Consider the following 55,020-nt stretch of genomic DNA (forward strand, 5'->3'; position numbering starts at 1 on the left):
TCGCCACGGTGCGTCTTGATCTCTTCGACGAGGCCCTGGTCCGGGTCGTAGCCGTCGGCGCGGCCGCGCACCCGCAGCGCGCCGTGCGTGCCGCTCAGGCTGACCTCGGCCTGGTAGCGCCCGCCCCGGCGCGACGCCACCATCGCATGCCCGGCGATGCCTTCCTGCGCCGACGGGCCGGGCGTGAAGCGCAGGTCGAGGTCGCCCTGCTTGGCCGTGAACTCGCACAGCTCGCGCACGGCGATGGTGTAGGTGGGGGTGTCGACGCTCATGTTCTCAGCGCGAGAGTGTCGCAGGCCTCGTTTTGTAGGGCGGGCGGGACCTTGCATCGGTGCGCAGGATCGCGGTCGCCTGCTGCACGTGCGGCAGCGCGCGCACGAAGGTTTCGATGCGGGCGGCGTCGGCCTCGTCGCGCGAGCAACCTTCGACGTAGACGACGCGGCCCTGCACGGTGACCCACAGCGTCGTGTCGGGGAACGGGTTGCGCTCGCGCACGGCAGCCTGGATCGCTGACGCGATGTCGGCGTCGTAGGCATAGGCGTTCGGGCGGTCGCACTCCTTCGCGAGCCAGCAGGTCGTGCCTTTCTCGAGCCGGCGGTGCGCTTGCACGCGGCGGTCGGCCTCGTCGGTGAACGGGCCGGCGGGCAGCGGGCAGTCGGGCAGCGCGGCGGTGATCGGGAAGAACGGGTCGTTGAACCAGTTCTGCAGCGCGTCGGCCGGCTCGGCGGGGCTGCCGGTGGCGAACAGGAGGGCGGCCATGCCGATCAGGATGCGGTCCATCCCGCGATCGTAGGCCTTGTTGCCCGTATGCTGCCGCCTTGCGCATCGCGCGATGGAGGCGTCCCCGGTGGCCCAGCGCCTGTTCCTTCGACTCGACGAGGATCCCGTCCAGGGCCCGGAATCCGGCACGCCCGCGGCCAGCCTGCGCACACTGCCGCTGCCCGCGGCGCTGCGGCCCTTCGTCGCCCAGATGCTGCTGTACCGCGAGACCTTCGCGCCGGGCCACGAGGTCGTCGAACGCGTGATCCCCGACGGCGCGGTGCGCCTCGTCGTGCACTGGGGCGATGCGCCGGCCGCCGGCCCCGATGCGCGGCGCACCCTGCTCGCGATCGGCCCGTCGACGACGCCGGCCGTGCTGCGGCTGTCGGGCCGCATGGCCGGGCTCGCGATCACGCTGCGCCACGGTGCGGCCGCTGCGCTGCTCGGGCTGCCGGTCGGCGAGATCGCCGGGCTCGCGCTGCCGCTGCAGTCCCTGTGGCCGCGCGACAATGCCGAGGCCTTGTCCGCACTCGCCGACCTGGAAGACGACGCCAGCCGCGTGCGCCTCGTGCAGCAGGCGCTGCTGCAGCGGCTGCGCCATGCGTCCGTCGCCGAGCCGCGGCCGGCGGTGCACGCACTGCGCCTGTTGATGCAGGCCGGCGGGCGGCTGCCGGTGCCGGCGCTCGCCGCCGAGGTGGGCCTCGGCGAGCGCCGGCTGCAGCAGCTGTTCGACGCGCAGTTCGGGCTCTCGCCGCGCCGCTGGAGCCGGCTCTCGCGGCTGCACCGCTGCCTGCGCGAGCTGCGCGCACAACCGCAGCGCAGCTGGGCCGAGGTCGCGCTCGACGGCGGCTTCTTCGACCAGTCGCACCTCGCCAACGAGTTCCGCGCGCTGTGCGGCTGCACGCCGGCCGAGTACCGGCGCCTCGCGGTTTCGGAATCTTCCAAGACCGCCGGCTGACGACTGCGCAAGATGGCGCCATCGCACACAGGAGCCACCCGATGACGAACGACAAGACCCCTCGCCCGCTGCAAGGCCGCGTGGCCATCGTGACCGGCGCGAGCCGCGGCGCCGGGCGCGGCTGCGCGGTCGAGTTGGGCGCTGCCGGCGCCACCGTCTACGTGACCGGCCGCAGCACGCGCGCGCACCCCGCACAGAGCTACGGCCAGCTGCTCGGCCTGTCGGACATGACCGCCGTGCCCGGCAGCATCGACGACACCGCCGACGAGGTGACGCGCGCCGGCGGCCACGGCATCGCGGTGCGTTGCGACCACACGCAAGACGGCGAGGTGGCCGAGCTGTTCGCCCGCGTGCAACAGGAGCAAGGCCGCATCGACCTGCTGGTCAACAACGCCTGGGGCGGCCACGAAACCTTCGACGGCGTGTTCAACGCGCCGTTCTGGGAGCACCCGCTGGCCCACTGGGATTCGATGATCGACCGCGGCGTGCGCAACCACCTGCTGTCGAGCCGGCACGCTGCGCCGTTGATGGTGCGGCAGGGTCACGGACTGATCGTCACGACCACCTTCTGGGACCGCGGCCGCTACCTGCGCGGCAACCTGTTCTACGACCTCGCGAAGGCCGGCATGACGCGCCTCGCCTTCGGCATCGCCGAAGAACTGCGGCCGCACGGCGTGGCCTCGGTCGCGCTGTCACCCGGCTGGATGCGCACCGAGTTCGTGCTGGCCGGCCACCACACCGACGAGGCGCACTGGCACGAGCGGCCTGCCCTCGCGCGCACCGAATCGCCGCGCTACCTGGGCCGCGCCGTCGCGGCGCTGGCGGCCGACCCGCAGGTGATGCGCCGCAGCGGCCAGGTGCTGCGGGTGGGCGACCTGGCGCAGGACTACGGCTTCACCGACATCGACGGCCGACGCGTGCCGGCCTTCGAGATGGATGAAGCGTCGCCGTGAATCAGTGAGCCGGCACCGCGTCGCCTGAGCCCGCCGCGGCGCCGTTGTCGACCGCCGTCGGCGCCAGCAGCTTGCCGAACACCAGCTTGACCCCCAGCAGCACCACGCCGGCACCGCCGACCAGCGCCGCATGCAGGCCCCAGAACTGCTGCCCCGGCATCGTCTCGAGGAAGCCCGCCAGCCAGCCGACGAAGGTGTTGGCCAGGAACAGGTGCAGGTAGTAGGTGCCCATCATCAGCCCCTCGAGCTTGTGCGGCGCCGTGCGCGAGTACAGCGCCAGCCCCACCGGCATCACGTTCGCGAAGCCGATGTCGTTGAGCACCGCGTAGCCGATCGCCCAGCCGAAGCCGACCTTCTCGTGCGAATGCTCGACGATGCCGGAGGCGATCATCAGCAGCGCCGGGGCGGACGCGGCGATCAGCGAGCCGAGCGCCATCTTCGTGATCTCGTCGGGCTCGCGGCGACGCGTGGCCCACCAGCGCCAGAACGCGATCGAGCCGATCATCGCCGCGGTGCTGGCAATGGCGTCGATCGCCTGCAGCCAGGTCACCGGCACCGACCAGCCGAACAGCACCAGGTCCATGTGCTGCTGCGACCACAGCGGGAACGCGTTGTTGTACTGCTGGTTGCCGACGACCGTTCCCATCAGCACCGGGATCAGCGCGACCAGCAGCACCAGCCTGCCCTTCTCGGTGCCGGTCATGCCGGCGCGCGGCAGCGCGGCGGCCTTCTCGGCGCGGCGCTCGCGAAGCGGCTCGGGCGGCAGGTGGCGGCGGCCCGCGAGGTACACGAACAGGCCGATCACCATGCCGACGCCGGCGGCACCGAAGCCCCAGTGCCAGGCCACCTTCTCGCCGAGCGTGCCGCAGACGATAGGTGCGAGGATCACCGCGATCTGCACCGCCAGCATGAAGATCTGGAACGCGCTCGCACGCCGCTTGTCGCCGGGCGCGTACAGGTCGCCGACCTGCGCCGCGATGTTGCCCTTGAAGCAGCCGACGCCGATCAACAGGCACAGCAGCGCGATGAAGAAGCTGGCCTCGAAGGCCATCAGGAAGTGGCCGGTGGCCATCAGCACCGCACCGATCACGACGGTCCTGGTGCGGCCGAGCACGCGGTCGGCCAGCAGGCCCCCGAACAGCGGCGTCAGGTAGACGAAGCCCGCATAGAGCCCGAACACGACGGACGCGAGCTGCTGCGGCGAGCGCGGGCCGGTGACGTTCTCGATCGCGCCGCGCACCGCGTCGATGCCGGCGACGTGGCCGATGTTCTCGGGCAGGAACAGGTAGTTGGTGAGGTACAGGACCAGCAGGGCCTGCATGCCGTAGTACGAGAAACGTTCCCAGAGCTCGCAGAAAGCGAGCCAGCCGAGGCCGGCGGGGTGGCCGAAGAAGGCACGGTCGTTGGAGGCGGAGGTGGACACGGGTAGTGGCTTCCGAAAGAAATTGGGTAATCCGCGACTGTCGCTGAAATGGCCGGGCGGCACAACTCGCGGTGACCCGGGATGCTCAGCGCGCGGCTTCGTACAGCTCCAGCGGCAATCCGTCCGGATCGGCGAAGAACACGAAGCGCCGGCCGGTGTACTCGTCGACGCGGATGTCTTCCACCGCGACGCCCTTGCCTTCGAGCGTGGCCTTGCACTGCGCGACGTCGTCGACCTCGAACGCCAGGTGGCGCAGGCCGCGCGCCTCGGGGTACGACGGCCGCGGCGGGGCGCCCTCGAACGAGAACAGCTCGACCTGCGAGCCGTCGGGCAGCGCGAGGTCGAGCTTGTACGAGTTGCGCTGCGCGCGGAAGTGCTCGGCGAGCACCGCGAGCCCGAGCGTCTCGGTGTAGAAGCGCTTCGAGGCCGGGTAGTCGGAGCAGATGATGGCGGCGTGGTGGATGCGGAGCAGCATCGGGCGATTGTCGCGGCTCTCTACAATGCGGCCCCCTTTCGCCTCAGATCGAACCCGCGCCCATGGACCTCGTCGTCAACGAAGAACTCAAAGCCTACATCGACCCGTTGACGCCCGACGAACACGATGCGCTGGAACGCAGCATCCTCGCCGAGGGCTGCCGCGATGCGCTGGTGCTGTGGGGCGACATGCTCGTCGACGGGCACAACCGCTACGGCATCTGCCGCCAACACGGGCTGCCGTTCCAGACGGTGCAGAGCACGCGCTTCCAGTCGATGGAAGACGTGCACCTGTGGATGATCGACCAGCACCTCGGCCGGCGCAGCCTGTCGGACTACCAGCGCGGTGTGCTCGCGCTGCGCAAGCGCGAGATCGTCGCCGGGCAGCGCGCTCGGCGCCTGGCCGAGCCGGCCGAAGGCGCCCCTTCTACGCCGGCCGGCCAGGCACCCACGCTCGACACCCGCGAGGCGCTCGCGAAGGCGGCCCGCATCAGCAGCAACCAGGTCGTGCTGATCGAGAAGATCCGCAAGCAGGCGGCGCCCGAGCTGGTCGAGGCCATCAAGGCCGGCACGATCTCGATCAACGCCGCGGCGGCCGTCTCGAGCCTGCCGGCCGCGGAGCAGGTCGCTGCGGCGGCGGCCGGCAAGGACGAGCTGAAGCAGGCCGCGAAGCGGGCGCGCGATTCACGCCGCAGGGCGCCGGCTGATGAAGGCACGGCAGAAGCGCAGCCACAGGCCCAGTCCCAAGAAGCTTCGACCAACAGCGCCGACACGGTCGATGCGCTGCGCCAGCGCGTCACCGTGCTGACCGCCGAGAACGCCGCGCTGAAGCTGAAGATCGCCGACCTGCACGCCCAGCTTCGCGCCAACGCCGGCGAGGCCGACACCGCGCCGTTCTGATCCACGGTATAGTTTCCGGATGATGGATACACATATGTGTATCCACGAACCGGAGCTGCCGATGAACACCAAAGACGCCGGGATGCGGATCCGCATCGAGCGCGACCTGCGCGATGCCTTCGTGCAGGCCTGCCAATCCCAGGGGCTGGCCGCCTCGGAGGTGCTGCGCGACTTCATGCGCAGCTTCGCCGCCAAGCACTCCGCCGAGCAGGCGCAGTTGTTCGGGCAGTCCCCCAAGCCCGAGCGGCCCTGAAGGAGCGGCCGATGATCGTCCTGAAGGACACCCAGGCGAAGCTGCTGGCCGCGCTGCAGTCGGTCTGCGGCATCGTCGAGCGGCGCCACACGCTGCCGATCCTCGCGAACGTGCTGATCCGCAAGACCGGCACCACAATCGCGTTCACCACCTCGGACCTCGACATCGAGGTCGGCCACCGCGTCGAGCTGGGTGGCGATGCCGGCGACTTCGCCACCACCGTGTCGGCCCGCAAGCTGGTCGACATCCTGAAGGCGATGCCGCCCGACCAGGTCGTCACGCTGACGGCCGAGCCCGGCCGGCTGCGGCTGCAGGGCGGACGCAGCCGCTTCATGCTGCACACGCTGCCGGCAGAGCAGTTCCCGCTGGTCGCGCGCGCCCCGCATGCCACCGCGTTGCAGTTGCCGCAGGGCGTGCTGAAGTCGCTGGTCGACCAGGTGAGCTTCGCGATGGCCACGCACGACATCCGCTACTTTCTGAACGGTGTGCTGTTCAACACCGACGGCCGCCTCGTGCGGCTCGTCGCGACCGACGGCAACCGGCTCGCGCTGGCCGAGGCCACGATCGATGCCGAGCTGCCAGCGCAGCAGGTGATCCTGCCGCGCAAGGCGGTGCACGAGCTGCAGCGCCACCTGCGCGAAGGCAGCGACGACGCTGCCACCGTCGAGATCCGGCTCGCCCCGGCACAGGCCGGCTTCGAGCTCAACGGCATCAGCTTCGTCACCAAGCTGATCGAGGGCCGCTACCCCGACTTCAAGCGCGTGGTCCCGAACGCCAACCCGCATGCCGTGACACTCGGCCGCGCCGCGCTGCTCGAATGCCTGCAGCGCGCCTCGCTGATGACCAGCGACAAGTTCCGCGGCATCCGCCTGAGCCTCGCGGCGGGCGCGATGCGCATCGTGTCGAGCAATGCCGAGCGCGAGGAGGCCGACGAAGATCTGGACGTCGACTACGGCGGCGTGCCCCTTGAGATCGGCTTCAACGTGACCTACCTGACCGAAGTGCTCGGCGAGACCGATGCCGAGATGGTGACGATGGCGCTGCAGGACGCCGGCTCGGCGGTGCTGTTCACCTTTCCGCAGCGCAGCGGCTTCAAGTACGTCGTCAGCCCGATGCGGCTCTGACGCGGACCTTGACGTGAATCGCGGGGTCCCGATCGATAGTTTTTTACCATCGACTTGATTCAGTCAATTAATCCCGCAAATGCTGCAGTGCGGTCAAAATTCGCTTCGCCAGTTCGCTTTTTTCATCCAACCAAGCACACCAAGGAAATCAAACGATGTCGCTGATCAACACCCAAGTCCAGCCGTTCAAGGTCGAAGCCTTCCACAACGGCAAGTTCATCGAGGTCACCGAAGCCAGCCTGAAGGGCAAGTGGTCGACCCTGATCTTCATGCCGGCCGCATTCACCTTCAACTGCCCGACCGAAGTCGAAGACGCGGCCGACAACTACGCCGAGTTCCAGAAGCTGGGCACCGAGGTCTACATCGTCACGACCGACACGCACTTCGCGCACAAGGTGTGGCATGAAACCTCGCCGGCCGTCGGCAAGGCCAAGTTCCCGCTGATCGGCGACCCGACGCACAAGCTGACGCGCGCATTCGGCGTGCACATCGAAGAAGAAGGCCTGGCACTGCGCGGCACCTTCGTCATCAACCCCGATGGCGTCATCAAGACCGCGGAAGTGCACGACAACGCGATCGCGCGTGACGTGAAGGAAACGTTGCGCAAGCTGAAGGCCGCGCAGTACGTCGCCAAGAACCCTGGCCAGGTCTGCCCGGCCAAGTGGAACGAAGGCGCCGCCACGCTGACGCCGTCGCTCGACCTCGTCGGCAAGATCTAAGACCTCTCTCTCGCTTTTCCCCTGTTATGCCGCTCTGCGGCCCCGCCTTCGGGCGGGGCGCTGGGCGGAGCTCTACCCGAACACAACAAACACAAGGACCGATCACATGTTGGACGCCACCCTCCAGGCCCAGCTCAAGGGCTACCTGCAACGCCTGACGCAGCCGGTTGAACTGGTGGCGTCGCTCGATGATCGCCCTGCCTCGGCCGAGATGCGCGAGCTGCTGCAAGAGATCGCCGGCCTGAGCGAGCTGGTGAGCCTGCGCGTGGACGGCACCGACGAGCGCCGTCCGTCGTTCAACATCAGCCGTGCCGGTGCCGGCATGGGCGTGCGCTTCGCCGCGATCCCGATGGGCCACGAGTTCACATCGCTGGTGCTGGCCCTGCTGCAGGCCGGCGGCCACCCGCCGAAGGTCGAGGCCGAGGTGATCGAGCAGATCAAGTCGCTGACCCGCGACGACGGCGGCGATTTCGTGTTCGAGACCTACATGTCGCTGACCTGCCACAACTGCCCCGACGTCGTGCAGGCGCTGAACCTGATGGCGGTGCTGAACCCGCGCATCAAGCACGTCGCGATCGACGGCGGGCTGTTCCAGGGTGAGGTCGAAGGCCGCCAGATCATGGCCGTGCCGACCGTCTACCTGAACGGCGAGGTGTTCGGCTCGGGCCGCATGGAGGTCTCGGAGATCCTGACCAAGGTCGACACCGGTGCTTCGGCGCGCGTCGCGGCCAAGCTGGGCCAGAAGGACGCGTTCGACGTGCTGATCGTCGGCGGCGGCCCGGCCGGCGCGGCGGCGGCCGTGTATGCGGCGCGCAAGGGCATCCGCACCGGCATCGTCGCCGAGCGCTTCGGCGGCCAGACGCTGGACACGCTGGGCATCGAGAACTACGTGTCGATCCTCGAGACGCAAGGCCCGAAGTTCGCGGCCGCGCTGGAAGCGCATGCACGCGTCTACGAGGTCGACATCATGAACGGCCAGCGCGTCGCGAGCCTGGAGCCGGCGGCGCAGCCGGGCGGCGAGATCACCGTGACGCTGGAGAACGGCGCGGCGCTGAAGAGCCGCAGCGTGATCCTGTCGACCGGCGCGCGCTGGCGCAACGTGAACGTGCCCGGCGAGGCCGAGTACAAGAACAAGGGCGTGGCCTATTGCCCGCACTGCGACGGCCCGCTGTTCAAGGGCAAGCCGGTGGCGGTGATCGGCGGCGGCAACTCGGGTGTCGAGGCCGCGATCGACCTGGCCGGGCTGGTGGCGCACGTCACCGTGGTGGAGTTCGCCGACACGCTGAAGGCCGATGCGGTGCTGGTGAAGAAGCTGCACAGCCTGCCGAACGTGACGGTGCACACCAACGCGCAGACGACCGAGATCACCGGCGACGGGCAGAAGGTGAACGGCCTGGTCTTCAAGGACCGCGCGACGGGTGCCGAGCACCGCGTGGAGCTGGCGGGAGTGTTCGTGCAGATCGGGCTGGTGCCCAACACCGAGTTCCTGAAGGGCACGCTGGAGCTGAGCAAGTACGGCGAGATCATCGTCGACGCGCGTGGCGCGACGAACCAGCCGGGCGTGTTCGCGGCGGGTGACGCGACGACGGTGCCGTTCAAGCAGATCATCATCGCCGCGGGCGATGGGGCGAAGGCGGCGCTGTCGGCGTTCGATCACCTGATCCGCACGCCGGTGGCGGCTTGAGGTAGGCGGACGGGAGTCTGAGCGAACAAAACCCCCCCGTTCGCCCTGAGCATGTCGAAGGGCCTGCTCGCATGGCACCAAGGCTTCGACAAGCTCAGCCCGAACGGGTCACGTCCGTTCGACGGATCCACCACTCCCCCGTTCGCCCTGAGCCTGTCGAAGGGCCTGCTTGCATGGCACCAAGGCTTCGACAAGCTCAGCCCGAACGGGGGTTGGTGTCGGCCCGACTGGGGGTTGATGTCAATCCGAACAGTGGTTGGCGCGCATCGGTTCACCCTGCATGGCTGCCGTGCTTAACGACCTGCCACCCCTGCGTTGACGACAGCCGCAGCGTGACCCGCAACGGGCAGGCGCCGTCGAACTCCATCTGCAATTCCGGCACCTCGACACCGCGCCCCGACACCCAGCGCCGCAGGCGGTTGCCGTTCGTCTGGAACGGCGCGATGCCAACCAGGCGATCGACGCGGCAGCCCTCGCCGCGCGCATTCAACTGATCCACGAAGGCCTGCGCCACCGCGATGGCCTCGTCGGGCCGGTGCTCGGCCTTCAGCCATGCGAAGCCGGCAATGGCCGGACCCACGATGGCGGCTATAGCCAACGCCGCGAGGCGGCTGCGTCGAGACAAGCGTGGAATCATCGGCAAGATGCGCAAGTGATGGTCAATGGGCCTCCAGCCCGGTGGATTCTCGCAGGCAGAATGGCCGCCCGATGATCACCCTCGCCCGACTCACGATCCAGCGCGCACGCGCCGAGCGCCTGCCGCAGATCGCCGGCAGCCTCACCTTCACGACCGTGCTGTCGGTCGTCCCCTTCCTCGCGGTGTGCTTCGCCCTCTTCACCCGATTCCCGATGTTCAAGCGGCTCGAGGACGCGATCGAGGAGCACCTGCTGCGCAGCCTGCTGCCCGAAGAGATCTCGCGCACCGTGCTGCGCTACCTCGCGCAGTTCGCGACCAACGCCGGCGGGCTCACGCTGGTCGGCTCGCTGTTCCTGGTGGTCACCGCGGTCGCGCTGCTGCTGACCGTCGAGAACGCGCTGAACCAGATCTGGAAGGTCAAGAAGAACCGCCCGTTCCTGAAGCGCGTCGGCATGTACTTGCTGATGATCGGCCTCGGCCCGCCGCTGCTGGGCGTGAGCCTGTGGGCCACGTCGTACGCGGTGAGCGCGTCGGCCGGCCTGATCCAGACGCTGCCGCCCTGGGCCAAGTTCGGGCTGACGCTCGGCCCGGCGCTGATCGGCTCGATCGCGATGGCCGCCCTCTTCCACTACATGCCGAACACCCGCGTGCGCAAGCGCGATGCGGCCATCGGCGGGTTGATCGCCGGCATCGCGTTCGAGCTCGGCAAGCGCGGCTTCGCGGCCTATGTGCTGAAGCTGCCGACCTACAAGACGGTGTACGGCACCTTTGCGGCGTTTCCTGTGTTCCTGCTGTGGGTGTACTTCTCGTGGCTGGTGACGCTGGCGGCGGCGTTGATCACGTCGAACCTCGCACGGGCCAGGAAGCCGCAGCCGGCGGGCAAGAAGCCCGCCAAGGCTTGATCCACGCCACTCACACGCCGGCGATGCCCTCGAAGGGCAGTACCGGCTCGAACTCACGCAGCGTGGCGTAGAACGCCGCGGCGTTCGCCGCATCGAAGAAGAGCGGCACGCACAGGCGGAACACGACGGCGCGCAACACCAGCTGCTGTCGAAGCGACGGCGGAAGCTCCAACAACGCCAGCGACGCCGCCGGCTCGCGATGCCACGCGACGCTGTCGGCCACGAGCACCGCGTGTGCGTACGCCACCGGTCGGAAAGCCGGCGAGATGTCGATGACGACCGGCGCGCCACCATCGAACAGGATGTTGCCCGCCAGGTCGGTGTGGACGAACTGGCTCGGCAGGTTGACCGGCTCGCAGCGGGACTGCAGTGAAGACACCACCGCCTTCACACGATCCGGTGCGGCGTCGGGCACATGGCGCTCGCTCCACGCCACCCGGGTGGCTTCGGTCCACGGGCTGGTCCACGCGTCGAACGCCGCGGGTTTGCCGACGCTGCGAACTGCACGATGAAAGTCGGTGGAAGCCGCGAGCTTGTCGGCCATCCGCCCTTCGACGAAGGCGCCGTCGAAGTAGCGCGTGGCGCCCCACCCTTGCTCGCACCACATCCCCTTCAGCGACCGGACGGGCGCAGCCACGTTCAGGCCATGGAAGTCGACGCCCTCCAGCGCATCACCCAGCCACTCGTACTTGGAGACTTCGTCGACCGGCTTCAGCACCAGGTTGCCGGCATGCACCGAACGCCCTTGCCCGCCCGGAAAACGCTCATGCAGCGGGGCATCGGTGAAGAAACGGCGGACCGCTTCGTCCATCGCCAACATCTCTCACGCGCCGGCGGGATCCATGGGCTTGCGCGCCCACAGCACCGACAGGAAATCCTCGCCGAAGACCTCCGCGCCCGGCGGCGGTTTCAGCATGCGCCGCGTGCTGTGCACCTCGAGCCCGGTCGCCCAGATCGTGCGCAGCTGTTCTTCGGTATAGCCCAGGCCGCCGCCCAGCGTGCGGCGCTCGTAGGTCTCATGGTCCGACAGCCCGCTGCCGCCTTCGGGGCGAAAGCACGCCAGCCCGAACCAGCCGCCCGGGCGCAGCGCCTTGCTGACCAGCTGCACATAGGTGTGCCGCCGGTGCGGTGCCAAGTGGTGGAAGCAGCCGGAGTCGTAGACGAGGTCGAAACTGTCGGCCGGCAGATCGAGGTCAAACACCGACCGGCAATGCCAACGCACCGACACGCCAAGTTCGGTCGCCCGCTGCGTGGCCCAGTCGATCGCCGCTTGCGCGTAATCGACGCCGTCGACATCGAAGCCCCGGCTCGCGAGGAAGCGCGAGTTGCGGCCGTTGCCGCAGCCGATGTCCAGCGCGCGCCCGCCCGGTGCCGCATGCTCGCCCACCCACTCCGCGAGGCATTCATCCGGCGCATCGCCGAAGAACGGCACCGGCTTCTTGCGGTCCGCGTAGAAGCCTTCCCACCAGTCGCCCGCACGGCCGGCGAACCAGCCGTCGAGCATCGACAACACGGCCTCTTCGCCGCAGATCGGTTTCAGCTCATCGGCCATCGGCGAAGGCATCGGTGGCGGCGACCAGCTCGGAGGTGATGCCCGGCTCCATCGACGAATGCCCCGCATCGGGCACGACGACCAGCTTGGCCGACGGCCACGCATCGGCCAGCGCATAGGCATAGCGCACCGGGCAGATCACGTCGTAGCGGCCATGCACGATGGTGCAAGGCAGGTGCGCGATGCGCGGCACGCCGTCGAGCAACTGGTTGGGGGTGAGGAAGGCGCCGTTGACGAAGTAATGCGCCTCGAGCCGTGCGAGGTTCAGCTCGAAGACCGCGTCTTCAGGCCGCAGCGGCTCGACCGGCAACGGGATGAGCCGCAGGCAGGCGCCTTCGTAGTGGCTCCAGCCGCGCGCCGCCGGTGCATGCACGGCAGGATCCGGATCGCTCAGGCGGCGCTGGTAGGCCGCGACCAGGTCACCGCGTTCCTCCGCCGGGATGGCATGGGCGAACGCCTCCCACTCCTTCGGGAAGAACTGCCGCATGCCGTGCAGCCACCACTGCTGCTCTTCCAGGCTGGCGAGCCAGATGCCGCGCAGGATCAGCCCCAGGCAGCGATCCGGGTGCGCCTGCGCATAGGCCAGCGACAGCGTGGAGCCCCATGACCCGCCGAACACCAGCCACTGCGCGATGCCCAGCCGCTCGCGCAGGCGCTCCAGGTCGGCGATCAGCAAGGGCGTGGTGTTCTCGCGGCATTCGCCTGAGGGCGTGGACTTGCCGGCGCCGCGCTGGTCGAGCAGCACGATGTGGTAGCGGGCGGGGTCGAAGAAGCAACGGTCCTTGGGCGAGGTGCCGGCCCCGGGGCCGCCGTGAACGAAGATCACCGGGATGCCGGCGGGATTGCCGCTGCGCTCCCAGTAGAGCGAGTGCAGGTTGCCGGCGGGCATGAACCCTGTTTCCAGCGGCTCGAGGGGTGGGTAGTGGGTGCGCAAGGTCATGCGCACTGACTTTAGGCGAAAACCTCAGCGGAACGGGCATCGGCAACACAGCCGCGGTTGGCGGACCGGCGCGCCGCAATCGCGGCCGCAGCGCGGCAGCGACAGCAGGTGATCGGCCCACTCGCCGCGCTCGGTGCGGGCGCGCAGGTGCGGCGGCTGGCCGGGCTCGCGCACGACATCGAGGTAGACCCACTGGCGCAGGGACGTGTCGACGACGTAGTAGCGCTCGAGATCGAGATCCATGCAGCGGATGGCCTGGGCGATGCCCATGCGCCATTTGCGCTGGCTGTGGCCGATGTGGGTGATGAGCGCGTGGTGCGGGAGGTGGCCGGAGAGGGTGATGCAGTTGACTTCCATGGATCTCATGCATGTTTCCCTTGAAGTTCAAAAAACATTTCAAAGACTTCGTTTGGTACCTCTAAGTTAACACTTGGAAACCCAAAGAAGGTGGAGGACTTGTGCAGACGCCGCAATCCTTCGCTGATGAAAAAGAACGCCAGCAAGAAGCTCTCGGCCCGCGATGTGTTCGCGCGCAACCTGCGCCGGGTGCGGCGCGCCAGGGAGATGTCGCAGGAGGCGCTCGGGCTGGAGGCGGGCATCACGCGGCCCTACGTGAGCAGCGTGGAACTCGGGCGGCGCAACATCTCGATCGACAACATGGGCCGCCTGGCCGACGCCTTGCGCATGCCGCTGCGCGACCTGGTCGACCCGGACAAGTTCACCGACCTCGACGAGGCCTGATCGAGGTTGCGCGAGCGGTGTAAGAACCGGCTCGCCGGGTGCGACGCATCTGGATCCTCACTCTCGGGAATCCGCATGTTCACTCGTCGCCAGTTCTCCACCCGCGTCGCCGCGACCGTCGGCCTTGCTGCCACGGCTCGCCTTGCTGCGGCTCAATCGGCATCGGCACCCACGACAGCGATGCCTGCGCCGGGCATGCGCAACGTCGTGCTCGTGCATGGCGCGTATGCCGATGGGTCGTGCTGGTCCGACGTGATCGCGCTGCTGCAGCGCGCCGGGCTGCGCGCCACGGCGGTGCAGAACCCGTTGACATCGCTGGCAGACGACGTGGCCGCCACGCAGCGCATCCTGGCGCTGCAGGACGGCCCGACGCTGTTGGTCGGCCATTCGTGGGCTGGCACGGTGATCAGCGAGGCGGGTGTCGACCCGAAGGTCGTGGGGCTGGTCTACGTGGCGGCGCGAGCGCCCGGTGCGGGGGAAGACTACGGCGCGCTGGCCGCCAAGTTCCCGACGCCGCCGGCGAGCGCCGGGCTCGTCAAGTCGGGTGGGTTTGCGCAGTTGAGCGAAGAGGCGTTTCTGCGTGACTTCGCGGGTGACGTGCCGACCGAGAAGGCCCGCGTGCTGTATGCGCTGCAGGGGCGCATTGCGGAGACGCTGTTTGCGTCACGCACCACGGTGGCCGCGTGGCGCAGCAAGCCGAGCTGGTATGCGGTGTCGACGCAGGATCGGACGACGTCGCCGGAGTTGCAGCGGTTCGTGGCTGCGCGGATGAAGGCGAAGACGATCGAGGTGGCGTCGAGCCATGTGTCGTTGATCAGTCATCCGCGGGAGATTGCGGGGGTGATTCTGGAAGCGGCAATGCACACGACCGGCACTGGCTGAGCGCGGAAGCCACCCGTGAGACGTGTTGCCTCAAAGACCGAGTAGCTGCTTGCAGCAGTTGCGGCCATGAAGCCAAGGTTTCGGCCGCATTTCAGCCATCGGTCGCCCACGCGACGGCGACATCAATTTCTGCTCCGCCTCGCTCCGTCACTTCAAGTCGTGGCGGGCTTAGGATGGTTGCAAGTTCTCAGCGAATCAGCGGAACTGCGTCTAACATCGAGCCCGACCAAACACTCACGCATCGCACCAAACCATGGCTAGTAGCTCGAAGACGGCGAATACAACCACGAGCCCTTTCGATTTCCAGTCCGCTGATGTGGCAATCGAAAAGATTTTATTGGACCCCAACAACTACCGCTTCTGGGATCAGAAGAAATTCAAGAAAAAGGTAGTCACCAGGTTCCACGAAGAGAAGGTTCAAACGGCAACATTGGAGAAGCTGGAACGAGACTATCAGCTTGACGAACTGAAGAACTCAATATTGACAAATGGGTACGTTCCAATGGAGCGCGTTATACTTGCTCCGTACAAGTACGGGTCAGGATATTTTGTCGTAGTCGAAGGAAATCGGCGCATCGCATCCCTGAAGTCGCTGCTTAAAGAATCCAGCGAAGGCGTCTTGGCACTAAGTCAGGAGCAAAAGCGCTTATTCTCCAAAATTCCGTGTGCCATTCTGAAATCATCCGGGAAAGATCTAAGACACGCCGAGCGCGTAATTATGGGGATCAGGCACATTGCAGGGCCGAAGGAGTGGGGAGCGTATCAACAAGCACTACTCGTTGCAGAACTAAAGGACGAGGAGAATCTTGATTTCAAGGCTATCGGAGGGATGCTGGGTATTTCTTCTGTCGAAGCTGCGCGGAGATACAGGGCAGTTGCAGCACTGAAGTTTATGGAACAGGATGAGCTATTTGGAGACAAGGCGGAGCCAGATTTTTACCGCCTACTTCATGAAATGATCTCATCACCGGAGGTTCGCGAGAGGTTCGGCTGGTCTCACGAGGAGACCACTTTCATCGATGGAGAGTTGGCCCGACAGTTCTTCCAACTTGTTACTGGCGACGCGAAGCACGAGCCAAAACTGACGACGTATTCTGACGTTCGCAGACTGAAGCTCATTGTGAGCAATGCGCACGCCTTCGAGTCGCTATTAGATCCTGAACAAAGTCTTCTAGATGCCATTCGGATCGCGGAAGGAACCAAGGCGGCGGCTTCGCCTTTGGCAATCTTGCAATCAGTGGATGCGGAACTCGGTAGAATTGGCGTTGCGCAAGCGACTTCTTTCGGTACTAAGGAGCTTCAACTCCTGAACGAGATACTTAGCACGTTGGAGGGGCTTAAAAGCTTGGCGAAGAAAGAGAAATGAGCGAGCAGCTTCAACGAATCGGAGAGGAGACCCTTGCCTATTTCCTCTGCGAGTATTCGCCCCAATCCCCAAAGCAGAAGCTCGAAGTTGTCATCGAGTCGTATCTGGGAAAGTGGTACTCAGCCGAAGTTATATCCATCTTTCTAGAGAAACGACTAAATCAGTTTCGAGGCGACCTTGTTGGCGAATACAATTCCCGAATAGCAGAGGATTTATCTATCCGATTTGACATTGTCGATCCTCTAGGAGAGGGCCATCTTGTGAAGGGTCGGCGAACCAACCCGGTCGACAAGCGATTAATTTTCCAAGATGCTTTGCAAGGCATTGACCCAGAAAAGTTCGAAGATCTCGCGGCTATCGTGCTTAAACGGCTAAGCTGCGAAGCCGTATTTAGAACACCAAGATCTCACGATCAAGGTGTCGATGCCTTTGGATATCGTGGCGTGGCCCCTTCCCTTTCAAGAGCGGTGTCCCATAAACTCGTCTGGATCGCCCAAGCAAAACACTATATCACTCACGGAGTTAGCACCAATGCCGTAAGAGAGTTGGTAGGAACCAGCGAACTTCTCGTGAGTAAAATATTTTCCACCGTCGACAAGCGCTACAAAGAGCTTGAGCTTTTGCCATATGCTCCAGCTGCTCTTTTGCTTTTGACTACCCACGAAATGCCAAGCACCGTGCGTCGCCTTGCGGAGCGTGCCGGCATCTATGTCTTCGAGGCCTCTGACCTCTACGATCTCCTCGGTTCAAGTATTATAGGTAGGGTCGATGCTCAGGCGCTCTCGAATCTGATCGATTCTGAGATTGCTTCGATCCCGAGTATTTCTTGAGTGCTTCGGCGACCATACAATATGCGCAAGCTCCCTGCTGGCTGAATAACTGCAGATTGCGTACCCTATGCGCATGCAGTTACTCCCGCGACGAGACGTTGACGCGCGGTGAAGCCAAGAACACCACACCCGAGACGATGCGGAACAAGTCATCTTCATCGTCCTGCCCAGCGTACTCCCGCATTTCGAGCGGAGGCACATATGTCGCAACGAATCGAGCCTTGCAGGCCTTTCGAAGCAGGTTCGCGGCATTGCGAACATCTTCCTCTGCACTGTTGGTGAACTTTTGCCTTGCGCTGCGCAATTGCTCTTGCCGCTCGTCACCTCCCAGCATCTCGGAGTCCTTCTTCGACAGCCGCCTGCCCGACCACTTCCCTCGATGGAGCCGGACGACAAGCAACGCGACTGACATGGGATCGGGATAAGTCAGCTTTTGATGCTTTGGATCTTTCATGTAGGCGAGCGCATTTTTGGCCTGTTCGTCGACCTCCTTCCAACGTCCTTTGACCTTGCGGAGTTCACTCTTGGCGTTGATGGCCACGGTCGTCATCTTCAACTCCAAGGCCGTAGCCCGGTGCATGAACAGACCGAAGTAGTCGACTCGTCCTTTGTAACTCGCCCCCCCATGCGTGCGGGCAACTCCATATTCAACATCCGAAACCGGGCAAATCGTCGAGAACGCGTGGCCGACCAATGCTGACAACTGACGCTCGCGATGAAAGAGCGGTGGATCGCACCAGTACCGCGCATCCCTCGGATCGGCGTTGTCCCGTTCGAGCTCTCGCGCACGCACCAGCAGTTCATGGCTGAAGTGCCGGTAGTTGGCGGCCACCGTCTCCACGACCAGGCGCTCCAGCAGGTCCTGCGCGCTTCCAGACTCCGATGTGGCTCGCTGCCCATTGAGGCGTCGAACGATTTCAATCACAGGCTCCTCCGTGTCATCTGATCTGCGCGAGGTTCACCTCGCTTTTGCTCAAGCCGGACATGGTCAGCGAGTCCCGAAAACTGCCGTACCGTAAGTTCGCGCCGAATCGACAACAGAAACGAGCAGCTGCGTGCGTCCCGACGACAGTGGGTACGCCACAGCAATCCCGGTAGCACTCTGCCCCGCAAGCGCACAAGGCGCGGCGCCAAAGGTCAGCGAGACGTTGAACACGTTCTTCCCAGAGGCGCGTGGAGCGATGGTTCCACTGAAGTTGCACCCCAAACCAGACGTGGCGGTGAACGAACCCGCCGGCTGGATGTTCAGAGCGATGCTTTCACCCGCAAGACTCGTCGCCGTCCAGGCGCCGGAAACGGTGCTCAGCGATGCCGCAGCGTTGTAGTCGTAGAGCGATCCCGCTATCGGGCCGCCATTGAACGTGACCGCTCCTGCGGTGCTCGTGAGCGTCCCGGAAATCGTCTTCGCTGCCGCGTTGAAGGTGGCATTGGTCGACGCAGCGATCGCCGGGGCGAACCCAAAGTCCTTCGTGTTCGACGACGTGAAGCTCCCGTTGCTGGAGTTCCCGGAGCCCTGAATGAAGCCGGCGATTCCGAACGCAGTGGATGTCTGCGTTCCGTACATCGACCAGAACTCTCCGTTCTCGAGAATCAGCAACTGAAAGGCACTGCTCGCGCTTCCATTGAGAGTCCCACCATAGACACCCTCAGCCGATTGGTCGGACTGGGAACTGCCCGCGCCTCCACCGCCACCTCCACCGCAAGCAACAAGCCCAGCCGCGGTGGCGATCAACGAGCAAAGCAGCAGCCTTCGAACGCAATGCATTTTGTCTCCAAGAGTTCTTCGCAAAGAGTAAGCGCGCTGGGATCAGCCGCGCTCCGCGAGCTTCACACCCGATACTTCTTCGGAATCGGATGCGTCCTGCAATCAAACGGACCATCGCTCCCGCTGCCCTTGATTCGCGCCTCGAAGAACTGCCGCTTCGATCCCGCTGAGCGCAGCCCCTTTACCGTTCCGGGGTCAATCTCGCAGTAGTGGTAGTAAGTCGAACGCAGGCGAATGACCATGTAGCGCTCGGCCGTGTCGTAGCAGATCCGGGTGACGTCACTGCCCTCATTCACCTCGGCGCAGACGAAGGCATCGAGCGTCACCGGCCCGTGGTACTTCACCAGCACCGTCTCCGCCAGCGCAGGCCCGCACGCCAGAAGAAGCGGCGTGATCATCAAGAAGCCAGTCATCCTGCCCATGCGACCCCCTAACTTTGGGTGCAAGTCTGTCAGCCGCCATTGCGCTCTGAAGCAGGAAATCCCTTCCCCATTTCAGATGAAATCAGGGATTCGCCTCTTCAGAACTCCACGTCCGAAATCGGCGAGCCCACACATCGCGCAACAACGACGATGCCAGCTCCCCACACCCGGACGCCCCCCATGCATCACTTCCAACTGATCGCCCTGCCCCCCTCCGAGTTCGCCCCGCTCTTCACCCTCTCCGACCAAGCCCTGGCCCAAGAGCACGGCGCGCAGCGCCACATCGCCACCGCCAACACCGGCTACCCCTGCCGCATCAGCCTCGAAGACGCCCAGCAAGGCGACGAGCTGCTCCTGCTCCCCTACGAGCACCAACCCGCCGCCAGCCCCTACCGCGCCTCCGGCCCGATCTACGTGCGCCGCGGCGCCGTGCAGCGCGTGCTGCCTGCCGATGAAGTGCCGCCCTACCTGAGCTCGCGCCTGCTCTCCGTGCGCGCCTACGACAACGCCCACGCGATCATCGACGCCAGCGTGTGCGAGGGCACGCAAATCGCCGAAGAGATCGAGCGCGTCTTCAGCAACGCCGCAGTCGCCTACCTCCACCTGCATTTCGCCAAGCGCGGCTGCTTCGCGTGCCGGGTGGAGCGCCAGCACAGCGCTTAGGATGTCCGGAAGACAGCTCCGACTTCAGAGCGCAGCTCCTGTCTCCCTGCAACACGCCCGACCGCATCAATGCCCGACTACGACGATCCAGAAATTGAGGCCCAGTGGTGCACGGAGCGCCGCAAGGAGGTCGCCGACTACCTGCGCAGAGAAGGGCTGGCGCACGGCGAGATTTCGGCCGAGCCCGCTTGGCATGTCGCCCCGTATGTTTCCGTCTGGGCCGTCGAGAGCATGGCCGCTCCCGGCTTCACAGGTTGGTGGGCCGTCTCCGGAGACATGCCGAACGACCATGTATCCGCCAGCAAAGCCAGCAACCCACGCGATGCAGTCCGGGCGATTGCATCCCTCTGGCAAGAGGCCGCTCAGTACATGGCGCGCGGGGAAAAGCACCCGACCCTCCGCATCGGCTCAGGCGAACAAGACGAGGAGCTTGCGCCGATGTTGGCGTCAAGAGCTGAACTGCTGCTGGAGTGGGTCAGCGATCCGCAGGCGTGGGAAGAAGACGAGGCCTGACTCCAGCGATCGAACAGCCCCTTTGCCGGAACATGTCGATTCGAGTGAACCTCGTTCGTCGTCTTCGAGGCGTGCCCGGCAGAACTGGCTCAATCCTGAGGCAGGCCGAGGCAAGGCAGAAAGGCCAGACATGAAGGCAGAGAACGTCATCGGCCCCGCCTCGATCGTCGACAAGCCGGAGAGGCCTTACCTCGGATTGCGGTTCGAGACCCCGTTCGGCGGGATGTTCGCCCAGGTCACGAAGGCCCTGAAGGAACTGCGGAAGTGGGCCCATGAAAACGGCTTGTCGGAGCAGGCACCGTACTTCCTGAGGTACTACCACTGCGACATGAAAAGCATCATGGAGGTGGAAGTCGGCCTGATGACGAGCTCCGTTCTGCCAGGTGATGAGCGCATCAAGCCGGGCGTCCTTCCCGCCGGGAGGTATGCCACGTTGGTCTACCGGGGCAACGGGCTTCGCGGCAACCAGGCCCTGATGACGTGGGCCAAGGATTCGGGAATTGCTTTCGATCCACTGGTCGCCGACCGTGCGGAGTCGTATGCCTGCAGGTACGAGGCCTACCTGACCGATCATCGCGTCGAGCCGAGAAAGCTTCTTTGGGACGTCGAGCTGTCGATCAGGATTGCCGATCAGGTCCGACTCAGGCCGTCGTACAGGCCCCTCTCAAAGTCGCCGTAGAGCTTCACGACGGCGGGGTCGTAGAAGGGCAGCACCTGTGTGAACACCGTTCCCGTAACTCGCTTCACCGGGTCGACCCAGTAGTAGCAGTTGAGCAGGCCGGCCCAGGAGATGCTGCCCGCACTGCGCCCATTCGGGCCCGGTCGAGTGTTGATGTCGAATGACAGACCCCACTTCTGCGGCATTCCCGGGAACAGGTCTGCGTCGTTCGACCACATGGCCGCGGACGTCTTCAAGGGGTTGACGTTGAGGTCGCCGATCTGGTTGTGACGCATGGCCGCCACCGTCTCGGGTTTGAGGATGCGAGCGCCCCGGAAGGTGCCATCGCGCACCAGCATCTGCAGGAATGCCATGTAGTCGCGGGGCGTTCCGAACAGGCCACCGCCGCCCGAGAAGAACTCCGGACGCTGGGGCATCTCGAACGGCAGCGGCTGCAGCGAGCCGTCAGCTTGCCGGCTGTACGTTGTCGCCGTGCGCCGCCTTTGCGCGCTGCTGATCAGGAACCCGGTGTCGGTCATGCCGAGCGGCGCAAAGATGTTCTCGCGGAAGTAGACCTCGAGCGACTGATCGCTGACGGCCTCGACGATCTTGCCCACCGCGTCCATGCCGATGCCGTACTGCCAGCGCTCGCCGGGATCGAACTCGAGCGGTGCGGCGAATGCGCCGTTCTTGCTCTCTGCGATGTCAGCCTGGCCCGTGAACTTCTCGTACTGCGGCAGCTTGTCGCTCCAGTTGCTGTACGTGAGGCCGGACGTGTGGGTGAGCAGGTGGCGCAAGGTGATCGGTCGACGCGCCGGGCGAAGCCTTGGCGCGCCTGACGCATCAAACCCCTCGAGCACCTTCGGCGAAGCGAGATCCGGCAACAGCTTGCCGACCGGCTCGTCCAGCTGCAACTTGCCCTGCTCGACGAGCTGCATGCAGGCCGTGGCGGTCACAGCCTTTGTCATCGACAGGAGCCAGAAGACAGTGTCGAGAGACATGGCCGGACCCCGTGCCGCATCGCGCTGACCGAAGGCACCCTCGTAGATGACGCCCTTGTCGTTCGCCCCCAGGGCCACCACGCCCGCGACCTGCTTGGCGTCGACGGCACGCTGAAGTGCTCGGTCGATGGATCCGAACGCAGCTTTGTGAAGGCGCGGGACGCCTGGCATTCCGCCTGCAGCCAGGGCCTGGCCGCTTCCCAACCCTGTGACTGCAGGCAGCGCCATGAATGTGGCCGCACCCTTGAGCAAGCTGCGCCGACTGATTTCTTGATGCATGTTCGTAGACTCCGATGATCCTTGAGCGTTGAAGTGAGACTCTTGAACTCGCTTCAGGCGCGCGCGACCAGCGCTCGCACCACGGAGTCCAGGGAAACCGTTCCTTTGCGGATGCTCGAGGCGTCGCCTTCGAAAGCGATCCACCCTTCGTTGAAGCCGTCCAGCATCTGCGCGCGCGGCAACGGGTTCTTCATTCCTTGCGACCTGAACAGCGCCTCCCAGGTTGCGCGGGGCACGACATCCATCCGGACATCGCGCTCCAGCACGCGCGAGAACGCGGCCGCCAGGTCGTTGGGTGCCACTCGCGCACTCTCCAGTTCGACGACGCGTTTGCCTTGCCAGGTTTCCTGAAGCAACTCGGCCGCCACTCGCCCGATGTCCTCCGTGGCGACCATGGGAATGGGCTTGTCCAGTGGCTGGAGGAAGCTGGGAATCACACCGGTCGTGCGTGCGGATGCAACGTCCCACAGCGCGTTCTCCATGAACCAGCCGGCGCGCAAGAACGTGATGGGCAACGCCAAGGTCCCAAGACTCTCCTCTTGCAACCGGTGCTGCTGCAACAGGTTGGGCTGCCGTGCCTGAGCTCCGATCGTCGACATGGAAACGACCTTGCCCGGTTGCGCTGCGTCAAGGGCCTCGCGCACAGCTGCAACGACTCGACGGGTCTCAGCGAAATCGGGAGACGGATCGAAGACCGGCGGCAGCAGAAAGAACACCCCCTCCACGCCGGCGAATGCTTCCTTCAGGGCGTTGGCGTCGCCAAGATCCGCGACGGCAACGTCGCATCCTTCGCTCGCCCAATCGCTACCCTTCTTCGCGTCGCGCACGACGGCACGCACGCGTTTTCCATTGCGCATGAGTGCACGCGCAACGGCACCTCCAACTTGACCCGTGATTCCTGTGACTGCATACATTCGAGACTCCTTGTGCACTGCGACGATTGCCGGTGTGCAAGAAGTCTCATCGAGGCGGGCTGATACTTCAATGACATGAGTGTCATTTGATAAATGACACGCCGTCATCGAAGAAGGCTGGCGCTGCCAGCCAGTGCCTCTACTGAAGGAGCGCGATGATGAAGTCGAGGAACGCCCGCGTCTTGGCGGGCAGGTGGTGCCGAGACGGATGCAGGGCGTACAGCGGGAACCGCTCGTCGGGCCAGTCCGGAAACACCTCCACGAGTCGCCCATCGGCCAGCATCGGCGAGACGCCGAGATCCATGACCTGGGCCATTCCATGTCCGGCCAGGCAGACGCTGTACAGCGTGCCTGCGTCGTTGACCGTCAGCGAACCGGTCGTCTCGAGGACGAGCTTCTTGCGTCGCTTGTGGAACTCCCAGGGGTAGGGGCGACCAGACTCCGGGTCACGGAATTGGATGCAGACATGGTGACCACTTTCCAGCTCGTGCGGGTCCTTGGGATGGCCATGGCGCTTGAGGTACGCGGGAGCCGCGACGGTCAACATCCTCGTGTCCAGAAGCTTGCGCGCAACAAGGGACGACGCACGAGGGTGGCCGAAACGCACGGCAAGGTCGAAGCCGTCGCCCACCAAATCGCCAAGGCGGTCCGTCGTGACGAGATCCAGCTGCAACTGTGGATAGCTCTCAAGGAACGCGCCGAGCCGCGGGCCGAGGATCAAACGCGAGAAGTACGGATCGAGATTGACCCTGAGGCGCCCACGAACGGCCGTGGTGCCTAGTGCCGCCGACGCAGCAGCTTCCTCCAAGCCCGTCAGCAGCGGCATCACTTGCTCGTAGAAGCGTCTGCCTTCATCGGTGAGGGCGACGGATCGGGTCGTGCGATCCAGCAAACGGATGCCGAGCCGAGCTTCGAGCCTCGCGATCGAGCGACTGACTCCCGACTGCGACATGTTCAGGATCTCGCCGGCTCGCGCAAACGCACCGCTGTCCACGATGGCGGACAACACACTGATGCCGTTCAGGACTCGTTCGTCGAAGCTGGCCATGCGCAGTTGTCTTCCATGGGGTGTTGGCCATCCTATCGCCAACGACGACCGCTCCATGTGCGCTCAGACCTGAGCGAGCCCCCCGTCGACCGGCAGGTCGATGGTCAGCATCAGGACCCGAGCGTTTCCCCCATCTCCCCCCGCATCCGCTGCGCCGCCCTCAACGCCAGCGCAGCAACCGTCAACGCCGGGTTGACCGCCGCCGCCGAAGCAAACGGACTCCCGTCCGTCACGAACAAGTTGGCGCAGTCGTGTGCCTGGCACCAGCCGTTCAGCGGCGAGTCCGTCGGGTCGGCGCCCATGCGGATGGTGCCGCACTGGTGACCGGGGCCGTCTCGGCCGAACAGCATCGACACCGAGCGCTTGAACCCGGCCTCTGCCAGTGCTTGCTTCCAGCGCGCCTTCAACCTGTCGTGCGTCGAAAGGTTCGTGCGGTGCTGGAAATCCAGCACCAGCCGCTTGCCGTCGAGCCGAACGTGGTTGCGCGGGTCCGGCAGGTCTTCGCTGTTCAGGAAGAAGTCCAGGGTGTGCCGGCTGACCTGCCCCAGCAGCCACTCCGGCACCCGAGGAAGCCCGGCCTTCAGGATGGCGCCATCCACCCGGCCCAGCAACTGGATGTTGCCGAGCGGCGGGCCACCCGCGCCGTCGTCCAGGTAGAAGTCGTTGATGGCGAAGGTCTTCTGGTAGACCGCATCGTTCCTGAATCGCCAGTCGAATCCGATCGCGATGCTCTGGTTGTGGGCCATCAGGTTGTGCCCGACCTGGCCCGACCGGTTGATGGTCTTGTCCACGTCCGAGGCGAGCAGGATTCCTGCGCTGGGAATGGCCCCCGCAGCCAGCACGACCAGGCCGGCCCGCAGCGTGTGGACCTGCCCGCCGGATTCGAACTCGACGCCGGTGGCACGCTTGCCATCCGGCGCAAACAGGATGCGCGTGACCTTGGCGCCGCTTCGAAGCTCGACGTTGGGGCTGGCCAGCGCCGGGATGAGCGCGGCGTTCTCGGCGTCCATCTTGCCTTCTCGGGCATCAGGGAAGCCGTCCCATCCGGTGCTGCCATGGCTCAGCCACGTCTTCAAGTCGATGCCAAGTGGCAGCGCGCTTGGATGCAAGCCGATCGCCTGCATCCGCCTGCGAGCTTCGGCCATGGCGGGCTCGTCCGGTACGGCCGGGAACGGCAGCGGTGCCTGGCGAGGCGGCTCGGTAGGGTCCTGGCTGGCGTCGCCGCGCACCTGGTACAGGCGCTCTGCCGCCTGGTACCAGGGCTCGAGCTCGGCATACCGGATGGGCCATGCGCGTGACTCGCCTTCGGGGTAGGCCACGCCGTCGAAGTCGCGTTCACGCAACCGGTACAGCACGCCCCCATAGAACTTGGTGTTGCCGCCCACGTTGAAATGGTTGCCCGCCGCGAACGCAGTGCCGTCCGGCCGAAACCAGGAGTCGTCGGACTTGAAGTGATCGCTGCGATAGACCGCTCGTGGGTCCCTGTTCTCGGGTGCCGCGGGAATCTGAACCCCGCGCTCCAGCACGGTGATGCGCGCACCGGTCGACGCCAATGCATGCGCGACGGTCGCGCCGCCCATGCCGGATCCGATGATGGCGACGTCTGCGGTGGGGTGGGGCATGTGAGTCGGTGGTGGGCCGGTGGTGAGTCGCCCCGGATTCTGTCGAGCCCGCCGGGTCGTGCCTGTCCGGGCTTGCTGCGTGAGCGCCGGCAGCATGGTGATGTCACCGAGCAAAACCACGGTCATCACCGAAGGAAACTGGCGCTACTTTGGTGGTTGACGTTACCCTGTCATCTACGCCATGACGACTTCTCTTGACAATCTCCAGATCCGCGAACGCGTCGACGCGTGGCACGCGGCGGTAAACCTGCGCGACCTCTCTCTGCTGCACGACGCTTTCGAACCGTCCGCGCTGTGGGAGGTGCTGGCACCGGTGAACCTCCGCCACGAAGGTCGCGACGCGATCCTGAAGGGGCTGCGGGAATCGATGGAGCGGCAGGAACTGCTGGTACAGCTGAATTCCGGCCTCGTCGTGACCCTGCGCGGCGACAGCGAGGCTTCGGCCGTCAGCACCCTGGTCGAACAGGGCCGGGAATCGAAGGAAGCAACGCCCTGGATGGCCATCGGTTTCTACCGCGACGAGTTGGTGAAACACGGCGGGCGTTGGCGCTTCGCAAAGCGCAGCCTGCATCTGCGCTACCTGGGCCCGCTGGATCTGCGCGGCACTTCGCTTTCCCCGCAAGGGCTGGACCTGTCCGCGTTCAATGGCCGACTCGACACAGGAGGCATCGAGGGCCACCACTAGCAGCCGAGGCGAGCCCAGTGGCGTCAGAAATCTGCAAGCTATAACTTCCATTTTCGTGCAGTTTCCCTACAATTGCACGCCATGACTGACAGTATTCGCCTTCCGGATGAGTTGGGCCGCGCACTGGTCGCGCAGCGGAAGGCACTCGGCCTCAGCAAATCCGCCTTGGCTGAGAAGGCCGGAAAAGTCCGGGAAGTCGTCTACCGGCTTGAAGCCGGCGAAGACACCACCGTGTCGTCCTTGATGGCCGTGCTGGGTGCGCTGGGCCTCGCACTGCGACTCGAGCGGGTGGGGCTGCCCACCGCGGATGAAGTCTCGCGCCGGTTCCAGGACGACGACGATGCTCCCTGAAAAGATCCGCGCACTCGACGTCGACATCGGTGAGGCGTCCCATGCAGGGCAGCTGCTCAAGGCGTCCGCCTATGAGTTCCGCTATCTCGCGCCAGACCCGGCGCAAGCGACGGTGGCCCTGCTCATGCTGCCGATGCAGAACTTGACCTGGCAGGACGGCGACCTGTTCGCCCCCATGGACCAGAACCTGCCCGAGGGCGACCTGTTCATGCGCATCCGCGAGCTGTTCCCCAAGCAGCCGATGACGCCGATGCACCTGCTGGCGCTGGCTGGCCGAAACGGCATCGGCCGCCTGGGCTACCGCCTGCCGGGCGCCCCCGACGTGGCCGCTCCTCGGGTCATCAGCAAGGCCGAACTGCTCGGCACGCGGTACACGCCCGAGGTGTTCGGTGAGCTCGTGGCCGCGTACCTGAGCACCGGCGCCGGCATCGCAGGCATGCAGCCCAAGATCATGGTGCCCGACCGGCCCACCGTGGCCGTGCCCTCGCTCATCGTCAAGGCGGCCGGCCCGTCCTATCCGGGTCTCGCGGCCAACGAGTTCCTCTGCCTCTGCGCAGCCCGGCGCGCAGGCATCCAGGTGCCCGAGTTCTCGCTCTCCGATGACGGGCAGATGCTGATCCTCGATCGATTCGATATCGTCACGCACGACGATGGCCGCATCGAACGCCTGGGCTTCGAGGACATCGCCGCGCTGGCCGGCCTGCGCGTGCGCGACGTGTTGTCGGACCGCAAGTACCAGGGCAGCTACCAGCGCGTGGCCGAGCTGCTGCGCCAGCTGCAATTGCACGCCGACAACCTGCATCGCTTCTTCGAGCAGGTGGCCTTGTGCATCATGGTGCGCAACGGCGACGCGCACCTGAAGAACTTCGGCGTGCTCTACCGCAGCGAGAGCCAGGCGTGGCTGTCGCCCCTGTTCGACGTGGTGACGACCTCCATCTACCGCTACACGCGCTACCAGGGTGGGCCCGAGCTGGAAGACAGAACGCTCGCGCTCAAGCTCTTCGCCGGCAGGCACGGCAGCAAGGCCTATCCCACCGTCGAAGAGCTGCACGACTTCGGACGGCGCGTCTGCGGCGTCAGCCAACCCGCCCAGGTGCTCGAGCGCATCGCGCAGGCCATGCGGCAGACGCTGCAGGACGCGCGGCAGGACGCCCGCGTGCCCGCACCACTGCTGCAGACGATGGCGGCGGCCTGGGAAACAGGCCTGCACTACGCGCCCTAGCCACCCAGCCCCGCGCCTGCGCCAAGAGGCTGGCGCAGTTCACCCTGCTACCGCATACTCCGCCGCAAAAGCAGGGAGTGAGCGTGGCCGCTGCGACCGTCAATCGCGACAGAAGGTCCATCCGAAGTGCGCTGGTGTTTCGCATTTCGGCATTGGCCATTGCCGTCCTGCTCGTCTTTGCGCTCAGCGCGTTCTACGTCATCGTCAGGCCTGCCGTGGGTCAGCTGGCCCACTCGCAGTTGCAGCAAGCCGCAGCCGAACTCGATGGCCGCGCGCAGCAGCTCCTGGGCACCGTAGAGACCACGTTGCGCACCTCCAGGGACTGGGGTCGCCATGGCAGTGCGAGCCTCGACGACCTGTTGCGCTTCAACGAGCTCTTCTTCTCGGTGATCGCCAACCACGGCGAAATCAGCTCGGTGCTTCTCGCCAGCGAAACCGGCCGCGAGATCCTGCTGCTGCGCAATGCCGACGGCACCTGGGTCAATCGCCTGACCAACCCCGACCAGTGGGGAAAGATCGCCTATTGGCTTCATTGGGATCAGCAACAGCGCTTGACCAGGATCGAAGCGCGCGAGCTCGACTACGACGCCCGCACACGCCCGTGGTTCACGGCCGCGATGGCGCTCCCCGACGACGACAAGGTGGCGTGGACGGCGCCCTACGTTTTCTACACCACCCGCGAGCCCGGCATCACGGCCGCTGCGCGCTGGACGGGTACCGATGGCCAGCGCTTCGTCATCAGCCACGACGTGCGCCTGCTCGACCTGTCGCGCTTCACCACGCGAGTGGTCGCAGGGCGCCACGGCATGGCCGCCATCCTTCATCCCGATGGCCGGGTGATGGGGCTGCCGCGCGACGACCGATTCGCTTCCGACGAGGGCATCCGGTCCAGCGTGCTGCAAGACGTGGGGCAGCTCGGCGTCGCCCCGCTCGCCGATGCACTCCAGGCTTGGCGAGCTGCCGACGAGCGACAAGACCTGCGCTACCAAAGCCAGGGCGACCACTGGTATGCGCTCGTGCGGCGCAGCGTCATCGGCCAGAACCAGGTGCTGCTGGCCGTCGCGGCACCTGAAGCCGACTTCGTCCCCGACAAATGGGCCAGCGCCGCCATGCTGCTGCTGCTCGGCGCCCTGGCCGTGGCCAGCGGAACCGCACTCGCCACGCGCATCGCGCGCCAGTTCGCACGGCCGCTGGAGCAGCTGTCGGAAGAAAGCAGCCGCATCGGCCAGCTGCAACTGCAGCAGCCGGTTCAGGTCGTCACGCCATGGCGCGAGGTGGCTCACCTGGCGCAGGCGCAGGAGTCGATGCGGCAGCGGCTGCTGTCGGCAACGCACGATCTCGCGCAGGCGAACGCCACGCTGGAAGGCGAAGTCGCGCATCGCACCGAAGAGCTCGAGGCCAAGCTCGCCGAACTCCACCGCGAGCGCGAGCGCCTGCGCCGCATTCTGGAGACCGCGCCGGTGGGTGTGGCCATCTCCGTGGAAGGCACGGTGCGGTTCGCCAACCCGCGCACCCACGAACTCATCCGCCTGACGGGATCGGACCGGCCGGACACCTACGCCGACCTGGCCGACCGCGACCGCATGATGGCGACGCTGCAGAAGGACGGCATCGTCCGGAACTACGAGCTGAGGATGAACGGCCCCGACGGCCTGGAGCGCGACATCCTGGCCACCTACCTGCCGACCGAATACGAAGGCAAGGCCGGCATCCTGGGCTGGCTGGTCGACATCACCGCGCAGAAGGAAGACGAGCGCGCGCTGGAGCAGGCCAAGGCCGCCGCCGAAGACGCGACGCAGGCCAAGTCGATGTTCCTGGCCAACATGAGCCACGAGATCCGCACGCCGATGAACGCCATCATCGGGATGTCGCACCTCGCGCTGCGCACCGAGCTCGCGCCCAAGCAGCGCGACTACGTGCAGAAGATCTACAACGCAGGAACGGCGCTGCTCGGCATCATCAACGACATCCTCGACTTCTCGAAGATCGAGGCCGGCAAGCTGGACGTCGAGACGGTCGACTTCAACCTCGACGACGTGCTGTCCAACCTCGCGACGGTCACGGTCGCCAAGGCCCAGGAGCAGGACCTCGAATACCTCTTCGACGTGCCGGCCGAGGTGCCGCGCGGGCTGCGGGGCGACCCGCTGCGGCTCGGCCAGATCCTGATCAACCTGGTGAACAACGCGATCAAGTTCACCGAACGTGGCGAGATCCACCTGTCGGCCCGCACCCTCGCGGAATCGCCAGGGCGCGTGCAGTTGCAGTTCTGCGTGCGGGACACCGGCATCGGCATGACCCCCGAGCAGGCGGCCCGCCTGTTCCAGCCCTTCACGCAGGCCGATGGCTCCACGACACGCCGCTTCGGCGGCACCGGCCTGGGCCTGAGCATCTGCAAGCGCCTGGTGGAGATGATGGACGGGCGCATCTGGGTCGACAGCGCGGTCGGCGAAGGCAGCCGCTTCAGCTTCACCTGCTGGCTGGCCACGAGCGACGCGCCTCCCCGCGCGCCCCGCGTGGTGCCCGAGGCGCTGAACGACCTGCGGGTGCTGGTGGTCGACGACAACCCGGTCGCCCGCTACATCCTCGTCGACGCGTTCAAGGGACTGCCGGTGCACGTCATGGCGGCGTCGGGCGGCAAGGAAGCGCTGGAGATGCTCGCGGCGGCCACGCCGCCTTTCCAGCTGCTGCTCACCGATTGGCAGATGCCCGGGCTGAACGGCATCGAACTCGCGCTGCGCGCGCGTGAGGCGCTGCCGGAACCACCCCGCGTCATCCTGGCCACCGCGTTCGGGCGCGAAGAAGTGCGCGCCGCGGCCGAGGCGGCCGGCGTCGATGCCTTCCTGCTGAAACCGCTCGATCGGTCGGCCTTGATCGACGCGCTGGTCGAAGTGTTCGCGCCCGAACACATGGCAGCCCAGGCGCCGGCACGCGGCAGCGTTCCCCGGTTCGACGGTGCGCACGTGCTGCTGGTCGAAGACAACGACACGAACCAGCAGATCGCGACCGAGCTGCTCGAGGCAGCGGGTGTGTCGGCCGACATCGCCTCCAACGGGCAGCAGGCGATCGAGCGCATCCAGGCCGCCGAGCCGGGCCGCTACGACCTGGTGTTCATGGACCTGCAGATGCCGGTCATGGACGGCTACGAAGCCACCCGCCAACTGCGTGCCGACGAACGCTTCCGCGGGCTGACGATCATCGCGATGACGGCGCACGCGATGAAGGAGGAACGCCAGCGCTGCCTGGACGTCGGCATGAACGATCACGTGTCCAAGCCGATCGAGCCACCGGCCTTGTATGGCACGCTTCGCCGCTGGCTGCACCAGAAGCTCGCGACGGAAGCGCCGTCGCCGGCCAAGGCCAGTTCTTCCAACGCCGGATCGTCGACCACCTTGCCGACGCTGCAGGGCTTCGATCTCGAAGCAGCCAGGCGCCGCGTCAACGGCAACGAGACGCTGCTGCTGAAGTTGCTGCGCCGTTTTCGGGACGAGCAGCCGCGGGTCCCGCAGGGCATCCGGCTGGCGTTGCAGGCCGCCGACCGCTCGACCGCCGAACGACAGGCCCACACGCTCAAGAGCGTCGCGGGGAACCTGGGGCTGCGAGGCGTGCAGCAATCGGCGGCGGAACTCGAAGCGGCCGTGCGGCAAGGCGCTGCGTTGGTCGACCTGGAGCCTGCGCTGCAAAGCCTGCAGTTGGCGCTCGACGCGGCGGCCAAGGTGCTGGACGCCGGCTTGCCGGCCCCGGAAGGCACGGCAGCCGATCGGCCGCGGCGCCCGCTCGAAACATGGCTTGAAGAGCTGCGCCTGCTGGCAAGCCTGATGGAAGACTGCAGCGCAGATGCCGCCCCCAGGTTCGAAGGACTCGCGTACGATTTCGAAGGCGAGTTCGGGGCCGGTGCCGCCACTGCGGTGCAGCGGGCGCTGAACGACTACGACTTCGATCTCGCGCTGCAAGCGCTGCGTGCGGCGGCCGATGGCCGCTCGGTGCAGCTCCACTGAAGGAGGGGGAGATGACGAGTCCGAACGGACCATCCCGACACATCGTCCTGGTCGTCGACGACACGCCCGACAACCTGACGATGCTGTCCGATCTGCTCAAGGACGACTACAAGGTCAAGCTCGCCAACGGCGGCGCCAAGGCGCTGAAACTGGCTGCAGCACTTCCGCAACCCGACCTGATCCTGCTCGACCTGATGATGCCGGAGATGGATGGCTACGAGGTCATCGCGCGCTTGAAGGCGGACCCGCTCACCGCGGACATCCCGGTCATCTTCCTCACCGCCAAGGCCGAGGTCGAGGACGAGCAGAAGGGGCTGGCGCTCGGCGCGGTCGACTACATCCACAAGCCCATCTCGCCGCCCATCGTGCTGGTGCGCGTGAAGACCCAGCTCACGGTGAACCAGGCGCGCCGCCTGTTGAGCGACCACAACGCCGTCCTCGAGACGCTGGTGAAGGAGCGCACGCTCGAACTCGAGCAGATGCGCGACGCCACCATCCACGCGATGGCGAGCCTGGCCGAGACGCGCGACAACGAGACCGGCAACCACATCCGCCGCACGCAGAGCTACGTGGTCGCGCTGGCGCGGGCGCTGAAGACCCACCCTCGGTTCAGCGAGGTGCTGACCGACGCCAACATCGAGTTGCTCTACAAGTCGGCGCCGCTGCACGACATCGGGAAGATCGGTGTTCCAGACCGCATCCTGCTGAAGCCCGGCAAGCTGGAGCCGGACGAGTGGGACATCATGCGGCTGCACACCGTGTACGGCCGCGACGCGATCCGCGAGGTGGAACGCTACCTGGGCCGCAGCGACAGCTTCCTGGTCTTCGCGCGCGAGATCGCCTACTCGCACCAGGAGAAGTGGGACGGCTCCGGCTACCCCGAAGGACTGGCGGGCGACGAGATCCCCGTGTCGGCGCGCCTGATGGCCGTCGCCGACGTCTATGACGCGTTGATCACCAGGCGCGTGTACAAGCCGGCGTTCTCGCACGAGGAAGCGATGGACATCATGCGCAAGGGACGAGGCAGCCATTTCGACCCGGATGTGCTGGACGCGTTCACGTCGATCGAAGAGGAGTTCCGCGCCATCGCGGGGCGATTCCAGGACAACTGATCAAGGAGCCTCACCATGCAGGATTCCGTCAATGCCAAGCCCACCGTGCTGGTGGTGGACGACACGCCCGAGAACCTCGACCTGCTGGCCAACCTGCTGCGCGAAAGCTACCGCGTGCGCCTGGCCAACAGCGGCGCCAAGGCGCTGCAGCTGGCACTCGATACGCCACCCGACCTGGTGCTGCTCGACATCATGATGCCGGCCATGGACGGCTACGAGGTGCTGGAGCGCCTGAAGTCCGAGCCGCGCACGCAGACCATTCCGGTGATCTTCCTGACGGCGCTGTCGGCGCCCGAGGACGAGGAGCGCGGGCTGCTGCTCGGCGCCGTCGACTACATCACCAAGCCCATCAGCCCGGCCATCGCGCTGGCGCGCGTGGCCACCCACCTGCACCTGAAGGTCGTGTCGGACGTGCTGCGCGACAAGGCCGCCTTCCTCGAGGCGGAGATCGTCCGCCGCACGAACGACCTGCGCGCGGTCCAGGACGTGACGGTGGTCGCACTGGCCTCGCTCGCCGAGTCGCGCGACGGCGAGACCAGCGGGCACATCCTGCGCACGCAGCACTACGTGCGGTCGCTGTGCGTCGCCCTGCGAGCCAATCCACGGCTGGAGGAAACGCTGGATGAGGCGACCGTCAACCTCATCGTCCGCTCGACGCCGCTGCACGACATCGGGATGAGCACGGTGCCCGAGTCGTTGCGGCTGAAGCCTGGTCCGCTGAGTGCCGACGAGTTCGAGCTGGTCAAGAAACACACCACGCTGGGATGCGAGGCCATCGTGCGGTCGCAGCAGCGGCTGGGCGTCGACGCGAAGTTCCTGAGCTGCGCGAAGGAGATCGTGCTGTCGCACCACGAGCGCTGGGATGGCAGCGGATACCCGCAAGGCCTGCGCGGCGCCGAGATCCCGTTGGCGGCCCGGCTGATGGCGGTGGCGGACGCCTATGACGCGATGGTGACGCCACGGGTCTACAAGGCGACCTTGACGCACGACGAGGCGGTCGCGTCGGTCTTTGCAGCCAGCGGAACGCAGTTCGATCCCGATGTCGTGGCGGCCTTCGAACAGCGCCGGGACGACCTGCGGGCGATCGCCGAGCGTTACGCCGATGGCGCTGTGGTCTAGCGCTTCGCTCAGGCTTTTCCGTGGTGATCTCCGCGGTGATGCCGGCACACCTCCAGCACCACGCCGCGCAGCCACCGATGCGCCGCGTCCCGGTCGAGCCGGGGGTGCCACATCTGCGAGATCGTGATGTCCTGCGTCGACACCGGCAGCTCGAATGAGCGCAGCGTGTCGTTCGCCCTCATGTGCTCGAAGTACGACGCGGGGATCAGCGCCACCATGTCGGTCGCGGCCGCGGTCGACAGCGCGGTGCCGAAGCTGGGAACGATGACGGCGACATGGCGCGTCAGCCCGGCTGCCGCCAGTGCATCGTCCACCGGGCCGGTGATGCGCCCACGGCGCGACGTGACCACGTGGTCGCAGGCCGCATACCGCTCGGCCGTGATCTCGCCGTCGGCCAGCAGCGGGTGCCCGCGCCGCACCACGGCGATGAAGTGGTCGCTGTAGAGCGCTTGAACGCGCACCTCGGGGCCGGTCTCGCCGAGCACGCCGACGTCGAGATCGATCAGCCCCTCGCGCAGCGGGCGCACGTCCTTGTCGGGCTTGGGCGCGAAACGCAGGCGCACGCCGGGCGCTTCGCGCGCGGTGCGCGCCACCAGCAGGTGCGCGAAGGCCTCGGTGAAGCCGTCGTTGGCCCGCACGGTGAACATGCGCTCGAGCGCGCCCAGGTTCAGGTCGGGCCCGGCCGGCTGCAGCACGGCACCGGCCTCCTCCACCAGCGCCTTGACCCGGTCGCGCAGCGCCAGCGCCCGCGGCGTGGGAACCATGGCCCGGCCCGCGCGCACCAGCAGTTCGTCGCCGGTGGTTTCACGCAAGCGCGCCAGGGTGCGGCTCATGGCCGATTCGCTCAGGCCCAGGCGCTCGGCCGCTCGGGAGACGCTGCCCTCGGAGAGCAGCACGTTCAATGCAATCAGAAGGTTCAGGTCGGCATCGATGGGCATGCGCTGAACCTAGCACGCTTCGGCCAGGCAGGCCCGGCGCCGCATGCATGAACAAGATGCGCGCCACGCTCTGGCTGGGTCGGGGCCATCGACCTATGCTGACGTGGCGCGATCGAGCGCGCCATCCTGTCCTCCCCCCATGTCGTCCACTGCCCTCCTCTCCACCGCCGCCACCGCCTCGAACGAGCTCGATGGCCTGCCACTGCCGCAACGCTACGCGGCAGTCGCCGCGATCCTCGGTGCCATCGTGCTGGTGGTGCTCGATGGCGCGATCGCCAACGTCGCACTGCCGAGCATTGCGCAGCAATTGCAGGCGTCGCCGGCCGATGCGGTGTGGATCGTCACCGCCTACCAGCTCGCGATCGTGATGTTCCTGCTGCCCGCTGCCGCTGTCGGCGAGCGGCTGGGCTATCGCCGGGTGTTCACCGCGGGCATCGCGCTGTTCACCGTGGCGTCGGTGCTGTGCGCGCTGGCGCCGTCCTTGCCCTGGCTGATCGCCGCACGCTGCCTGCAGGGCCTGGGCAGCGCGGCGGTGATGCCGCTGGGCCTGGCACTGTTGCGCTTCACCTACCCGCGCCGGTTGCTGGGCCAGGCGATTGCATGGAACGCGCTGACGATTGCAGGCGCCTCGGCGGCCGGGCCGGCCGTCGGCGCCGCGTTGCTGTCGGTCGCGAACTGGCCGTGGCTTTTCGCGGTGAACCTGCCGATCGGCGTGCTGGTGCTGGTGGCCTGCACCGGGTTGCCGAATCCGCAAGGCAGCAAGCGGCCCCTCGACCTCGCCAGCATCGCGCTCAACGCGATCATGTTCGCCGCCTTCGTGCTGGGCAGCGACTGGCTGCCGTCGTCGCCGTGGATCGGCGCGGCCTTGCTGGTCGCAGCGGCCGCCTCGATGGTGCTGCTGGTGCGGCGCGAGATGCCGAAGGCGGCGCCACTGGTTCCGCTCGATCTTCTGCGGGTGCCGTCGTTCCGGGTGTCGGTCATCGCATCGGTGTGCTGCTTCACCGGGCAGATGATGGGTTATGTGGCGCTGCCGTTCTACTTCCAGCACGAGCTGGGCCTGAGCGCGATGGACACCGGCCTGCTGATGACGCCGTGGCCGCTGGCGGTGATGGTGGCCGCGCCGCTGTCGGCACGCCTGGCGAAGCGCGTGTCGACCGCGTGGCTTTGCGCGGTCGGCGGGGCCTGCCTCTCGCTCGGCCTGGCGCTGTGTGCCGCCTGGCCGGTGCATGGCGATCCGTGGCTGCCGATGGCGCTCTTCACGAGCCTCGCAGGCCTGGGCTTCGGCTTCTTCCAGACACCCAACAACCAGAACATGCTGCTCGCCGCGCCGAAGGAACGCAGCGGCGCGGCCGGTGGGGCCCAAGGCACGGCCAGGCTGACCGGGCTGACGCTCGGAAGCCTGTCGATGGGGCTGCTGTTCGCGTTGCTGCCATCGGTGCGCGCCGTGCACTGGGGCCTGGCGCTCGCGGCGCTGGCCGCGGCGGCCGCTGGAGCGATCAGCCTGCTGAGAGCCCGGCGCGGAGCCGGGGCATGAGCCCCGTTCGCCCTCGTGCGAAACTGCCCGACCACCGATCCGCGACACCGAATCCCGTCCATGCATCGCCACACCATCGCCCGGTTGCTCACCGCGGCGCGGAAGCGCACTGAAGCCATCGCGCAAAGCCATCGCCTGAGCACGCAACTGGCCGTCATCGCCGTGCTGCTCGTGGCATGCGGGGGCTTCTTCCTGACGCCGGATTCCTGGCGCTTCGTGGCCACCCCGTTCGCGCTGTCCGCGGCCTCCGCGTTGGTGGCCTACATCGGCCGGCGACGGCTTGCCGATGCCATCGTGCTCGCCCTCCCGCCGCTCGCCGGTCGCTGGGTCGACCCTGAAGTCGGCTCGCACGCCTTGCTGGTGGCCTGCCTGGTGATCTATCTGCTGACGCAGCGGCCGCGCTTCGCTGCCGTGGCCGGCAGCACGGTGGCCGCGCTGTTGCTGGCCGCCATCCGCCTGAAGCAACAATTCGCCGGCACGCCGCTGACGTGGCAAGACGTTCGCTTCTTCTTCCGGCAGTTCGCGGACAACGTCGGCGTGCTGGGGACGCAGCCGACGCTGGTGTGGTACGCAGGGGCTGCGCTGGGCCTGGCGATCCTGGGCTGCATCGCGGCCTGGCGATGGAACCCACCGGGTCGCCAACCGGGCTGGTCGGCTCCGACGACGGCCGCAGCGCTGGCAGCGCTCCTCGTCACGTACAGCGGCGTCCTCGTCGCGAAAGAGGTGTCGAACCTGAAAGCGGCCGGCATGTGGTTCGTCGGAGCAGGCCTGGTCGAACGCCCGGCCCTCGGCTTCTTCGCGACGGCGTCGCTGGATCCGCGGTGGGGCGTGGAGGCCGCCGACACCACGGCGTTCCGGCACGAGAGCCTGAAGCTGGTGTCCGCGGAAGCGAAGACCACGCCGGCCGACATCGTCGTCTTCCTGCAGGAGAGCCAGTTCAATCCGGCGACGCTGGCAGGCTGCCCTGCAACGCTGTGCGGCCTGGATGCCTTCGCGGCCGCCCCCAGCACGATCGCGCACGGGCCGCTGCAGGTGCATGTCTTCGGCGGCAGCACCTGGCTGTCGGAGTTCGCGTTCGCGACCGGTGTCCCGCACGATTCGTTCGGGCCGGCGGGCGAGTTCGCGCCGTTCAGCGTGGCGCCGCACGTGCACCGCTCGTTCGTGCGATCGCTGAAGGCGGCCGGCTACCGCACCGTCGCGCTGTACCCGACGCGTGGCGGCATGATGAACGGCCGCATCGCGTATGCCGGCTACGGCTTCGACGAGTTCCTCGACGCGGCCGAGTTGGGCCTGCCCGAGGCCTGGGGCACGCCGGATGCGCTGGTGCATGAAGCCGCGCGGCGCGTTCTGGCGCGCGAGCGCCAGCACGACCAGCCGGTGTTCCTGTTCGCGCTGACCATCTTCAACCATGCGGAGCATGGCGTGGAGATGGAACGGGTGCCGGCTGGACTTCGCGCCGAAGCGTCGCGGGATTTCGCGTCGGCGGATGAGGCCCGTAGCGTCGCCGACTACGTGTGGCGCAGCCGGGAGTTCGAGCGCGAGCTGAACCTCACCCGTGCCGCGGTTCTCGGCAACGCGCAACGGCCCGCGGTGCTCGCCTGGTTCGGCGACCACCAGCCGCCGTTCGCCAACGCGATCACGCTGAGGGATCGCATCCGATCACTGCCGACGCAGACCGGCGCGGTACCGGCCAAGTACCAGACCTGGTACGAGGTCTCGAGCAATCGGCCCGACCGGGTGCCGGCCGAGGCGCCGAATGCCTTGGACCTCGTCTTCCTGCCCGGCCTGCTCGCCCAGGCCGCGGGCGCGCCCATCGACGATTGGCTGGCCGCCAACATCTCGGCCAGAACCCAGTGCGCCGGCTTGCTGGAGGCCTGCCGCACACCCGGCGTGCGCGAGGGCTACCTCTCGTACCTGTGGGACGATCTCAAGGAGTTCGCGCTTCCCTGAGCCCGTCCGCCGCGACTCAGCGGAGGTTGATCGCGGTGAGCGTCATCGACGTGGCACCGACGGTGTTGTAGCCGGCAATGTAGAGAACGCCGTTGCGCGACAGCGCCAGGTTTCCGGGCGCCGGGTAGCTCCATGCCGCACGGTGCGTGGTGCGGTCGATCGCATAGGTCGACCGGTTCGTGCTGACGATCACCGCGTTGTCGGTGAGCAGGACCTCGCTCACGAACGATGTGTCGCTCGACGCCTGCGGCGTCCAGGACCACAGCAGCGCGCCATCGGACTCGGCGCGCGCCTCCAGGCGCAGCGGGTTGTTGTTGACCGCGTACAGCACGCCGCCGCCGTAGGCGGGTGTCCTCGGGTAGACACCCTGGATGCTCCAGTCGATGGTGTTGGCCTGGAGGTTGAAGTGCAGCAGCGAATTGCCGATGGTGCCGCTGTTGAGGAAGCTGTTGGCGTAGGCCGCGGCAAACACCGAATCGGGCCCGCCCAGCACCGCCGACCCGCCGATTTCGTAGATGTAGTTCGTGAACGTCGGGTCGGCGATGGTTGCCTGCAGTGCACCGGTGGTCGGGTGGAACACGCGCAACGCGTCACCCGAGTAGGCGTAGACCGCGCTCGAATCGACAGCCGGGGTCCAGGTCGACTGAAAGTCGGTTGGCGAAAAGTACAGCGGCGTGCCTTGCAGGTCGAAGGCGTACATCCCGCCCGTGGTGCCCGCGTTGGCGTAGACCCCCGATGGCCCCACGGTGGGCGCCAGGTAGTTGCTCCACTGGTTCGACATGTCCGAGCGGAAGCGCACGCTGCCGTCGCTGGCATCCAGGCCGAACATCGTGGCCGACGATTGCTGTCCGGCCGACACGTAGACGGTTCCGTCGCGCACGGCGGGCGGGTTCACCGACGGGTACTCCAGGCCGCTGAAGCTGTAGCTCCAGAGCACGGACCCGTCGTGCTCGCTGCGGGCCGTGACGGCGTTGTTGCCGGCGATGAAGAACCTTCCGCCTTCGGTGGTGACGGTGGCCAGATTGAACAGGCCGTTGAAGTAAAGATGGGACGGGACCACCACCTGCCAGCGCGTGCTGAACCGGTTGGGGTCGAGCGTCACCGGCACGTGGCCGGTGTGGGCCGCGTTGCCCTGGAACGTCGACCATTCGGGCGCGCCCGGCATCGCCGCCAGCGTCGTCAGGTGGTTGCCCGGCCAGGCGCCATCCGCCGCCAGCACGTCGACGCTGTAGTTCAGCACCATCGTCGGCGTGGAGTGCAGCGCCGAGCACGCGGCATCGCGGCAGAGGTTCACCACGGCCTGCCCGGCATGGGTGCCCGTGGTCGCGGTGTTGAGGGTGGCGAGTTCGAGTGCGTAGCTGCCGCCGCTGGCAGTGACCGCGACCGGCGCGCCGAACACGCCGCCGGGGTCATTGACCGTGGCGTACAGGGTGTCGGAAAGGCCCAAAGCCGTGGCGTCGAGCGTCACCACCGGATGGACGGACGTGCCGGCCACCACCGAACGCGAGACGCTGAGTTCCTGTGGTGGCTGCGGCGCAGCGGGCGCGTTCGAGTCACCTCCCCCACCCCCACAGCCAGCCAGAACGATGGCGCCCACACAGGCGACCCACAGGCCTCTTGCAATCATCTGTTCCCTCCCGGAATTGTTGCTGTCTCTCGTCCCGTGGACGGAGTCCGCGGATTCTAAGAGGGGCTACAGCAGCGGATCGAGCACCGCCCGCCACGCCACCGCCAATTTCTTGTAGCCGTCACGCGTCGGGTGAATCTCGTTCTGCCAGTCGCCCGAGACGCCGTCGGCCGTCGGTTCCGCCAGCACCAGCCCGGCCGATTGTGTGTCGACGACGACCAGCGTATCGGCCGGGTCGGCCGCCAGGTGGGCCGCCACCAGATCACGCAGCAGCCGGTCGAGCCGCCTCATCAGCCCAGCCGCCACATCGCCCCAGTCGTCGATCGGAATGCCGAAGGCCGCCAGCGCCGGCTGCAGCCACGGACCACTGATGAAGCCCGCGCCCGACGGCCTCGGCATGATCGGTGCGTAGTTGTGCAGCAGCGTCGGCGTGTGCCAGTTCTGGCCGGAGGCGCGCTCGGAAATGAAATGCGCGAAGACCTCGCCCAGGTGCCGCTCGAAGGTGTGCCAGCCGTCCGCGCTGAGGTAGCCGGCGGCATCGGCCGGCACGGCCGTGCGCTCGTCGGGGCGCAGCAGCAGGCGCCGGTCGCGCGGCGCATCGGGGCCGACCGACGCGGCATCGATCAGGTCGTTGCCGCCGCCCGACAGCAGGATCGCATCCCAGCGGAACGACGACGGGCCGCGCAGCAGCCGCAGGAACATCGTCTCCGACAGCGTGTCGGCCATGTGCGCGAGCGTCTTGCTCGGCCGCCCGCAGTTGACGATCACCGTGGCGTTCGAGAGCCACAGCTCGGCCAGCACGTTGCTCGTGAGCCCGGGCGGAATCGAGCCGATCGAGAACCACGAATCGCCCTGCGCCAGGCATTGGCGGTCGAACAGGTCGAACGGGAACAGGCCGGTGTCGCCCTGCCCGTAGGCCGCCGCCGGGGCGATGATCTGGGCGCGAAAGTCGGTGCTCATGGAGGCTCCTTGAAGGCACAGCAGCCTCCGGTGTACTAGCGCAGCAAGTGCGCCTTCTTGATGGCGGCAATCTTGGCGTCGCCACCCGCCGCCGTGTTGTGGACCACCGTGATGGCATAGGTCTGCAGGTCGGCGGTGATCAGGCCGTAGACCCCCTTGAGCGCCGCCCCGCCGGTATCGACGAAATCGGCCGGCTTGAATTCGAACACGGCGCTGGCCGTGCCCTTGATGCGCTCCCATTCGGCTTTGCAATCCTGGCCATCGCCCGTGGACACATGGCATACCTTGAACACGCCGCCCACCTTGTAGACGGCCATGATGCAGCCCGAAAAGTTGTAGCTGACGACGTCGTCGCCGCCCGCATCGACGGAGTTGATGCCGTTCTGGACGAAGGGCAGATGCTTGTAGTTGACCGTGCCGAGCGTCACGGCTTCAACGCCCCGCGAACACACGGTGCCGGTGCCTCCACCCAGTGTGCCGGTCACGCGCAGAGGGGATGGTGCACCAACGTGCAGAAGCTTCTCGATCATGTTCTTCGTCCTTGATGAATGCAGGCGCTCATTCTGATTCAGGCATGCCCAAGAAATCCAGCAAGGCCCGGATCTTCGGCGCCACGTGCGGCCCGGCCGTGTAGATCAGGTACGCCGCCCGCTCATACGTTTCGGTGAGCTGCCATTCGGGCAGCACGCGCACCAGCGTGCCGTCAGCGAGCCCCTGCGCGGCGCTGAACTCGGGGATCAGCCCGATGCCTGCACCGCCCGCCACGACCGCGGCCAAGGCCAGGCTGTTGCCGATCGAGTACCGGTCCGAGACCGTCACCGCAATCGTCTCGTCACCGCGCTTGAACGGCCACGCCGGACCGAATGCGCCGTAGCCCAGGTGAAGGCAGCGGTGCCCCGTCAGCGCTTCAGGCCGCTGCGGCACGCCGTGCGCCTTGAGGTAGCCGGGCGAGGCAATCAGCACATACGGCGCAGCGCACAGGCGCAGCGCGGCAAATCCGGGCGGCGGCGCTTGCGTGATCCGCACCGCCACGTCGACGCGCTCATCGATCAGGTCGATCGGGCGATCGTCGAGCACCACCTGCAGGTCGACCTCCGGAAAGGCGTCGATGAAGCCCGCCAACCTCGGCGCCAGCCAGACCTGCCCGAACGCGACGGGCGCAGAAACACGCAGCAGGCCGGTGGCGCGGGTGCCGTACTGGCCGGCCAGGTCGTGCACGTTGCGCGCGGCAGCGAGCAGCTTCTCGCATTCCGTGTAGATGTGGCCGCCCATCTCGGTCAATGCCAGCGCGCGGGTGTTGCGCACCAGGAGCCGCGCGCCGAGCGATTTCTCGAGCCGCGCGACGCTGCGGCTCATCGACGACGGTTCGACGCCGAGCGCACGCGCCGCCTGCGAGAAGCCACCACAGCGCACCACGTGCGCAAAGGCGGCCATTTCATTGAACAACTGCATCGTGAGGGCATTCTCGCCCGATGCAGGTCGAAGACCGGTCAGCGCGAATAGCGGGTGAAGAACTCGCTGGCGATCTTCCACCGATCGTCGACCTTGACCAGGTGCATGACCTTCCAGCCCTTGCCTTCGTAGCTGGCCTCCTTCAACGCCGTCTCGTAGTCGAGCGAGACCTGGGCCACGCTGCCGACCTGCTCGATCTTGATGTTGCTGAAGCGCTGCTTGAACTTCTTGCCGCTCTCGAAAATGGCCTTCCTGAAGCCGGCGTAATCCTGGATGGTGGCCAGGTTCGCCGAAGCAGGCAGGTCGTTCCAGACGCCGGCGAAGGGGATCTTCAGGTCCAGCAGCTGCGACTCGAAGCGTTGCGAGTCGCCGTCGGAGACGCTGCTCGTGTAGGTCTCCAGCAGGGCGTCGATGGCCTTCTGCTCAGCGGCAGAAGGCGAGTTCCAGGATTCCGGTGTCATGAAGGCGCTCGTTCGGGATGAATGGAAGGCGACGAGCACCACGGCGCACAGCAGCGCCTTGCGCCAGGGCCGGCTGCGGCCGGAGGAGGGGTTTGCAAGACGGGTCATGCGAGTGGTGGCGAGTGGTGGTGTCAGGCGAGCCTGATTCTTGGCGCCGGGCCGGCGACCGGCAACAACGCCAGCGCAAAGGCCTTGTGCGCATGGCGCAAACACCACCATCCCACGCCGCCTCAGTCCTTGAAGAACGCCAGCAGGTCCGGATTGATCACGTCCGCATGCGTCGTGCACATGCCGTGCGGCAGGCCCGGATAGACCTTCAGCGTGCCCTTCTTCAGCAGCTTGATCGAGAGCAGCGCCGAATCGGCGATCGGCACGATCTGGTCGTCGTCGCCGTGCATCACCAGCGTGGGCACGTCGATCTTCTTCAGGTCGTCGGTGAAGTCGGTCTCGGAGAAGGCCTTCACGCAGTCGTGGTGCGCCTTGATGCCGCCCGCCATGCCCTGCAGCCACCAGTGCTGGCGGATGCCTTCGGAGACCTTCGCGTTCGGCCGGTTGTAACCGTAGAACGGCAGCGTGATGTCGCGGTAGAACTCGGCGCGGTTGCCGGCCACGCCGGCGCGGATGCCGTCGAACACCTCCATCGGCAGGCCTTGCGGGTTGCTCTCGCTCTTGAGCATCACCGGCGGCACCGCGCCGATCAGCACGGCCTTGGCCACGCGCTTGCTGCCGTGGCGGCCCAGGTAGCGCGCCACCTCGCCGCCGCCGGTGGAATGGCCGACGTGGATCGCGTCGCGCAGGTCCAGCGCGTCGGTCAGCGCGGCCAGGTCGTCGGCATAGTGGTCCATGTCGTTGCCGTCCCAGGTCTGGGTTGAGCGGCCGTGGCCCCGGCGGTCATGGGCGATCACGCGGTAGCCCTTCGCGAGGAAGTACAGCATCTGCGTGTCCCAGTCGTCGGAACTCAGCGGCCAGCCGTGCGAGAAGACGATCGGCTGGCCGGTGCCCCAATCCTTGTAGAAGATCCGGACGCCGTCCTTCGTGGTGATGGTGTTGTCGCCTTTGGTGTGGGAGCTCATCGTGTTGTCCTTCCTGTGGGTTGAGTGCCAAGCGGCCGTTGATTGCAGCACCTGCAGATGACAGTGGCAACGATTGCCCACAAGAAAGAGACGCACCAAGGCCGTGCACCCAGGGTGGTGTCGTTCTCATGGGCGAGAAATGGCGCGCGAACGATTTCAGGTTCTAGAGTCGCCGGCCTCATCGTCAGGGAGACGCGAATGACCCAGCTGAAATTCGAAACGCTATGGCAGAACTACCCGCGCTTCACGCCATGCACGGATCCCCGTACGGGCAGTCCGCCTGCCGGATTCACGAATCAGTGTGCGATGCGGGTCGGCCGGGCCCTTGAACTGTCCGGCGTGTCGTTCGCGTCGTTTCGCGGCAAGCGCTGTCCTTTCGGCCCGCAGCAGGGCGGATTGGTTGCCGGCGCGCAAGAACTGGCAAACTGGCTCGGGCCGTCAAGGTTCGCTGGCTGCCCATCGCACGAAACCTCTATCGGCAGCGAGGTGTTCGACAAGATCGCCGGGCGCAGCGGCATCATCTTCCTGGCCAACTACTGGCCGCGCCCAGGCGAAACCGGCACAACTCGAACCGGCGACCACATCGACCTTTGGAACGGCTCCCGCATGACCGAATATTCCAGCTGGCTGCGAGTGCACTTCGGCGTGTCGTGGGATGGCTATTGGTCGGATTTTCGAAGGGCCTCGCGAACCTTGTTCTGGGCGATTTCATGAAAAGGGTGGTGGTCCTTTTCGCATCCGGCATGGGTGGCCTCTGCCTCTGCCTGCTGGCCGTCATGCTGTCCGACGCCACACGGCTCGCGCCGCAATTCCCTGCCCCGGGCGGCGAGGACGACTTCGCCGTTCGGGCCAGCTGGTTCTTCTTCGCCGTCTGCCCTGCCTTCTTCCTGATCGGCGCGTGGATCGGCCATCGATCGCTCGGCAGTCCGAAGCGATGGCTCGCCGCCTGGACGGGCGGCGTCATCGGCACGCTGGTGGTCTTCGCCTGCGTCCGCCTGATGCAACCCGTGCTCGACACCTTGACCGAAGGCCGCACCGCCACGCATGCCGCGCTGGCCTTCTTCGCCGCGTGGGCCGTCGCAACGGCGCTCGGCGCGTGGCTCAGCGCAAGCCGAGTCGCGTCAGCTTCTTGATCAAGCCGACGCGCGAGATCCCGAGCCGCCGCGCCGCCTCGGACTGGTTGCCGCCGACCGCCGTCATCGCGTCGCGCACCAGGCGCAGCTCCAGTTCGGTCAGCGCCGCGTCCAGCGGGCCCGCGGTATCCGCGCCCGGCGCCGTGTGCTGTGCCCCGGCCACCTCGGCCGGGTCGCCGCTCGCCAGCCGCAGCAGGTCGGCATCCACCTCGCGCTGATCGGGCAGCAGCAGCGCGCCGGCCGATTCCACCACCGCCTTCAGCTCGCGCACGTTGCCCGGCCATTCGCGCGCGGCGAGCCACGCAAGCGCCCCGGCCGACAAGCCGGCGCGCGGCGCCACGCGGTGCAGGAAGCGCGTCGCGAGCACCGGCACGTCGGCCGGCCGCTCGGCCAGCGACGGCGTGCGCAGCACCACGCCCTTCAGCCGGTAGAACAGGTCTTCGCGGAACGAGCCGTCGCGCACCATCGCCTCCAGGTCGCGGTGCGTCGCCGCGACCACGCGCACCTCGGCCTTCTTCTGCACCCGCCCGCCCACCGGCACGAAGCTGCCCTCCTGCAGGAAGCGCAGCAGCTTCACCTGCATCGGCGGCGGCATCTCGCCCACCTCGTCGAGGAACAGCGTGCCGCCGTGCGCCGCCTCGACCAGGCCCGGCTGGTCGCGGTACGCGCCGGTGAAACTGCCCTTCATGTGGCCGAACAGCTCGCTCTCGAGCAGTTCGGCCGACAACGCACCGCAATGGATCGCGACGAACGGCCCGTTCGCCCGCGCACTGCAGGCGTGCAGCGCGCGCGCCACCAGTTCCTTGCCGGTGCCGGTGGGCCCGAGCACCAGCACGCTGACGCCGGTCTGCGCGACGCGCCGCACCATCGCCCGCAGCTGCGCGGTAGCCGGCGCCTGGCCGACGATGCCGAGGTCGTCGGCGGCCTGCGCAGTGCGCAGCGTCGCGATCTCGGCATCGAGCCGCGCCTTGCGCAGCGCGCGGGCGACGACGAAGCGCAGCATGTCGGGGTCGATCGGCTTGGTGAGGAAATCCCACGCACCGAGCTCGGTCGCGCGCAGCGCCAGCTCGTGCTCGCCATGGCCCGTCAGCACGACGACCGGCACACGCGCAAAGTGCGGGATCAGCTCGAGGCCGATCTCGGGGTCCATGTGCGGCGGCATCGCGAGATCGAGCAGCACCAGTTCGGGCCGCTGCCGCGCGAAGGCTTCGAGCGCCTGTTCACCATCGCCCGCGAGCGTGACCTCGTGGCCCAGCCCGCGCAGGAAGCTGCCGCCGAGGCGCTGGAACGCGGCCTCGTCGTCGACCAGCAGCACGCGACCGCGCTCGGCCGGATCGGAGGAAATCTCGTCGCTGTCACTCATGTCGTCCTCGGAAACTTCAGCGTGAAACAGGTGCGCCACGGCGCCCGCTCGGTCAGCGCGACGCTGCCGCCGTGCGCGCTCATCACGCGCGCGACGATCGCGAGGCCGAGCCCGGTGCCACCGGGGCTGCGCGACGCGAACGGCTCGAACAGCCGCTCGCGCACCTCGGCCGGCACGCCCGGCCCGTTGTCGCAGACGTGCAGCAGCAGCGCATCGGCCGTGGTCTCGGCATCGATGTGCACGCCGGCGCCGTCATGCTGCTCATCAGCCGCCGCGGTGCGCGCGTTCTCGACCAGGTTGGTCAGCGCCTGGTCGATGCGCCGCGCATCGGCGTCGACGATCAGCTCGCGGTCCAGCCCCGGGCCGAGGCTCAATGCGGGCAGGCGACGCGCCGCGGTGCGCACGTGCGCCGCCAGGTCGATCGGCGCGGTCGACAGCTTCCAGGGCTTCGCGTAGTCGAGCAGGTCGCGCGTCAGGTGCGAGATGCGCGCGACCTGGTCAGCCACCTCACGCCGGGTCTCGGCGGGCGCCAGCGCCACCGCCATCGAGATGATGTTCAGCGGATTGCGGATGTCGTGCGCGACCGTGGCCGCCAGCGAGCCCAGCTCGGCGAGGCGCGCCTGCAATTGCCGCTCGCGCTCGCGCTCGGCAATCTGGCGCGCCTGCTCGACGCGGGCCGCCGCGTCCGCGACGACGCTGCCGAACAGCTCGGCCACCTGGCGCGGGCCGGGCGGCGCGGCCTCCCAGCCGTGCAGCGTCGTGGTCCAGCCTTCGCTGCCCGCGAGGCACACCAGCGATGGTGCAGACGCAGGCGTGGCCGGTGCCTCGCCGACATGCACCTCCACCCGCGTGCCGATGCGCTGGCTCAGCAACGCCGCGGCGCGTTCGGCCAGTGCCTGTGGCGTCTCGGGCGATTGCAGCGCGAGCCGCCATGCGCCGAGGTCGGCCACCGACACTTCGCCGCCCGGGTACACCAGCCGCTCGGCGAAGCGCCGCACCGGCCCGTTCAGCGCAAGGCAGCTGGCCGCGACCGCCAGGCCGCCGATCCAGCGCGACTCGATCGGCAGCAGCGGCGTCACCGCGACGATCGCCGCGCCCAGCGCGAGCAGCAGTGCCCACACCAGCGCGCGGCGCGCCCAGGCGTTCGCGACGAACACGCCGTAGCGCAGGATGCCGTAGACGAGGATCAGCGGATAGAACGGCAGCCCGAGCAACGGGAACGGGTAGACCGGCCAGTCGAGCACCGCGATGCCGTAGCCGGTGAGGCACAGCATGCCCCACAGGCATGACGCGGTGACGGCGGCGATCTGGTTGAAGTACTGATTGAAGCCCGGCCGGCGTGCCCGCATCAGCGTGTGCAGCAGCACCGACACGCCGCCGATGCCGAGGATCACCCAGGCCAGGCTGGCGATCCAGCCGCTGAGGTTGGCGATGGCGATCCAGCCGATGTCGCGGTGCGCGACCAGGTGGCCCGGCACCAGGATCTCGGCCGCGATCGTCGAGAACGCCCCCAGCGCGTACGCGGCGGCGACACCGGCCCGGCCGATCTCGACACGGCAGAACACCAGGCAGAAGTGGAAGAAGAACGACGAGGTGAGCGGCGCGGTCGCGAGCAACGCCATCGTGATGCGCTCGACGCCGGGGCCGAACCAGTTCGGCAACTCATTGCCGGTGATCCAGATCGCGATGCCGGTCAGGAAGGCGGCCAGCAGCCGCGCCCCCGCGACCCGGTCGGCCCACCACAGCAGCACGCCTGCCAGGGCCAGGGTCTCGAACAGCGCAAAGGCCAGGGTGGCGTGGATCAGCATGTAAACCAAGTTGACGACGAGGGGTTCGCGCACTGTATACGAAGTATGCAGGTCGAAAAACAAAACTCAATCAAATCAACGGCTTGCGTGTGACGGACGGGGTGGTCCGGTTCTCGCGATAGAGAGCTTGTCAGCCACCTTCGAACAACACCATGACTGCCTTCACCGCCCTGCTTGCCCCCCGCCTTCGCCGCGCCGCTGCACCGAGCACCCCGTCGCGCGCCGCACCGCTCGACCTGGCCGCGCTGGTCGGTGCCGACGGCTGGAACCGGCTGCCGGCCGCGGTGCAACGCCGCTTCGGCTGTGCGCACGGCGACACCACCTACATCGGCCACCTGGAGCTGGGTTGCTCGCGCATCGGTGGCTGGTATGCACTGGCGACACGGCTGTTCGGCGGGCCGCTGACGGGCATCCGGGCGACAGGCGTGACGACCACGGTGCGCGTCAGCGACGACGGCCGCGGCGGTGTCGTGTGGGAGCGCTGCTTCCACCGCAACACGATGCTCGGTGCGGATCACGTGCGCACCGTGCGCTCGACGAAGCAGCTCGACCGCGACGGCCGCCTGTTCGAGCGCACCGACGGTGGCCTGAGCATGGCGCTCGACGTTTTCGAAGAACGCGGCTCGCTGGTCTTCCAGAGCCGCGGCTTCTCGCTGGTGTGGGGCCGGCTGCGCCTGCCGGTGCCGGCGCTGCTGACACCGGGCACCTGCCGCGTGATGCACACCGACCTGGGCGGCGGCTTCTTCCGCTTCACGCTGTCGATGGTGCATCCGCTGTGGGGCCAGACCTTCCATCAATCCGGCGTGTTCGCCGATCCGCACACCGACCTTTGAGAGAACCTGCGATGAACACACTCTTTCTGCTTCTGTCCGTCCAGGCCCTGATGGGCGCCTTCGACAACCTGTGGCACCACGAACTGCAGGCGCGCTTGCCGCAACGCGCCTCGGCGCGCTACGAGCTCACGCTGCACGCCGCGCGCGAGGCGATCTACGGCGTCGTGTTCATCGGGCTGGGCTGGTTCGAATGGCGCGGTGCGTTCGCCGCGGCGATGGCCGGGCTGCTGGCGACCGAGGTGGTGATCACGCTGGCGGATTTCCTGGAGGAAGACCGCACGCGTGCGCTGCCGCCGTTCGAGCGGCTGCTGCACACGCTGCTGACGATCGGCTACGGCGCCTTCATCGCGCTGATCGCACCGGTGCTGTGGGGCTGGTCGCAGCAGCCGAGCACGCTGGTGCTCACGCCGCACGGCGCGCAGGCGTGGGTGTCGTGGCTGTTCACGCTGTACGGCGTCGGCGTGCTGGCGTGGAGCCTGCGCAATGCGCTGGCGGTGCGGCAGCTTGGCCGCGTGCAGCCGGCGCCTGCGGCGACGCCGCAGCCCTCGCACCGGATCGAGCCGGCGGTGCTCGTCACCGGCGCGACCGGCTTCGTCGGCAGCGCGCTGGTGGCCTCGTTGCGGCGCGACGGCCGCCGCGTGATCGCGCTGTCGCGCGACCTGCGGCAGGCGCGCGCCACGTTCGGTCCGGGCGTGTGGGTGGTCGACAGCCTGGAGGCGATTCCGTCGGAGACGCGCATCGACGCGGTCGTCCACCTGGCCGGTGCGCGGGTGCTCGGCCTGCCGTGGACCGCGGCGCGGCGGCATGAACTGCTGACCAGCCGCGTCGGCGTGACGGCCGCGCTGCTAGGGCTGATGCGGCGCCTGCAGCAGGCGCCGCGCGTGATGGTGAGCGCGTCGGCGGTGGGGTTCTATGGGGCGTCGCCGGAGGGCGCGTTCGAGCCGCTGGACGAGACGGGCCCGGCACGCGCCGGCGAGTTCCAGTCCGACCTGTGCGCGGCGATCGAGCACGAGGCACGACGTGCCGAGGCGCTGGGCGTGCGCGTCGTGCGGATGCGCTTCGGCGTGGTGCTCGGGCGCGGTGACGGCGCGTACCCGATGCTGGCACTGGCTGCGCGGCTCGGGCTGGGTGCGGTGCTCGGCAGCGGGCGGCAGGCGGCGCCATGGATCCACCTGGATGACGCGGTCGGAATGATCCGCTTCGCGATGGCCCGGAATGACGTCGACGGTGCAGTGAACGCCGTCGCACCCGAGACCTTGCCGCAAGCGGCGTTCGCCTCGGCCACGGCGGCGTCGTTCGGCCGCCGCGTATGGCTGCACATGCCGGCCGCACCGATGCGCGCGCTGGCGGGCGAGATGTCGACGCTGCTGCTCGACGGGCAGAACGCGGTGCCGCGCGCTGCGCTGGCGGCGGGCTACAGGTTCAGGTTTGCCGCGCTTGGTGCGGCGCTGGCCGATCTGGCTGGTGTCGGCGCGCTGCTCAGAGCCTCGCCCCCGACGACATCGCCACCGAGAGCAAGGTCCCTGTCTGCTCAAGACCATCACGACGCAAGGCGTCGAGCATTGCCTGTGGATCAGGCCGTGACGTCAGGTCCTGCCGGAAGTGCCGAAATGCCGCGATGAAGCCGGCCTTGGACCTTGAGAGCAGATCCGAGAGAAAGTCGTCGGGCCGCCGCACCTCGATGCCCATCGCCTGCAGAGTCCAGGTAGACGAGCAAGCCCCGCGTTGTTGCGGCAAACAACGTGTCTGCGTCGGCCACCACAGGATTCACGGTGCGCCGAAAATCTCGTCGTCGAGATCACCCGCGAGTCGCTTCAATGCCTTGGCCTGACGCAAGCGTTCCGCAGATTGCCATGCAAGGACGTTGCTCCTGAGCACCCGGCGCTGATTGCCGACGCGTTGATGCAACGCGATGGCGCCGCCGTCGATCAACCGAACCACGAACGGACGCGACACACCCAGCAACTTGGCCGCCTGTTCGGTGGTCAGCACGTCATCCGGCCGCGTTGCGCTTTCGCCGGTGGTGCTCGTACTCGCAGAAAGTTCAGCACCGGCGCCTTGCAGCGCGTCCGACAGATCGCGCTGAAGCGCCATCCGAGTCGCAGGTGTCAAACGGACGTGCCGTCCGATGATCGAAATCAGACGATCGGTCGGCACTGACACACGCAGCACCAGTTGTGTCTCACCCAGGGGTGGCAATGCGGAGCGCTGCGATGCCGACCTGCGGGCGTTGGTGGAGGACTTGGAATTCACGCCCCGATCGTACTCGAATCACTCGAAATACACGAAACGCCCGCTCTGCTGAGCAGCCTGCCGGTCCGTCACGCCAACGGCGCCAGCAACGCCTTCAAATCCGCCTCGCTGAACTTCACCGTTGCCTCGCCGTCGACACCCAGCACGCCTTCGGCCAGCGCCTCCTTGCGTTGCTGCAGCGCCAGCATGCGCTCCTCGATGCTGCCTTCCACCACCAGCTTGTAGACGAACACCGGTTGGTCCTGGCCGATGCGGTGGGCGCGCGCGGTCGCCTGCTGCTCCACCGCCGGGTTCCACCACGGGTCGAGGTGGATCACGGTGTCGGCGGCCGTCAGGTTCAAGCCGACCCCGCCGGCCTTCAGGCTCAGCAGCATCAGCGGCCGTTCGCGCTGCTGGAAGCGCCGCACCACGTCGCCGCGCTCGGCCGGCGGCGTCTCGCCGGTCAGCGTCAGGTGCGGCAGGTTCAGCGCGTTCAGTTCGTCGGCCACCAGCCCGAGCATCTCGGTGAACTGCGAGAACACCAGGATGCGCCGGCCTTCCTCCAGCAACTCCGGCAGCGTCGCGCGCAGCCACTCCAGCTTCGCGCGCTCCATCGTCGGCGCCATCGCGGTGCCCTTCAGCAGGTACGGGTCGCAGCAGACCTGCCGCAGCTTCAGCAGCGCATCGAGAATGCTGATCTGCGCGCCGCCAAAGCCGGTGCGCTTCAGCAGCCGCCGCACCAGCTCGTCGGCGGCCACGCGCACGCTCTCGTACAGCGCGCGCTGCTGGCCTTCGAGCTGCACGCGGTGGACGATCTCGGTCAAGGGCTTCAGCTCGGTCGCGACCTCGTCCTTGCGGCGCCGCAGGATGAAGGGCCGCACGCGCTGCGCCAGCAACTGCGCGCGCAGCGTCTCGCCCTGCGTCTCGATCGGCTTGCGCCAAGTTCTCTCGAAAGAGCGAGAGTCGCCGAGGAAGCCCGGCATCAGGAAATCGAAATGCGCCCACAGCTCGCCAAGGTGGTTTTCGAGCGGCGTGCCGGTCACGCACAGCCGGTGGCGCGATTGCAGCCGGCGCAGCGCGGTGGCCGCGCGGCTGGCGGCGTTCTTCACCATCTGCGCTTCATCGAGCACCACCAGGTGCCAGGGCTGCTGCGCGAGCGTGCCGATGTCGCGCCACAGCAGCGGGTAGGTCGTCAGCACCAAGTCGTGGCCAGCGGCATCGCCGAAGCGCTTCGATCGGTCGGCGCCCTGCAGCGTCAGCACGCGCAGTGCGGGCGCGATGCGTGCCGCCTCGGCCTGCCAGTTCGCGATCAGCGAGGTCGGCAGCACCACGAGGGCCGGCAGGTCGAGCCGACCGGCCTGCTGCTCGATCAACAGGTGGGCCAGCACCTGCGCCGTCTTGCCGAGCCCCATGTCGTCGGCCAGGATGCCGGCGAGGTGCTGCTCACGCAGGTACTGCAGCCAGGCCACGCCGTGCCGCTGGTACGCGCGCAGGTCGAGCCCGAGGCCGGCGGGCGACTCCACCGGCGGCGGCGTGCCGGCCGCGCGCAGCCGCTGCGTCAGCTCGGTCAGGCCGGCATCGCCCTGCAGCTGCCAGCGGCCGTGCTCGCCGGCGCGCGCCGCCTGCGTGTCCATCAGGCTGAGCCGCAGCGCCTCGATGCGCTGGGCCTCCCAGTTGGACAGCTTCATCGGGCCTTCCTGCCGCTTCGGATCGGTCAGCAGGTCGAGCATCGCGCTGACGATGGCCTTCAGCGGGCCGGCCGGCGATTCGATGCCGCGCCCGCCCTTGCCCCGGCGCAGCATCACGATCTTGTCGTCGGGGATGTCTGCGACCTGCTGCGCGTCGAGCCAGCGCGGCTCGCGCTTGAACAGGTCGACCAGCAGCGGCGCCAGGTCGACCGGCTCGCCGTCGACCTCGATCCCGAGGCTCACCATGAACGAGCCCTCGCGCTTGGGCTGGGCCAGCGACGCGAGCGGCACCTGGTGGCGCGACGGTGCGTCGACCAGCTCGCGCCCCTGCTCGGCGCCGGTGAGCGGATCGATCAGCAACCGCCAGCGCTCCACCGGCGAGCTCATGTGCGCGAAGCCCGGCGCCACCACCACCGACCAGCCGAGGCCCTGCAGGCGCGGCACCTGGTCGAGCCAGAAGGCGCCGAACTGCACTTCTTCGGGCAGGGTCCACAGCTGCGGATGGCCCTCGCCGGCTTCGGCGCTGCGCCACTGCAGCGCCTGCATCGGCAGCGGGCGCAAGCCGGTGGACCACAGCAGGTCCATCGCATCGGCCTCGCCGGCCAGGTCGCGCTCGAGCACCACGCGCTCGTTCCACGCGCCGCGCAACAGCTCGGTCGGCGACGGCCGCTTGCCGAGCACGCTGGTCGGCGCCGGCGTTTCCCAGAGCAGGCCGGGCGCGGCCTCGTAGGTCCACTCGATGCGCGCGACGCTGAGCTTCTGGCTGCGCGGGCCGAAGCCGTTCATCGCGCGCATGCCGAGCAGGCCGTCGCCGCGGGTCAGGGTTTGCAGGGAGAGGCGGGGGCGCAGCGGGACGGTGGTGGGCGGGTCGGAGGGCAAGGGCATGCCTGCATTCTCACAGGCACTTCGCTCAGCGCGGATGGCTCAGCGCGGCTTGTCCAGCTGCCACTGCAGGTGCGCCCGCACCGCCGGCCACTCGGCGCGCGTGATGCTGTAGACGCAGGTGTCGCGCAGCAGCCCGTTGGGCATGCGCTGGTGGCTGCGCAGGATGCCGTCGAGCTTGGCGCCCAGGCGTTCGATCGCGCGTCGGCTCTGCTGGTTGAAGAAGTTGGTGCGGAACTCGACCGCGATGGCCTCCTCGGCGAACGCATGCGTCAGCAGCAGCAGCTTGCATTCGGTGTTGAAGCCGCTGCGCTGCACGCTCGCCGCCGTCCAGGTGGAGCCGATCTCGACACGCTGGTTCACCGCGTCGATGTTCATGAAGGTCGTCATGCCGACGATGCGGCCCGCGGCATCGCGCGTCGTGAACGGCAGCATCGAGCCCTTGCGCTGCAGGTCGAGGCGGCGCTCTATCTCGGCCCGCATCGCCTGCGGCGCCGGGATCGCGGTGTACCAGAGGTTCCACAGCTCTCCGTCGCTGACGGCGGCGATCAGGTCCCGCTCGTGGTCGATGGAGAGCGGCTCGAGCGAACCGTGCGAGCCTTGCAGTCGGAGGGGGGTGA

At 67.2% G+C, this 55,020-nt stretch carries 55 protein-coding genes (2 of these 55 only partly in view); 27 read left to right on the forward strand and 28 right to left on the reverse strand.

What is annotated here, in order from left to right:
* Nucleotides 1-272: the 5' portion of an ATP-dependent DNA helicase gene (locus BUE42_RS08480; protein WP_073464212.1), read on the reverse strand. Its footprint begins 2,062 nt before the window's first position; only the first 272 of its 2,334 coding nucleotides appear in the window; it begins with the start codon at nucleotides 270-272; its stop codon lies beyond the left edge, outside the window.
* A 4-nt stretch (nucleotides 273-276) separates the two neighbouring features.
* Nucleotides 277-780 carry a BON domain-containing protein gene (locus tag BUE42_RS08485; RefSeq protein WP_073464214.1) on the reverse strand — a complete coding sequence of 168 codons (504 nt, stop codon included), beginning with the start codon at nucleotides 778-780 and terminating at the stop codon, nucleotides 277-279.
* Between the two features lie 52 nt (nucleotides 781-832).
* On the opposite strand from BUE42_RS08485, the gene BUE42_RS08490 reads away from it, so the two are divergent.
* Both BUE42_RS08490 and BUE42_RS08495 read left to right on the forward strand, forming a co-directional pair.
* Complete coding sequence (locus tag BUE42_RS08490; protein WP_235002198.1) at nucleotides 833-1,717, forward strand: AraC family transcriptional regulator; 885 nt, start codon at nucleotides 833-835, stop codon at nucleotides 1,715-1,717.
* A gap of 41 nt (nucleotides 1,718-1,758) precedes the next feature.
* The gene (locus tag BUE42_RS08495) at nucleotides 1,759-2,670 is read left to right on the forward strand and encodes an SDR family oxidoreductase (RefSeq protein WP_073464216.1); all 912 of its coding nucleotides are present in this window, start codon (nucleotides 1,759-1,761) and stop codon (nucleotides 2,668-2,670) included.
* A gap of 1 nt (nucleotide 2,671) precedes the next feature.
* Here the strand turns inward: BUE42_RS08495 and BUE42_RS08500 are convergent, their stop codons facing one another.
* Complete coding sequence (locus BUE42_RS08500) at nucleotides 2,672-4,093, reverse strand: peptide MFS transporter (protein WP_073464218.1); 1,422 nt, start codon at nucleotides 4,091-4,093, stop codon at nucleotides 2,672-2,674.
* Between the two features lie 85 nt (nucleotides 4,094-4,178).
* Complete coding sequence (locus BUE42_RS08505) at nucleotides 4,179-4,568, reverse strand: SMU1112c/YaeR family gloxylase I-like metalloprotein (protein ID WP_073464220.1); 390 nt, start codon at nucleotides 4,566-4,568, stop codon at nucleotides 4,179-4,181.
* A gap of 62 nt (nucleotides 4,569-4,630) precedes the next feature.
* Between BUE42_RS08505 and BUE42_RS08510 the strand changes: the two genes are divergently transcribed.
* From BUE42_RS08510 to ahpF, 5 genes are all read left to right on the forward strand, one after another.
* Nucleotides 4,631-5,467 carry a plasmid replication/partition related protein gene (locus BUE42_RS08510; protein ID WP_073464223.1) on the forward strand — a complete coding sequence of 279 codons (837 nt, stop codon included), beginning with the start codon at nucleotides 4,631-4,633 and terminating at the stop codon, nucleotides 5,465-5,467.
* Nucleotides 5,468-5,528: 61 nt separating this feature from the next.
* Nucleotides 5,529-5,720, forward strand: a complete 192-nt coding sequence (locus BUE42_RS32025) for a plasmid-related protein (RefSeq protein ID WP_073464548.1) — start codon at nucleotides 5,529-5,531, stop codon at nucleotides 5,718-5,720.
* Between the two features lie 11 nt (nucleotides 5,721-5,731).
* Nucleotides 5,732-6,844, forward strand: a complete 1,113-nt coding sequence (gene dnaN, locus BUE42_RS08520; RefSeq protein WP_073464225.1) for a DNA polymerase III subunit beta — start codon at nucleotides 5,732-5,734, stop codon at nucleotides 6,842-6,844.
* A 155-nt stretch (nucleotides 6,845-6,999) separates the two neighbouring features.
* Entirely contained in the window at nucleotides 7,000-7,563 is a 564-nt protein-coding gene (gene ahpC / locus BUE42_RS08525) for an alkyl hydroperoxide reductase subunit C (protein ID WP_073464227.1), read from the forward strand.
* Between the two features lie 106 nt (nucleotides 7,564-7,669).
* Entirely contained in the window at nucleotides 7,670-9,247 is a 1,578-nt protein-coding gene (gene ahpF, locus BUE42_RS08530; protein ID WP_073464229.1) for an alkyl hydroperoxide reductase subunit F, read from the forward strand.
* 271 nt (nucleotides 9,248-9,518) lie between these two features.
* Here the strand turns inward: ahpF and BUE42_RS08535 are convergent, their stop codons facing one another.
* Nucleotides 9,519-9,827, reverse strand: coding sequence for a hypothetical protein (locus tag BUE42_RS08535; RefSeq protein ID WP_073464231.1), 309 nt, complete (start codon nucleotides 9,825-9,827; stop codon nucleotides 9,519-9,521).
* 128 nt (nucleotides 9,828-9,955) lie between these two features.
* On the opposite strand from BUE42_RS08535, the gene BUE42_RS08540 reads away from it, so the two are divergent.
* Nucleotides 9,956-10,786: a YihY family inner membrane protein gene (locus BUE42_RS08540; RefSeq protein WP_073464233.1), complete on the forward strand. Its 831-nt coding sequence runs from the start codon at nucleotides 9,956-9,958 to the stop codon at nucleotides 10,784-10,786.
* A 10-nt stretch (nucleotides 10,787-10,796) separates the two neighbouring features.
* Here the strand turns inward: BUE42_RS08540 and BUE42_RS08545 are convergent, their stop codons facing one another.
* Genes BUE42_RS08545 through BUE42_RS08560 form a run of 4 tightly spaced genes read right to left on the reverse strand, consistent with a single transcriptional unit; the run spans nucleotide 10,797 to nucleotide 13,644 of the window.
* On the reverse strand, nucleotides 10,797-11,597 hold the full coding sequence (locus BUE42_RS08545; protein WP_143171380.1) for an aminoglycoside phosphotransferase/kinase family protein: 801 nt from the start codon (nucleotides 11,595-11,597) through the stop codon (nucleotides 10,797-10,799).
* A 12-nt stretch (nucleotides 11,598-11,609) separates the two neighbouring features.
* Entirely contained in the window at nucleotides 11,610-12,338 is a 729-nt protein-coding gene (locus BUE42_RS08550) for a class I SAM-dependent methyltransferase (protein WP_073464237.1), read from the reverse strand.
* On the reverse strand, nucleotides 12,328-13,278 hold the full coding sequence (pip, locus tag BUE42_RS08555; protein ID WP_073464239.1) for a prolyl aminopeptidase: 951 nt from the start codon (nucleotides 13,276-13,278) through the stop codon (nucleotides 12,328-12,330). Before pip ends, BUE42_RS08550 begins: the two co-directional genes overlap by 11 nt.
* A gap of 24 nt (nucleotides 13,279-13,302) precedes the next feature.
* Nucleotides 13,303-13,644 carry a hypothetical protein gene (locus BUE42_RS08560; RefSeq protein ID WP_073464241.1) on the reverse strand — a complete coding sequence of 114 codons (342 nt, stop codon included), beginning with the start codon at nucleotides 13,642-13,644 and terminating at the stop codon, nucleotides 13,303-13,305.
* Nucleotides 13,645-13,761: 117 nt separating this feature from the next.
* Between BUE42_RS08560 and BUE42_RS08565 the strand changes: the two genes are divergently transcribed.
* The 4 genes from BUE42_RS08565 to BUE42_RS31530 all read left to right on the forward strand — a co-directional run bounded on the left by BUE42_RS08565 (nucleotide 13,762) and on the right by BUE42_RS31530 (nucleotide 17,097).
* Complete coding sequence (locus BUE42_RS08565) at nucleotides 13,762-14,019, forward strand: helix-turn-helix transcriptional regulator (RefSeq protein WP_073464243.1); 258 nt, start codon at nucleotides 13,762-13,764, stop codon at nucleotides 14,017-14,019.
* A 75-nt stretch (nucleotides 14,020-14,094) separates the two neighbouring features.
* A complete protein-coding gene (locus BUE42_RS08570) occupies nucleotides 14,095-14,901 on the forward strand; it encodes an alpha/beta hydrolase (protein WP_073464245.1) in 807 nt (268 codons plus the stop codon).
* Between the two features lie 316 nt (nucleotides 14,902-15,217).
* Nucleotides 15,218-16,267, forward strand: a complete 1,050-nt coding sequence (locus tag BUE42_RS32030) for a hypothetical protein (RefSeq protein ID WP_143171381.1) — start codon at nucleotides 15,218-15,220, stop codon at nucleotides 16,265-16,267.
* Entirely contained in the window at nucleotides 16,264-17,097 is an 834-nt protein-coding gene (locus tag BUE42_RS31530; protein WP_083613982.1) for a restriction endonuclease, read from the forward strand. Before BUE42_RS32030 ends, BUE42_RS31530 begins: the two co-directional genes overlap by 4 nt.
* Nucleotides 17,098-17,176: 79 nt before the next feature.
* Here the strand turns inward: BUE42_RS31530 and BUE42_RS08585 are convergent, their stop codons facing one another.
* From BUE42_RS08585 to BUE42_RS08595, 3 genes are all read right to left on the reverse strand, one after another.
* Complete coding sequence (locus BUE42_RS08585) at nucleotides 17,177-18,022, reverse strand: hypothetical protein (protein ID WP_143171382.1); 846 nt, start codon at nucleotides 18,020-18,022, stop codon at nucleotides 17,177-17,179.
* A 63-nt stretch (nucleotides 18,023-18,085) separates the two neighbouring features.
* Nucleotides 18,086-18,694 (reverse strand): hypothetical protein, encoded by a 609-nt coding sequence (locus BUE42_RS32035; protein ID WP_143171383.1) that lies wholly within the window; start codon nucleotides 18,692-18,694, stop codon nucleotides 18,086-18,088.
* Between the two features lie 230 nt (nucleotides 18,695-18,924).
* A complete protein-coding gene (locus BUE42_RS08595) occupies nucleotides 18,925-19,260 on the reverse strand; it encodes a KTSC domain-containing protein (protein WP_143171384.1) in 336 nt (111 codons plus the stop codon).
* Nucleotides 19,261-19,464: 204 nt separating this feature from the next.
* Here BUE42_RS08595 and BUE42_RS08600 point away from each other — a divergent pair, with 204 nt between their 5' ends.
* From BUE42_RS08600 to BUE42_RS08610, 3 genes are all read left to right on the forward strand, one after another.
* A complete protein-coding gene (locus BUE42_RS08600) occupies nucleotides 19,465-19,947 on the forward strand; it encodes a DUF1203 domain-containing protein (RefSeq protein ID WP_073464257.1) in 483 nt (160 codons plus the stop codon).
* A gap of 69 nt (nucleotides 19,948-20,016) precedes the next feature.
* Nucleotides 20,017-20,460 (forward strand): DUF4826 family protein, encoded by a 444-nt coding sequence (locus BUE42_RS08605; RefSeq protein ID WP_073464260.1) that lies wholly within the window; start codon nucleotides 20,017-20,019, stop codon nucleotides 20,458-20,460.
* Between the two features lie 130 nt (nucleotides 20,461-20,590).
* The gene (locus BUE42_RS08610) at nucleotides 20,591-21,139 is read left to right on the forward strand and encodes a GyrI-like domain-containing protein (protein ID WP_073464262.1); all 549 of its coding nucleotides are present in this window, start codon (nucleotides 20,591-20,593) and stop codon (nucleotides 21,137-21,139) included.
* Here BUE42_RS08610 and BUE42_RS08615 read toward each other — a convergent pair.
* From BUE42_RS08615 to BUE42_RS08630, 4 genes are all read right to left on the reverse strand, one after another.
* Nucleotides 21,091-22,398: a serine hydrolase domain-containing protein gene (locus BUE42_RS08615; RefSeq protein ID WP_073464264.1), complete on the reverse strand. Its 1,308-nt coding sequence runs from the start codon at nucleotides 22,396-22,398 to the stop codon at nucleotides 21,091-21,093. The two genes, BUE42_RS08610 and BUE42_RS08615, sit on opposite strands and share 49 nt — an antisense overlap.
* 53 nt (nucleotides 22,399-22,451) lie before the next feature.
* On the reverse strand, nucleotides 22,452-23,312 hold the full coding sequence (locus BUE42_RS08620) for an NmrA family NAD(P)-binding protein (RefSeq protein WP_073464267.1): 861 nt from the start codon (nucleotides 23,310-23,312) through the stop codon (nucleotides 22,452-22,454).
* Nucleotides 23,313-23,451: 139 nt separating this feature from the next.
* Complete coding sequence (locus BUE42_RS08625) at nucleotides 23,452-24,360, reverse strand: LysR family transcriptional regulator (protein ID WP_073464269.1); 909 nt, start codon at nucleotides 24,358-24,360, stop codon at nucleotides 23,452-23,454.
* Between the two features lie 110 nt (nucleotides 24,361-24,470).
* On the reverse strand, nucleotides 24,471-25,982 hold the full coding sequence (locus BUE42_RS08630; protein ID WP_073464271.1) for an FAD-dependent oxidoreductase: 1,512 nt from the start codon (nucleotides 25,980-25,982) through the stop codon (nucleotides 24,471-24,473).
* Between the two features lie 181 nt (nucleotides 25,983-26,163).
* Between BUE42_RS08630 and BUE42_RS08635 the strand changes: the two genes are divergently transcribed.
* The 6 genes from BUE42_RS08635 (at nucleotide 26,164) to BUE42_RS08660 (ending at nucleotide 34,466) form a co-directional block, all read left to right on the forward strand.
* The gene (locus BUE42_RS08635) at nucleotides 26,164-26,667 is read left to right on the forward strand and encodes a nuclear transport factor 2 family protein (RefSeq protein ID WP_073464273.1); all 504 of its coding nucleotides are present in this window, start codon (nucleotides 26,164-26,166) and stop codon (nucleotides 26,665-26,667) included.
* 81 nt (nucleotides 26,668-26,748) lie between these two features.
* A complete protein-coding gene (locus BUE42_RS08640; RefSeq protein ID WP_073464275.1) occupies nucleotides 26,749-27,018 on the forward strand; it encodes a helix-turn-helix domain-containing protein in 270 nt (89 codons plus the stop codon).
* Nucleotides 27,008-28,240 (forward strand): type II toxin-antitoxin system HipA family toxin, encoded by a 1,233-nt coding sequence (locus BUE42_RS08645; RefSeq protein WP_073464277.1) that lies wholly within the window; start codon nucleotides 27,008-27,010, stop codon nucleotides 28,238-28,240. Before BUE42_RS08640 ends, BUE42_RS08645 begins: the two co-directional genes overlap by 11 nt.
* A gap of 134 nt (nucleotides 28,241-28,374) precedes the next feature.
* Complete coding sequence (locus tag BUE42_RS08650) at nucleotides 28,375-32,235, forward strand: response regulator (protein WP_143171385.1); 3,861 nt, start codon at nucleotides 28,375-28,377, stop codon at nucleotides 32,233-32,235.
* A gap of 11 nt (nucleotides 32,236-32,246) precedes the next feature.
* The gene (locus BUE42_RS08655) at nucleotides 32,247-33,347 is read left to right on the forward strand and encodes an HD-GYP domain-containing protein (RefSeq protein WP_073464281.1); all 1,101 of its coding nucleotides are present in this window, start codon (nucleotides 32,247-32,249) and stop codon (nucleotides 33,345-33,347) included.
* Between the two features lie 15 nt (nucleotides 33,348-33,362).
* The gene (locus BUE42_RS08660; protein ID WP_073464284.1) at nucleotides 33,363-34,466 is read left to right on the forward strand and encodes an HD-GYP domain-containing protein; all 1,104 of its coding nucleotides are present in this window, start codon (nucleotides 33,363-33,365) and stop codon (nucleotides 34,464-34,466) included.
* 8 nt (nucleotides 34,467-34,474) lie between these two features.
* On the opposite strand, the gene BUE42_RS08665 is transcribed toward BUE42_RS08660, so the two are convergent.
* Complete coding sequence (locus tag BUE42_RS08665) at nucleotides 34,475-35,404, reverse strand: LysR family transcriptional regulator (protein ID WP_073464286.1); 930 nt, start codon at nucleotides 35,402-35,404, stop codon at nucleotides 34,475-34,477.
* Between the two features lie 139 nt (nucleotides 35,405-35,543).
* Here BUE42_RS08665 and BUE42_RS08670 point away from each other — a divergent pair, with 139 nt between their 5' ends.
* Nucleotides 35,544-36,938, forward strand: a complete 1,395-nt coding sequence (locus BUE42_RS08670; RefSeq protein ID WP_073464288.1) for an MFS transporter — start codon at nucleotides 35,544-35,546, stop codon at nucleotides 36,936-36,938.
* 60 nt (nucleotides 36,939-36,998) lie between these two features.
* Nucleotides 36,999-38,888, forward strand: a complete 1,890-nt coding sequence (locus tag BUE42_RS08675; protein WP_073464290.1) for a sulfatase-like hydrolase/transferase — start codon at nucleotides 36,999-37,001, stop codon at nucleotides 38,886-38,888.
* A gap of 16 nt (nucleotides 38,889-38,904) precedes the next feature.
* On the opposite strand, the gene BUE42_RS08680 is transcribed toward BUE42_RS08675, so the two are convergent.
* The 6 genes from BUE42_RS08680 to BUE42_RS08705 all read right to left on the reverse strand — a co-directional run bounded on the left by BUE42_RS08680 (nucleotide 38,905) and on the right by BUE42_RS08705 (nucleotide 44,461).
* Complete coding sequence (locus tag BUE42_RS08680; RefSeq protein ID WP_073464292.1) at nucleotides 38,905-40,383, reverse strand: outer membrane protein assembly factor BamB family protein; 1,479 nt, start codon at nucleotides 40,381-40,383, stop codon at nucleotides 38,905-38,907.
* Between the two features lie 198 nt (nucleotides 40,384-40,581).
* On the reverse strand, nucleotides 40,582-41,475 hold the full coding sequence (locus tag BUE42_RS08685; RefSeq protein WP_083613984.1) for a hypothetical protein: 894 nt from the start codon (nucleotides 41,473-41,475) through the stop codon (nucleotides 40,582-40,584).
* Between the two features lie 35 nt (nucleotides 41,476-41,510).
* Nucleotides 41,511-42,005 (reverse strand): hypothetical protein, encoded by a 495-nt coding sequence (locus BUE42_RS08690; protein ID WP_143171386.1) that lies wholly within the window; start codon nucleotides 42,003-42,005, stop codon nucleotides 41,511-41,513.
* A 28-nt stretch (nucleotides 42,006-42,033) separates the two neighbouring features.
* Nucleotides 42,034-42,927 carry a LysR family transcriptional regulator gene (locus BUE42_RS08695; protein ID WP_073464296.1) on the reverse strand — a complete coding sequence of 298 codons (894 nt, stop codon included), beginning with the start codon at nucleotides 42,925-42,927 and terminating at the stop codon, nucleotides 42,034-42,036.
* A gap of 38 nt (nucleotides 42,928-42,965) precedes the next feature.
* The gene (locus tag BUE42_RS08700) at nucleotides 42,966-43,496 is read right to left on the reverse strand and encodes a nuclear transport factor 2 family protein (RefSeq protein ID WP_159445386.1); all 531 of its coding nucleotides are present in this window, start codon (nucleotides 43,494-43,496) and stop codon (nucleotides 42,966-42,968) included.
* 122 nt (nucleotides 43,497-43,618) lie between these two features.
* Nucleotides 43,619-44,461, reverse strand: a complete 843-nt coding sequence (locus BUE42_RS08705; protein ID WP_083613986.1) for an alpha/beta fold hydrolase — start codon at nucleotides 44,459-44,461, stop codon at nucleotides 43,619-43,621.
* Nucleotides 44,462-44,659: 198 nt separating this feature from the next.
* On the opposite strand from BUE42_RS08705, the gene BUE42_RS08710 reads away from it, so the two are divergent.
* Both BUE42_RS08710 and BUE42_RS08715 read left to right on the forward strand, forming a co-directional pair.
* Nucleotides 44,660-45,175: a type VI secretion system amidase effector protein Tae4 gene (locus tag BUE42_RS08710; protein WP_073464303.1), complete on the forward strand. Its 516-nt coding sequence runs from the start codon at nucleotides 44,660-44,662 to the stop codon at nucleotides 45,173-45,175.
* The gene (locus BUE42_RS08715) at nucleotides 45,172-45,594 is read left to right on the forward strand and encodes a hypothetical protein (protein ID WP_143171387.1); all 423 of its coding nucleotides are present in this window, start codon (nucleotides 45,172-45,174) and stop codon (nucleotides 45,592-45,594) included. Before BUE42_RS08710 ends, BUE42_RS08715 begins: the two co-directional genes overlap by 4 nt.
* On the opposite strand, the gene BUE42_RS08720 is transcribed toward BUE42_RS08715, so the two are convergent.
* Together BUE42_RS08720 and BUE42_RS08725 are read right to left on the reverse strand one after the other, a co-directional pair.
* Nucleotides 45,563-46,957, reverse strand: coding sequence for a sigma-54-dependent transcriptional regulator (locus tag BUE42_RS08720; protein ID WP_073464308.1), 1,395 nt, complete (start codon nucleotides 46,955-46,957; stop codon nucleotides 45,563-45,565). The two genes, BUE42_RS08715 and BUE42_RS08720, sit on opposite strands and share 32 nt — an antisense overlap.
* The gene (locus BUE42_RS08725; protein ID WP_073464311.1) at nucleotides 46,954-48,765 is read right to left on the reverse strand and encodes a sensor histidine kinase; all 1,812 of its coding nucleotides are present in this window, start codon (nucleotides 48,763-48,765) and stop codon (nucleotides 46,954-46,956) included. The genes BUE42_RS08720 and BUE42_RS08725 overlap by 4 nt, the downstream gene beginning before the upstream one ends.
* A 152-nt stretch (nucleotides 48,766-48,917) precedes the next feature.
* Between BUE42_RS08725 and BUE42_RS08730 the strand changes: the two genes are divergently transcribed.
* Together BUE42_RS08730 and BUE42_RS08735 are read left to right on the forward strand one after the other, a co-directional pair.
* A complete protein-coding gene (locus BUE42_RS08730) occupies nucleotides 48,918-49,598 on the forward strand; it encodes a DUF4166 domain-containing protein (RefSeq protein WP_083613988.1) in 681 nt (226 codons plus the stop codon).
* 11 nt (nucleotides 49,599-49,609) lie between these two features.
* Nucleotides 49,610-51,220, forward strand: a complete 1,611-nt coding sequence (locus BUE42_RS08735; RefSeq protein ID WP_083613989.1) for a TIGR01777 family oxidoreductase — start codon at nucleotides 49,610-49,612, stop codon at nucleotides 51,218-51,220.
* Nucleotides 51,221-51,365: 145 nt separating this feature from the next.
* On the opposite strand, the gene BUE42_RS08740 is transcribed toward BUE42_RS08735, so the two are convergent.
* The 3 genes from BUE42_RS08740 to BUE42_RS08750 form a co-directional block, all read right to left on the reverse strand.
* Nucleotides 51,366-51,851 carry a helix-turn-helix domain-containing protein gene (locus tag BUE42_RS08740; RefSeq protein ID WP_235002200.1) on the reverse strand — a complete coding sequence of 162 codons (486 nt, stop codon included), beginning with the start codon at nucleotides 51,849-51,851 and terminating at the stop codon, nucleotides 51,366-51,368.
* Nucleotides 51,852-51,919: 68 nt separating this feature from the next.
* Nucleotides 51,920-54,403, reverse strand: a complete 2,484-nt coding sequence (locus BUE42_RS08745) for a DEAD/DEAH box helicase (RefSeq protein ID WP_073464315.1) — start codon at nucleotides 54,401-54,403, stop codon at nucleotides 51,920-51,922.
* Between the two features lie 39 nt (nucleotides 54,404-54,442).
* A protein-coding gene (locus BUE42_RS08750) for a GNAT family N-acetyltransferase (protein WP_073464318.1) crosses the window boundary here: on the reverse strand, nucleotides 54,443-55,020 show its 3' portion. Its footprint extends 10 nt past the window's final position; the window shows 578 of its 588 coding nt (coding positions 11-588); the start codon falls outside the window, past its right edge — the gene reads right to left on this strand; its stop codon occupies nucleotides 54,443-54,445.

It is taken from the genome of Rhizobacter sp. OV335, from assembly GCF_900142965.1.
Classification (GTDB): Bacteria; Pseudomonadota; Gammaproteobacteria; order Burkholderiales; family Burkholderiaceae_C; genus Rhizobacter.

Excerpts from the sequence above, each read along its gene's own strand:
- BUE42_RS08485 (WP_073464214.1), bottom strand. The coding sequence starts at position 780 with ATGGACCGCATCCTGATCGGCATGGCCGCCCTCCTGTTCGCCACCGGC.
- BUE42_RS08490 (WP_235002198.1), top strand. The coding sequence starts at position 833 with ATGGAGGCGTCCCCGGTGGCCCAGCGCCTGTTCCTTCGACTCGACGAG.
- BUE42_RS08495 (WP_073464216.1), top strand. The coding sequence starts at position 1,759 with ATGACGAACGACAAGACCCCTCGCCCGCTGCAAGGCCGCGTGGCCATC.
- BUE42_RS08505 (WP_073464220.1), bottom strand. The coding sequence starts at position 4,568 with ATGCTGCTCCGCATCCACCACGCCGCCATCATCTGCTCCGACTACCCG.
- BUE42_RS08510 (WP_073464223.1), top strand. The coding sequence starts at position 4,631 with ATGGACCTCGTCGTCAACGAAGAACTCAAAGCCTACATCGACCCGTTG.
- BUE42_RS32025 (WP_073464548.1), top strand. The coding sequence starts at position 5,529 with ATGAACACCAAAGACGCCGGGATGCGGATCCGCATCGAGCGCGACCTG.
- dnaN (WP_073464225.1), top strand. The coding sequence starts at position 5,732 with ATGATCGTCCTGAAGGACACCCAGGCGAAGCTGCTGGCCGCGCTGCAG.
- ahpC (WP_073464227.1), top strand. The coding sequence starts at position 7,000 with ATGTCGCTGATCAACACCCAAGTCCAGCCGTTCAAGGTCGAAGCCTTC.
- ahpF (WP_073464229.1), top strand. The coding sequence starts at position 7,670 with ATGTTGGACGCCACCCTCCAGGCCCAGCTCAAGGGCTACCTGCAACGC.
- BUE42_RS08540 (WP_073464233.1), top strand. The coding sequence starts at position 9,956 with ATGATCACCCTCGCCCGACTCACGATCCAGCGCGCACGCGCCGAGCGC.
- BUE42_RS08545 (WP_143171380.1), bottom strand. The coding sequence starts at position 11,597 with ATGGACGAAGCGGTCCGCCGTTTCTTCACCGATGCCCCGCTGCATGAG.
- BUE42_RS08550 (WP_073464237.1), bottom strand. The coding sequence starts at position 12,338 with ATGGCCGATGAGCTGAAACCGATCTGCGGCGAAGAGGCCGTGTTGTCG.
- pip (WP_073464239.1), bottom strand. The coding sequence starts at position 13,278 with ATGACCTTGCGCACCCACTACCCACCCCTCGAGCCGCTGGAAACAGGG.
- BUE42_RS08560 (WP_073464241.1), bottom strand. The coding sequence starts at position 13,644 with ATGAGATCCATGGAAGTCAACTGCATCACCCTCTCCGGCCACCTCCCG.
- BUE42_RS08565 (WP_073464243.1), top strand. The coding sequence starts at position 13,762 with ATGAAAAAGAACGCCAGCAAGAAGCTCTCGGCCCGCGATGTGTTCGCG.
- BUE42_RS08570 (WP_073464245.1), top strand. The coding sequence starts at position 14,095 with ATGTTCACTCGTCGCCAGTTCTCCACCCGCGTCGCCGCGACCGTCGGC.
- BUE42_RS31530 (WP_083613982.1), top strand. The coding sequence starts at position 16,264 with ATGAGCGAGCAGCTTCAACGAATCGGAGAGGAGACCCTTGCCTATTTC.
- BUE42_RS08595 (WP_143171384.1), bottom strand. The coding sequence starts at position 19,260 with ATGATCACGCCGCTTCTTCTGGCGTGCGGGCCTGCGCTGGCGGAGACG.
- BUE42_RS08600 (WP_073464257.1), top strand. The coding sequence starts at position 19,465 with ATGCATCACTTCCAACTGATCGCCCTGCCCCCCTCCGAGTTCGCCCCG.
- BUE42_RS08605 (WP_073464260.1), top strand. The coding sequence starts at position 20,017 with ATGCCCGACTACGACGATCCAGAAATTGAGGCCCAGTGGTGCACGGAG.
- BUE42_RS08610 (WP_073464262.1), top strand. The coding sequence starts at position 20,591 with ATGAAGGCAGAGAACGTCATCGGCCCCGCCTCGATCGTCGACAAGCCG.
- BUE42_RS08615 (WP_073464264.1), bottom strand. The coding sequence starts at position 22,398 with ATGCATCAAGAAATCAGTCGGCGCAGCTTGCTCAAGGGTGCGGCCACA.
- BUE42_RS08620 (WP_073464267.1), bottom strand. The coding sequence starts at position 23,312 with ATGTATGCAGTCACAGGAATCACGGGTCAAGTTGGAGGTGCCGTTGCG.
- BUE42_RS08625 (WP_073464269.1), bottom strand. The coding sequence starts at position 24,360 with ATGGCCAGCTTCGACGAACGAGTCCTGAACGGCATCAGTGTGTTGTCC.
- BUE42_RS08630 (WP_073464271.1), bottom strand. The coding sequence starts at position 25,982 with ATGCCCCACCCCACCGCAGACGTCGCCATCATCGGATCCGGCATGGGC.
- BUE42_RS08635 (WP_073464273.1), top strand. The coding sequence starts at position 26,164 with ATGACGACTTCTCTTGACAATCTCCAGATCCGCGAACGCGTCGACGCG.
- BUE42_RS08640 (WP_073464275.1), top strand. The coding sequence starts at position 26,749 with ATGACTGACAGTATTCGCCTTCCGGATGAGTTGGGCCGCGCACTGGTC.
- BUE42_RS08645 (WP_073464277.1), top strand. The coding sequence starts at position 27,008 with ATGCTCCCTGAAAAGATCCGCGCACTCGACGTCGACATCGGTGAGGCG.
- BUE42_RS08655 (WP_073464281.1), top strand. The coding sequence starts at position 32,247 with ATGACGAGTCCGAACGGACCATCCCGACACATCGTCCTGGTCGTCGAC.
- BUE42_RS08660 (WP_073464284.1), top strand. The coding sequence starts at position 33,363 with ATGCAGGATTCCGTCAATGCCAAGCCCACCGTGCTGGTGGTGGACGAC.
- BUE42_RS08665 (WP_073464286.1), bottom strand. The coding sequence starts at position 35,404 with ATGCCCATCGATGCCGACCTGAACCTTCTGATTGCATTGAACGTGCTG.
- BUE42_RS08670 (WP_073464288.1), top strand. The coding sequence starts at position 35,544 with ATGTCGTCCACTGCCCTCCTCTCCACCGCCGCCACCGCCTCGAACGAG.
- BUE42_RS08675 (WP_073464290.1), top strand. The coding sequence starts at position 36,999 with ATGCATCGCCACACCATCGCCCGGTTGCTCACCGCGGCGCGGAAGCGC.
- BUE42_RS08685 (WP_083613984.1), bottom strand. The coding sequence starts at position 41,475 with ATGAGCACCGACTTTCGCGCCCAGATCATCGCCCCGGCGGCGGCCTAC.
- BUE42_RS08690 (WP_143171386.1), bottom strand. The coding sequence starts at position 42,005 with ATGATCGAGAAGCTTCTGCACGTTGGTGCACCATCCCCTCTGCGCGTG.
- BUE42_RS08695 (WP_073464296.1), bottom strand. The coding sequence starts at position 42,927 with ATGCAGTTGTTCAATGAAATGGCCGCCTTTGCGCACGTGGTGCGCTGT.
- BUE42_RS08700 (WP_159445386.1), bottom strand. The coding sequence starts at position 43,496 with ATGACCCGTCTTGCAAACCCCTCCTCCGGCCGCAGCCGGCCCTGGCGC.
- BUE42_RS08705 (WP_083613986.1), bottom strand. The coding sequence starts at position 44,461 with ATGAGCTCCCACACCAAAGGCGACAACACCATCACCACGAAGGACGGC.
- BUE42_RS08710 (WP_073464303.1), top strand. The coding sequence starts at position 44,660 with ATGACCCAGCTGAAATTCGAAACGCTATGGCAGAACTACCCGCGCTTC.
- BUE42_RS08715 (WP_143171387.1), top strand. The coding sequence starts at position 45,172 with ATGAAAAGGGTGGTGGTCCTTTTCGCATCCGGCATGGGTGGCCTCTGC.
- BUE42_RS08720 (WP_073464308.1), bottom strand. The coding sequence starts at position 46,957 with ATGAGTGACAGCGACGAGATTTCCTCCGATCCGGCCGAGCGCGGTCGC.
- BUE42_RS08725 (WP_073464311.1), bottom strand. The coding sequence starts at position 48,765 with ATGCTGATCCACGCCACCCTGGCCTTTGCGCTGTTCGAGACCCTGGCC.
- BUE42_RS08730 (WP_083613988.1), top strand. The coding sequence starts at position 48,918 with ATGACTGCCTTCACCGCCCTGCTTGCCCCCCGCCTTCGCCGCGCCGCT.
- BUE42_RS08735 (WP_083613989.1), top strand. The coding sequence starts at position 49,610 with ATGAACACACTCTTTCTGCTTCTGTCCGTCCAGGCCCTGATGGGCGCC.
- BUE42_RS08745 (WP_073464315.1), bottom strand. The coding sequence starts at position 54,403 with ATGCCCTTGCCCTCCGACCCGCCCACCACCGTCCCGCTGCGCCCCCGC.